This window comes from Bradyrhizobium sp. th-b2, assembly GCF_000426785.1.
Lineage (GTDB): Bacteria > Pseudomonadota > Alphaproteobacteria > Rhizobiales > Xanthobacteraceae > Bradyrhizobium > Bradyrhizobium septentrionale.
Genome location: NZ_AUGA01000018.1, coordinates 111,136 through 167,341 on the forward strand (window position 1 = coordinate 111,136; position 56,206 = coordinate 167,341).

53 protein-coding genes (2 of these 53 running past the window's edge) are annotated in these 56,206 nt (G+C 64.8%); 26 read left to right on the top strand and 27 right to left on the bottom strand.

Features of this window, described 5'->3' with window-relative positions:
- Positions 1-434: the 5' portion of an RluA family pseudouridine synthase gene (locus tag K359_RS0122250; RefSeq protein ID WP_029081307.1), read on the bottom strand. It extends 268 nt beyond the left edge of the window; only the first 434 of its 702 coding nucleotides appear in the window; the start codon lies at positions 432-434; its stop codon lies off the left edge, out of view.
- Positions 435-647: 213 nt separating this feature from the next.
- On the opposite strand from K359_RS0122250, the gene ftsY reads away from it, so the two are divergent.
- Positions 648-1,595 carry a signal recognition particle-docking protein FtsY gene (gene ftsY, locus K359_RS0122255; protein WP_029081308.1) on the top strand — a complete coding sequence of 316 codons (948 nt, stop codon included), beginning with the start codon at positions 648-650 and terminating at the stop codon, positions 1,593-1,595.
- Positions 1,595-2,194, top strand: coding sequence for a septation protein A (locus K359_RS0122260; protein ID WP_029081309.1), 600 nt, complete (start codon positions 1,595-1,597; stop codon positions 2,192-2,194). Before ftsY ends, K359_RS0122260 begins: the two co-directional genes overlap by 1 nt.
- A gap of 67 nt (positions 2,195-2,261) precedes the next feature.
- Here the strand turns inward: K359_RS0122260 and K359_RS0122265 are convergent, their stop codons facing one another.
- The 6 genes from K359_RS0122265 to ccmA form a co-directional block, all read right to left on the bottom strand.
- Positions 2,262-2,636 (bottom strand): helix-hairpin-helix domain-containing protein, encoded by a 375-nt coding sequence (locus K359_RS0122265; protein WP_029081310.1) that lies wholly within the window; start codon positions 2,634-2,636, stop codon positions 2,262-2,264.
- Positions 2,637-2,798: 162 nt separating this feature from the next.
- Positions 2,799-3,392 (bottom strand): DsbE family thiol:disulfide interchange protein, encoded by a 594-nt coding sequence (locus K359_RS0122270; RefSeq protein ID WP_029081311.1) that lies wholly within the window; start codon positions 3,390-3,392, stop codon positions 2,799-2,801.
- Positions 3,389-3,568, bottom strand: coding sequence for a heme exporter protein CcmD (gene ccmD / locus K359_RS0122275; RefSeq protein ID WP_029081312.1), 180 nt, complete (start codon positions 3,566-3,568; stop codon positions 3,389-3,391). Before ccmD ends, K359_RS0122270 begins: the two co-directional genes overlap by 4 nt.
- A 4-nt stretch (positions 3,569-3,572) precedes the next feature.
- Positions 3,573-4,304, bottom strand: a complete 732-nt coding sequence (locus tag K359_RS0122280) for a heme ABC transporter permease (protein WP_029081313.1) — start codon at positions 4,302-4,304, stop codon at positions 3,573-3,575.
- A gap of 90 nt (positions 4,305-4,394) precedes the next feature.
- Complete coding sequence (ccmB, locus tag K359_RS0122285; protein WP_021078801.1) at positions 4,395-5,063, bottom strand: heme exporter protein CcmB; 669 nt, start codon at positions 5,061-5,063, stop codon at positions 4,395-4,397.
- 265 nt (positions 5,064-5,328) lie between these two features.
- Positions 5,329-5,931, bottom strand: coding sequence for a heme ABC exporter ATP-binding protein CcmA (ccmA, locus tag K359_RS0122290; RefSeq protein ID WP_029081314.1), 603 nt, complete (start codon positions 5,929-5,931; stop codon positions 5,329-5,331).
- 239 nt (positions 5,932-6,170) lie between these two features.
- Between ccmA and acnA the strand changes: the two genes are divergently transcribed.
- The 3 genes from acnA to K359_RS0122305 all read left to right on the top strand — a co-directional run bounded on the left by acnA (position 6,171) and on the right by K359_RS0122305 (position 10,733).
- The gene (gene acnA / locus K359_RS0122295) at positions 6,171-8,891 is read left to right on the top strand and encodes an aconitate hydratase AcnA (RefSeq protein ID WP_029081315.1); all 2,721 of its coding nucleotides are present in this window, start codon (positions 6,171-6,173) and stop codon (positions 8,889-8,891) included.
- 161 nt (positions 8,892-9,052) lie between these two features.
- Complete coding sequence (locus K359_RS0122300) at positions 9,053-9,814, top strand: thioredoxin family protein (RefSeq protein WP_029081316.1); 762 nt, start codon at positions 9,053-9,055, stop codon at positions 9,812-9,814.
- A 547-nt stretch (positions 9,815-10,361) separates the two neighbouring features.
- Entirely contained in the window at positions 10,362-10,733 is a 372-nt protein-coding gene (locus K359_RS0122305; protein WP_029081317.1) for a DUF2794 domain-containing protein, read from the top strand.
- Between the two features lie 44 nt (positions 10,734-10,777).
- Here the strand turns inward: K359_RS0122305 and K359_RS0122310 are convergent, their stop codons facing one another.
- The 4 genes from K359_RS0122310 to K359_RS0122325 form a co-directional block, all read right to left on the bottom strand.
- Positions 10,778-11,308, bottom strand: coding sequence for a GNAT family N-acetyltransferase (locus tag K359_RS0122310; RefSeq protein ID WP_029081318.1), 531 nt, complete (start codon positions 11,306-11,308; stop codon positions 10,778-10,780).
- 115 nt (positions 11,309-11,423) lie between these two features.
- The gene (locus K359_RS0122315) at positions 11,424-12,215 is read right to left on the bottom strand and encodes a Bax inhibitor-1/YccA family protein (protein WP_029081319.1); all 792 of its coding nucleotides are present in this window, start codon (positions 12,213-12,215) and stop codon (positions 11,424-11,426) included.
- A 233-nt stretch (positions 12,216-12,448) separates the two neighbouring features.
- Complete coding sequence (locus tag K359_RS0122320; RefSeq protein WP_029081320.1) at positions 12,449-15,019, bottom strand: ABC transporter permease; 2,571 nt, start codon at positions 15,017-15,019, stop codon at positions 12,449-12,451.
- Positions 15,016-15,735, bottom strand: a complete 720-nt coding sequence (locus K359_RS0122325) for an ABC transporter ATP-binding protein (RefSeq protein ID WP_029081321.1) — start codon at positions 15,733-15,735, stop codon at positions 15,016-15,018. Before K359_RS0122325 ends, K359_RS0122320 begins: the two co-directional genes overlap by 4 nt.
- Before the next feature lie 55 nt (positions 15,736-15,790).
- Between K359_RS0122325 and K359_RS0122330 the strand changes: the two genes are divergently transcribed.
- The 12 genes from K359_RS0122330 to K359_RS0122385 all read left to right on the top strand — a co-directional run bounded on the left by K359_RS0122330 (position 15,791) and on the right by K359_RS0122385 (position 29,944).
- Positions 15,791-16,450 (top strand): arylesterase, encoded by a 660-nt coding sequence (locus K359_RS0122330; protein WP_029081322.1) that lies wholly within the window; start codon positions 15,791-15,793, stop codon positions 16,448-16,450.
- A gap of 168 nt (positions 16,451-16,618) precedes the next feature.
- A complete protein-coding gene (gene thpR, locus K359_RS0122335) occupies positions 16,619-17,155 on the top strand; it encodes an RNA 2',3'-cyclic phosphodiesterase (protein WP_029081323.1) in 537 nt (178 codons plus the stop codon).
- 155 nt (positions 17,156-17,310) lie between these two features.
- Entirely contained in the window at positions 17,311-18,498 is a 1,188-nt protein-coding gene (gene zapE / locus K359_RS0122340) for a cell division protein ZapE (RefSeq protein ID WP_029081324.1), read from the top strand.
- Positions 18,499-18,720: 222 nt separating this feature from the next.
- Entirely contained in the window at positions 18,721-19,689 is a 969-nt protein-coding gene (mdh, locus tag K359_RS0122345) for a malate dehydrogenase (protein ID WP_029081325.1), read from the top strand.
- A gap of 158 nt (positions 19,690-19,847) precedes the next feature.
- Positions 19,848-21,044 carry an ADP-forming succinate--CoA ligase subunit beta gene (gene sucC, locus K359_RS0122350; protein WP_029081326.1) on the top strand — a complete coding sequence of 399 codons (1,197 nt, stop codon included), beginning with the start codon at positions 19,848-19,850 and terminating at the stop codon, positions 21,042-21,044.
- Between the two features lie 2 nt (positions 21,045-21,046).
- Positions 21,047-21,523: a DUF1579 family protein gene (locus K359_RS0122355; RefSeq protein WP_029081327.1), complete on the top strand. Its 477-nt coding sequence runs from the start codon at positions 21,047-21,049 to the stop codon at positions 21,521-21,523.
- A gap of 33 nt (positions 21,524-21,556) precedes the next feature.
- Entirely contained in the window at positions 21,557-22,438 is an 882-nt protein-coding gene (gene sucD, locus K359_RS0122360) for a succinate--CoA ligase subunit alpha (protein WP_029081328.1), read from the top strand.
- 262 nt (positions 22,439-22,700) lie between these two features.
- Complete coding sequence (locus tag K359_RS0122365; protein WP_029081329.1) at positions 22,701-25,661, top strand: 2-oxoglutarate dehydrogenase E1 component; 2,961 nt, start codon at positions 22,701-22,703, stop codon at positions 25,659-25,661.
- A 151-nt stretch (positions 25,662-25,812) separates the two neighbouring features.
- On the top strand, positions 25,813-27,060 hold the full coding sequence (gene odhB / locus K359_RS0122370) for a 2-oxoglutarate dehydrogenase complex dihydrolipoyllysine-residue succinyltransferase (RefSeq protein ID WP_029081330.1): 1,248 nt from the start codon (positions 25,813-25,815) through the stop codon (positions 27,058-27,060).
- A 71-nt stretch (positions 27,061-27,131) separates the two neighbouring features.
- Positions 27,132-27,881: an SDR family oxidoreductase gene (locus K359_RS0122375; protein ID WP_029081331.1), complete on the top strand. Its 750-nt coding sequence runs from the start codon at positions 27,132-27,134 to the stop codon at positions 27,879-27,881.
- An 83-nt stretch (positions 27,882-27,964) separates the two neighbouring features.
- The gene (lpdA, locus tag K359_RS0122380) at positions 27,965-29,365 is read left to right on the top strand and encodes a dihydrolipoyl dehydrogenase (RefSeq protein ID WP_029081332.1); all 1,401 of its coding nucleotides are present in this window, start codon (positions 27,965-27,967) and stop codon (positions 29,363-29,365) included.
- Positions 29,366-29,404: 39 nt separating this feature from the next.
- Positions 29,405-29,944, top strand: coding sequence for a hypothetical protein (locus tag K359_RS0122385; RefSeq protein ID WP_029081333.1), 540 nt, complete (start codon positions 29,405-29,407; stop codon positions 29,942-29,944).
- A 143-nt stretch (positions 29,945-30,087) separates the two neighbouring features.
- Here the strand turns inward: K359_RS0122385 and K359_RS0122390 are convergent, their stop codons facing one another.
- Both K359_RS0122390 and K359_RS0122395 read right to left on the bottom strand, forming a co-directional pair.
- Positions 30,088-30,678, bottom strand: coding sequence for a DUF4337 domain-containing protein (locus K359_RS0122390; RefSeq protein ID WP_029081334.1), 591 nt, complete (start codon positions 30,676-30,678; stop codon positions 30,088-30,090).
- Positions 30,679-30,840: 162 nt separating this feature from the next.
- Complete coding sequence (locus K359_RS0122395; protein ID WP_029081335.1) at positions 30,841-31,812, bottom strand: tyrosine recombinase XerC; 972 nt, start codon at positions 31,810-31,812, stop codon at positions 30,841-30,843.
- A 248-nt stretch (positions 31,813-32,060) separates the two neighbouring features.
- Here K359_RS0122395 and K359_RS0122400 point away from each other — a divergent pair, with 248 nt between their 5' ends.
- Complete coding sequence (locus tag K359_RS0122400; protein WP_029081336.1) at positions 32,061-34,271, top strand: primosomal protein N'; 2,211 nt, start codon at positions 32,061-32,063, stop codon at positions 34,269-34,271.
- A gap of 100 nt (positions 34,272-34,371) precedes the next feature.
- Here the strand turns inward: K359_RS0122400 and K359_RS0122405 are convergent, their stop codons facing one another.
- Positions 34,372-34,863: a septal ring lytic transglycosylase RlpA family protein gene (locus tag K359_RS0122405; RefSeq protein WP_029081337.1), complete on the bottom strand. Its 492-nt coding sequence runs from the start codon at positions 34,861-34,863 to the stop codon at positions 34,372-34,374.
- A gap of 631 nt (positions 34,864-35,494) precedes the next feature.
- On the opposite strand from K359_RS0122405, the gene K359_RS0122410 reads away from it, so the two are divergent.
- From K359_RS0122410 to K359_RS0122440, 7 genes are all read left to right on the top strand, one after another.
- On the top strand, positions 35,495-36,055 hold the full coding sequence (locus tag K359_RS0122410; RefSeq protein WP_029081338.1) for a F0F1 ATP synthase subunit delta: 561 nt from the start codon (positions 35,495-35,497) through the stop codon (positions 36,053-36,055).
- Positions 36,055-37,584: a F0F1 ATP synthase subunit alpha gene (gene atpA / locus K359_RS0122415; protein ID WP_029081339.1), complete on the top strand. Its 1,530-nt coding sequence runs from the start codon at positions 36,055-36,057 to the stop codon at positions 37,582-37,584. The genes K359_RS0122410 and atpA overlap by 1 nt, the downstream gene beginning before the upstream one ends.
- A gap of 91 nt (positions 37,585-37,675) precedes the next feature.
- Positions 37,676-38,554 (top strand): F0F1 ATP synthase subunit gamma, encoded by an 879-nt coding sequence (locus K359_RS0122420; protein WP_029081340.1) that lies wholly within the window; start codon positions 37,676-37,678, stop codon positions 38,552-38,554.
- 25 nt (positions 38,555-38,579) lie between these two features.
- Positions 38,580-40,022, top strand: a complete 1,443-nt coding sequence (gene atpD / locus K359_RS0122425; RefSeq protein WP_029081341.1) for a F0F1 ATP synthase subunit beta — start codon at positions 38,580-38,582, stop codon at positions 40,020-40,022.
- 116 nt (positions 40,023-40,138) lie between these two features.
- Positions 40,139-40,546, top strand: a complete 408-nt coding sequence (locus K359_RS0122430; protein ID WP_029081342.1) for a F0F1 ATP synthase subunit epsilon — start codon at positions 40,139-40,141, stop codon at positions 40,544-40,546.
- Between the two features lie 204 nt (positions 40,547-40,750).
- Entirely contained in the window at positions 40,751-42,439 is a 1,689-nt protein-coding gene (locus K359_RS0122435) for an adenylate/guanylate cyclase domain-containing protein (protein ID WP_029081343.1), read from the top strand.
- A 226-nt stretch (positions 42,440-42,665) separates the two neighbouring features.
- Positions 42,666-43,661, top strand: coding sequence for an AraC family transcriptional regulator (locus K359_RS0122440; RefSeq protein ID WP_029081344.1), 996 nt, complete (start codon positions 42,666-42,668; stop codon positions 43,659-43,661).
- Here the strand turns inward: K359_RS0122440 and K359_RS0122445 are convergent.
- From K359_RS0122445 to K359_RS0122500, 12 genes are all read right to left on the bottom strand, one after another.
- The gene (locus K359_RS0122445) at positions 43,619-44,119 is read right to left on the bottom strand and encodes an RNA pyrophosphohydrolase (RefSeq protein ID WP_029081345.1); all 501 of its coding nucleotides are present in this window, start codon (positions 44,117-44,119) and stop codon (positions 43,619-43,621) included. The two genes, K359_RS0122440 and K359_RS0122445, sit on opposite strands and share 43 nt — an antisense overlap.
- A 22-nt stretch (positions 44,120-44,141) precedes the next feature.
- Positions 44,142-44,648 (bottom strand): RNA pyrophosphohydrolase, encoded by a 507-nt coding sequence (locus K359_RS0122450; RefSeq protein ID WP_029081346.1) that lies wholly within the window; start codon positions 44,646-44,648, stop codon positions 44,142-44,144.
- 81 nt (positions 44,649-44,729) lie between these two features.
- The gene (locus tag K359_RS0122455; RefSeq protein WP_029081347.1) at positions 44,730-45,947 is read right to left on the bottom strand and encodes a divergent polysaccharide deacetylase family protein; all 1,218 of its coding nucleotides are present in this window, start codon (positions 45,945-45,947) and stop codon (positions 44,730-44,732) included.
- A 138-nt stretch (positions 45,948-46,085) separates the two neighbouring features.
- Positions 46,086-47,456, bottom strand: a complete 1,371-nt coding sequence (locus tag K359_RS0122460; protein WP_029081348.1) for a S41 family peptidase — start codon at positions 47,454-47,456, stop codon at positions 46,086-46,088.
- A complete protein-coding gene (locus K359_RS0122465) occupies positions 47,453-48,859 on the bottom strand; it encodes a murein hydrolase activator EnvC (protein WP_051346292.1) in 1,407 nt (468 codons plus the stop codon). The genes K359_RS0122460 and K359_RS0122465 overlap by 4 nt, the downstream gene beginning before the upstream one ends.
- Before the next feature lie 40 nt (positions 48,860-48,899).
- On the bottom strand, positions 48,900-49,382 hold the full coding sequence (rlmH, locus tag K359_RS0122470; RefSeq protein ID WP_029081350.1) for a 23S rRNA (pseudouridine(1915)-N(3))-methyltransferase RlmH: 483 nt from the start codon (positions 49,380-49,382) through the stop codon (positions 48,900-48,902).
- A 50-nt stretch (positions 49,383-49,432) separates the two neighbouring features.
- Positions 49,433-49,801, bottom strand: a complete 369-nt coding sequence (rsfS, locus tag K359_RS0122475; protein WP_029081351.1) for a ribosome silencing factor — start codon at positions 49,799-49,801, stop codon at positions 49,433-49,435.
- A gap of 186 nt (positions 49,802-49,987) precedes the next feature.
- Entirely contained in the window at positions 49,988-50,611 is a 624-nt protein-coding gene (locus tag K359_RS0122480) for a nicotinate-nucleotide adenylyltransferase (RefSeq protein WP_029081352.1), read from the bottom strand.
- Positions 50,612-50,656: 45 nt separating this feature from the next.
- Positions 50,657-51,949, bottom strand: coding sequence for a glutamate-5-semialdehyde dehydrogenase (locus tag K359_RS0122485; protein ID WP_029081353.1), 1,293 nt, complete (start codon positions 51,947-51,949; stop codon positions 50,657-50,659).
- A 122-nt stretch (positions 51,950-52,071) separates the two neighbouring features.
- The gene (gene proB, locus K359_RS0122490; RefSeq protein WP_029081354.1) at positions 52,072-53,214 is read right to left on the bottom strand and encodes a glutamate 5-kinase; all 1,143 of its coding nucleotides are present in this window, start codon (positions 53,212-53,214) and stop codon (positions 52,072-52,074) included.
- Between the two features lie 81 nt (positions 53,215-53,295).
- On the bottom strand, positions 53,296-54,345 hold the full coding sequence (gene obgE / locus K359_RS0122495; RefSeq protein ID WP_029081355.1) for a GTPase ObgE: 1,050 nt from the start codon (positions 54,343-54,345) through the stop codon (positions 53,296-53,298).
- Between the two features lie 101 nt (positions 54,346-54,446).
- The gene (locus tag K359_RS0122500; RefSeq protein ID WP_029081356.1) at positions 54,447-54,926 is read right to left on the bottom strand and encodes a MaoC family dehydratase; all 480 of its coding nucleotides are present in this window, start codon (positions 54,924-54,926) and stop codon (positions 54,447-54,449) included.
- A 166-nt stretch (positions 54,927-55,092) separates the two neighbouring features.
- On the opposite strand from K359_RS0122500, the gene K359_RS0122505 reads away from it, so the two are divergent.
- Complete coding sequence (locus K359_RS0122505) at positions 55,093-56,007, top strand: DMT family transporter (protein ID WP_029081357.1); 915 nt, start codon at positions 55,093-55,095, stop codon at positions 56,005-56,007.
- Positions 56,008-56,201: 194 nt separating this feature from the next.
- On the opposite strand, the gene K359_RS0122510 is transcribed toward K359_RS0122505, so the two are convergent.
- Positions 56,202-56,206: the end of a GNAT family N-acetyltransferase gene (locus tag K359_RS0122510; RefSeq protein WP_029081358.1), read on the bottom strand. The gene runs 592 nt beyond the window's last position; the window shows 5 of its 597 coding nt (coding positions 593-597); its start codon lies off the right edge, out of view; its stop codon occupies positions 56,202-56,204.

Below are 56,206 nucleotides of genomic sequence, written 5' to 3' on the forward strand. Positions count from 1 at the left end.
CCCAGCACCTTCCAGTTGGTGATCGCCTTCTGCCCGTCCGGATCCGGCTTCTGCCACCAGCCGCGCTCGGCGTTGAGCCGGCCGAGCGGCATGTCGATGGTGCCTTCGTCCTCGGTGGGCCCGCCCTCGACCACGGTCCAGTAGGTCTTCGCGATCTTGCCGTGCTTGAACAACAGCCCGAGCGAGGCGGTCGCCTTGCGATGGCGTCCCAGCACGAGGCAGCCGGAGGTGTCCTTGTCCAGCCGATGTGCCAGCACCGGCGGCCGCGGCAGGCCGAACCGCAGCGCGTCGAACGATGCCTCCAGATTGGGCCCGCCCTTGGGGCCGCGATGCACCGGCAGGCCCGCCGGCTTGTCGATCACCAGCATCAGTCCGTCGCGGTGGAGCACGCGGCCCAGGATTTCTTCCGCGGTCAATTGGGGAACATCAATCAATTCGTCGAGACTTTCGTTTATGGGCCGAAACGGCTAACACGTCCCCTGGTGCGGCGGATTTGACATTCGCTTCTTGTTGCCACGCACCGGCGAGCGAATGTCAAATCCGAAAAGCCGCACCAGAATCAAGATTCTCTAGTGTCCCTTCGGCTCTAACATTCGCAACAGAGCTAGCCGCAACGGGATGCGAATGTTAGAGCCCGGACACTAGACATGAACGATACCACTGCGGGAACTCCAAAACAGAGCTGGTGGCAGCGCCTGAAGGGCGGCCTGAAGCGCACCTCCGGTGCGCTGGGGACGGCGGTCGCCGATCTCGTCACCAAGCGCAAGCTCGACCGTGCCATGCTCGATGACATCGAGGATGTGCTGCTGCGCGCCGATCTCGGCACCGAGGTCTCGGTGCGGATCGCGGAGGCGGTCGGCAAGGGCCGCTACGACAAGGCGATCTCGGCCGATGAGGTCAAGTCGGTGGTCGCGACCGAGGTCGAGAAGGTGCTGGCACCGGTGGCCAAGCCGCTCGAGATCGATGCCGCCAGGAAGCCGTTCGTCATCCTCGTCATCGGCGTCAACGGCTCCGGCAAGACCACGACGATCGGCAAGCTGGCCGCGAAATTTTCTGCCGAGGGCCGCAAGGTCATGCTCGCGGCCGGCGACACGTTCCGCGCCGCGGCGATCGAGCAGCTCAAGGTCTGGGGCGAACGCACCAAGTCGCCGGTCATCGCCGGCGCCCAGGGCTCGGATTCGGCAAGCCTCGCCTTCAGCGCGCTGACCGCGGCGAAAGAGCAGCAGCGCGACGTGCTGCTGATCGACACCGCCGGCCGGCTGCAGAACAAGTCCGAGCTGATGAACGAGCTCGAAAAGGTCGTGCGCGTCATCAAGAAGGTCGATGCGTCGGCGCCGCACGCCGTGCTGCTCGTGCTCGACGCCACGGTGGGACAAAATGCGCTGTCGCAGGTCGAGGCGTTTCATCGTACGGCAGGTGTCACCGGCCTCGTGATGACCAAGCTCGACGGCACCGCGCGCGGCGGCATCCTCGTCGCGCTGTCGGAGAAGCACAAGCTGCCGGTGCATTTCATCGGCGTCGGCGAAGGCGTCGAGGATCTCGCCCCCTTCACGGCGAAGGATTTTGCCAAGGCAATTGCTGGAATCGACGCATAATGGACAAGACTCAGCCGCATCCGCTGTTCAAGCTCGCGACCGAACTCGGGCCGCTGCTCGTTTTCTTTGTCGCGAACGCCAAGTACCATCTGTTCGTCGCAACCGGCGCGTTCATGGTGGCGATCGTCGCGGCGATGATCGCATCCTACGTAGTGACCAAGCACGTGCCGATCATGGCGCTTGTGACCGGCGCGATCGTGCTGGTGTTCGGCACCCTGACACTGGTGCTGCACGACGAGACCTTCATCAAGGTCAAGCCGACCATTATCTACGGCCTGTTTGCGGCCGTGCTCGGCGGAGGACTGCTGTTTGGCCGTTCGTTCATCGCCGTGATGTTCGACCAGATGTTCAATCTGATGCCGCAGGGCTGGCGCATCCTCACCATGCGCTGGGCGTTGTTCTTCGCCGGCATGGCAATCCTCAACGAGATCGTCTGGCGCACGCAGACCACCGATTTCTGGGTGAACTTCAAGGTGTTCGGCGTCACCCCGTTGACCATGATCTTCGCTATCGCGCAGATGCCGCTGACCAAGCGCTATCATCTGGAGCCGGTCTCGCTGGAGACCAGCGAGGCGGACGCGGGCGATCTGCGGAAGTAACTCCGAACGCAGCGCGGGCGATTGTGCCGCGCTGCGTCCGAGACCTTAGAGATCAGCTCTTCAGAAATCAGCTCTTCTGCTTAGCGATGATCTTGTCCTTGATCTTGTCGTAGGTCGCCTGCGGCAGGATGTTCTTCTGCACCAGTTCATCCTTGCCCTTGTAGGGGCGGCCCTTGATGATCGCAGCGGAGTAGGCCTTGCCGACGCCGGGCAGCGCGTCGAGCTGGTCGGTGCTGGCGCTGTTGATGTCGAGCAAATCGTCCTTCGCCATCCCCGTCGTTTTCAATTCAGGGGCGGCCGCCTTCGGCGCGGGAGCCATCCTGGTCTCGGACTTTGCGGCGGGCGCGGCCGGCTGCGGGGTTTGAGCGAACGACGGCGCGGCCGTCATCATGCCGAGCGTGAGCGCGGTGGCGAGCAGTGAAGCGAGCGTGGTCTTGCGCATATGTCCCCTCCAGAGGAACGTTGATGTCAACGCCAGTGAGTTGGGGCTGCGTTCATGGCGTTGCCATGGCCGCGAAATGAACCGCAGATAAACGTGTCGAATTATTTTGTCGCAGCTTTTCGCGCGTAATCGGTTCGCGCATCCGCGCAAATGACGGCGCGATTATTTGCTCGCGCGCAGCGCCTTCTCAATCTCGGCCTTGAGCACGGTGTTGACGTTGTCCGGCGTCACCGGGCCGACCAGCTTGTAGACGATCGTGCCCTCGCGCCCGACCACGAAGGTTTCGGGCACGCCATAGACGCCCCATTCGATCGAGGCGCGGCCGTTGCCGTCGACGCCGACGATGCCGAACGGATTGCCGTAGCGTCCGAGGAAGCGGCGCGCATTCTCCGGCGAGTCCTTGTAGTTGATGCCGATGATCTGGAAGCGCTTGTCCTTGCCGAGCTCGGTCAGCAGCGGCGCTTCATCATGGCAGGGCACGCACCAGGACGCCCAGACGTTGACGATGCTGACCTTGCCCTTGAAAGCGGTGGGATCGAGACCCGGCACCGGCGCGCCGTCCCGCACCAGGCCGTCGAGCGCGGGCAGGGCGGTCTGCGGCGCGGGCCGTCCGATCAGTGCCGACGGGATCTTCGAGGGATCCCCGCCATAGAGCCGCAGCAGGAACAGTCCGGCGAGCCCCAGGAAAAAGATGAGCGGCAGCACCACCAGCAGGCGGCGGGTTTGCGGCGGGCCGTTTGTCGCCTGCTCGCTCATCTTATGTCCGCCGCGCTGCGGCCGGAGCGGCGCGTTACGCCGCTGGCCTCGATCTCCCTGAGGCGGGCCTGCTGCCGGCGATAATCGGCGCTGATCCAGATGATCAACAGCAGCACGACCGCCGCGACCAGCGCATAGGACGTCACGATGAAGGAGGCGTAGGGACCAAGCGACATCGTGTCATGCCGCCTGTTGGTTAGCTTGCATCATCTGCAGGCTGCGCACGCGCCGGCGCAGGATCTCGTTGCGCATCGCCGCCAGATGCAAGGTGATGAAGAGCAACGAAAACGCTATTGCCATCACCAGCAGCGGCCACAGGAACGCCTTGTCGAGCGTCGGCCCGCCCGCACGAAACACCGAGGCCGGCTGGTGCAGCGTGTTCCACCAGTCGACCGAAAATTTGATGATCGGGATGTTGATCGCGCCGACCAGGGTCAGGACGGCTGCCGCCCGCGCCGCGCGCGACGGGTCCTCCACCGCGCGCCACAGCGCAATCAGGCCGAGATACATCAGGAACAGGATCAGCACCGAGGTCAGGCGCGCATCCCATTCCCAATAGGTGCCCCACATCGGCCGGCCCCATAGCGAGCCGGTGACGAGCGCAAGGAAGGTGAAGGCGGCGCCGATCGGAGCTGCGGCCTTCGCCGCGACGTCGGCAAGCGGATGCCGCCACACCAGCGTGCCGAGCGCGGCCACGCTCATGACGCCCCAGACGAACATCGACAGCCACGCATTCGGCACGTGGATGAACATGATCTTCACCGTGGCGCCCTGCTGGTAGTCGTCGGGCGCCATGGCCGACCCGTAGAGCCCGATCGCGAGCAGGATCGCGGTCACGCCCGCAAGCCATGGCAGGATCCGCGCGGTCAGCGCCAGGAACTTGGTCGGATTGGCGAAGTCGGTCAGCGTCATGGCACCCTGATAGTCGTCCGCTGTGTCGCAGGCAATTGGCCGAACTGCTCTCGTCGAGATTTGATCTTGCCCAATTTGATCTTGCCCATTTCAGTCCAGCCCGTGCCGCAGGCTCGCGGCGGCGGCGAACGGGCCGATCACGAGGCTGGCAAGTGACAGCGCGCAGAGGATCGAGAACGGTGTTCCAAAGGGCAGCGGCCCCGATATCGCCGCCTGGGAGGCCGCAACGCCGAAGATCAGCACCGGGATCGACAGCGGCAGCACCAGCACCGCGAGCAGCAGCCCGCCGCGATGCAGCGTTACCGCCAATGCCGCGCCGATCATGCCGGTGAAGGTCAGCGCTGGTGTTCCCGCCAGCAAGGTCGCCGCAACCGCAAGTGTCGCCGTGCCGTCGAGATTGAGCAGCAGGCCGAGCACCGGCGTCGCGATGATCAATGGCAGGCCGGCGGCGATCCAATGCGCCAGCGCCTTGGCGGCGCAGGCGAGTTCCAGCGGCGTCCGGCTCATCACGATGAGGTCGAGCGAGCCGTCCTCATGGTCGGCCGTGAACAGCCGGTCGAGCGTGAGCAAGCTCGCCAGCAGCGCGCCGAGCCAGAGAATGGCGGGACCGAGCCGCGACAGCAGCGCCAGATCCGGCCCGACCGCGAACGGCATCAGCACCGTGACGGTGAGGAAGAACAAGACCCCGATCAGCGCGCCGCCGCCCACGCGCAGCGCGATGCGGATGTCGCGGCGGATCAATGCAGCAAGCGCGCTCATGCCGCGCCTCCGCTGTGGTCGCCGCCTGAATCCACATCGTGCGGCGTGCTCGCTGTGCTCCCTCCCCCCTTGCGGGGGAGGGCTGGGGAGAGGGGTGGCCCCGGGCGCGATCGTCGATGGGAAACTCGCTCGTGCAATCTCGGTCCAGCGTCGTTTAGGGATAGGCGGAAAGAGCACGTCGTGTGGCACCCCTCTCCCTGACCCTCCCCCGCAAGGGGGGAGGGGACTGTGAGACCGGTGCTGGGCGAAAAGAGGAAGAGCGCCCTCATATCGCGCCTCCCATCCGCAGGTCGCGCGCGGCGATGCCGAGCGGCAGATGGGTTGCCGCGACGATCAGGCCGCCGCTGGCGAGGTGATCACGCATCAGCCCGACGAACAGCTCCTGTCCGGCCGCATCGAGCGCCGATGTCGGCTCGTCCAGCAGCCAGACCGGCCGCCGCACCGAGAGCAGGCGCGCGATCGAGAGGCGGCGGCGCTGGCCGGCGGAGAGGTAGGCCGCCGGCAGATGCGCGGCGTGGTCGAGCGCCACGGCGGCAAGGCAGCGGCCGGCGTCCTCCGTCTCGCCACCGAGGAAATCCCGCCAGAAGGAAAGATTTTCCGCAACGCTGAGCGCCGGCTTCAGGGCGTCGCGGTGGCCAAGATAATGGGCCTGTTCGGGCAGGCTGAGCTCGGCGTCGCCGCCTTCAAGCGCGATCGAACCCTCGGCGGGAACCAGCAGCCCGGCGATCACGCGCAGAAGCGAGGTCTTGCCCGCGCCGTTGGGGCCCGTGATGGCGAGCGCCTCGCCGGCTGTGGCCGACAGATCGAGGCCGGAAAACACCTCGCGTCCGCCGCGCACGCATTTCAGATTTCGTCCGGAGAGCTGCATGGTTCGTCTTGTCACAGCCCTCTGAAATCTTTCGCTACCGCGTGAGAATTTTTGGGTCGCGCAACGCTGTCGCACGCTTGTCGGTGTGGCGGTGCTTCTAGAAAGGTTCTATAAGCCCGGAACTTGATGCAGCACACACAATCGGCGGCCGCAAGCCATCCAGGCCATCCCTCGGCCAGTGTCGTTCGCCGGTGTTTAGTTACCCTTGCCGGGTATAACTGAAAATTGGGATTCCTCGCATGACCTCGCTCGACAGCTTCAAATGCCGCAAGACCATGAAGGTCGGCGGCAAGTCCTACGTCTATTACAGCCTGCCCCAGGCAGAGAAGAACGGACTGAAGGGAATTTCGAAGCTGCCCTATTCGATGAAGGTTCTGCTCGAGAACCTGCTGCGCAACGAGGATGGCCGCACCGTCAAGAAGGAAGATATTGTTGCGGTGTCGAAGTGGCTGAAGAAGCGCCAGCTCGAGCACGAAATCGCCTTCCGCCCGGCGCGCGTGCTGATGCAGGATTTCACCGGCGTCCCGGCCGTGGTCGATCTCGCGGCGATGCGCAACGCGATGCAGAACCTCGGCGGCGATGCCGAGAAGATCAACCCGCTGGTGCCGGTCGATCTCGTCATCGATCACTCGGTGATCGTCAACTTCTTCGGTGACAACAAGGCGTTCGCGAAGAACGTCACCGAGGAATACAAGCAGAACCAGGAGCGCTACGAGTTCCTGAAGTGGGGCCAAAAGGCGTTCTCGAACTTCTCGGTGGTGCCGCCCGGCACCGGCATCTGCCACCAGGTCAATCTCGAATATCTCGCGCAGACGGTCTGGACCAAGAAGGAGAAGATGACGGTCGGCAAGAAGACCGGCACCTTCGAGGTCGCCTATCCTGACTCGCTGGTCGGCACCGACTCGCACACCACGATGGTCAACGGCCTCGCCGTGCTCGGCTGGGGCGTCGGCGGCATCGAGGCGGAGGCCTGCATGCTCGGCCAGCCGTTGTCGATGCTGCTGCCTGAGGTGGTCGGCTTCAAGCTCAAGGGCCAGCTCAAGGAAGGCGTCACCGCGACCGACCTCGTGCTGACCGTCACCCAGATGCTGCGCAAGCTCGGCGTGGTCGGCAAGTTCGTCGAGTTCTTCGGTCCCGGCCTCGATTTCCTGTCGGTCGCGGACAAGGCAACCATCGGCAACATGGCACCCGAATACGGCGCGACCTGCGGCTTCTTCCCGGTCGATGCCGCGACCATCGATTACCTGAAGACCTCGGGCCGCAAAGCCGATCGCGTCAAGCTGGTGCAGGCCTATGCCAAGGCGCAGGGTCTGTTCCGCACCGCCAAGTCGGCCGATCCGGTGTTCACCACCACGCTGACGCTCGACCTCGGCGACGTCGTGCCGTCGATGGCCGGACCGAAGCGTCCCGAAGGCCGCATCGCGCTGCCCGCGGTGTCGACCGGTTTCGCCACCGCGCTGGTCGGCGAGTACAAGAAGCCCGAGGGTGAGACGAAGCGCTTCGCCGTCGAGGGCCGTGACTTCGATCTCGGCCATGGCGACGTCGTGATCGCGGCGATCACCTCCTGCACCAACACCTCGAATCCGAGCGTGCTGATCGGCGCCGGCCTCTTGGCGCGCAAGGCGGCCGCCAAGGGCCTGAAGGCCAAGCCGTGGGTGAAGACCTCGCTCGCGCCGGGCAGCCAGGTGGTGGCGGAATATCTCGCCAATTCCGGCCTGCAGACCGATCTCGACAAGGTCGGCTTCAACCTGGTCGGCTTCGGCTGCACGACCTGCATCGGCAACTCCGGCCCGCTGCCGGAAGACATCTCGAAGTCGATCAACGAAAACGGCATCGTTGCCGCCGCCGTGCTGTCGGGCAACCGCAACTTCGAAGGCCGCGTCTCGCCGGACGTGCAGGCGAACTATCTCGCCTCGCCGCCGCTGGTGGTTGCGCATGCACTTGCCGGCACCGTGACGAAGGATCTCGCGGTCGAGCCGCTCGGCATCGGCAAGGACGGCAAGCCGGTGTTCCTGAAGGACATCTGGCCGACCACCAAGGAGATCAACACCTTCATGAAGAAGTACGTCACCGCGACCATCTTCAAGAAGAAGTACGCCGACGTGTTCAAGGGCGATACCAACTGGCGCAAGATCAAGACCACGGAAAGCGAGACCTATCGCTGGAACATGAGCTCGACCTATGTGCAGAACCCGCCCTATTTCGAAGGCATGAAGAAGCAGCCGGACCCGGTCAACGACGTGGCCGACGCCCGGATCCTGGCGATGTTCGGCGACAAGATCACCACCGACCACATCTCCCCGGCCGGTTCGATCAAGCTGACCTCGCCCGCCGGCAAGTTCCTCAGCGAGCACCAGGTGCGTCCCGCCGACTTCAACCAGTACGGCACGCGGCGCGGTAACCACGAAGTGATGATGCGCGGCACCTTCGCCAACATCCGCATCAAGAACTTCATGCTGAAGGGCGCCGACGGCAATATTCCGGAAGGCGGTCTGACCAAGCACTGGCCCGACGGCGAAGAGATGTCGATCTACGACGCGGCGATGAAGTACCAGCAGGAGGAAGTGCCGCTGGTGGTGTTCGCCGGCGCCGAATACGGCAACGGCTCGTCGCGCGACTGGGCTGCGAAGGGCACGCGCCTGCTCGGCGTGCGCGCGGTGATCTGCCAGAGCTTCGAGCGCATCCATCGCTCCAACCTGGTTGGCATGGGCGTGCTTCCGCTCACCTTCCAGGACGGCACGTCGTGGTCCTCGCTCGGCCTGAAGGGCGACGAGAAGGTCACGATCCGCGGGCTGCAGGGCGACCTCAAGCCGCGCCAGACCCTGACCGCCGAGGTCGTCTCCGCCGACGGCGGCAAGCGGGACGTCCCGCTGCTCTGCCGTATCGATACGCTGGACGAGCTCGATTACTATCGCAACGGCGGCATCCTGCACTATGTGCTGCGCAAACTCGCGGCCTAACGCGGATTTGTGATCGGTGCCTCACCGCTTAGTGAGTGGCGACTAAAAAGAAGGCGGCCTATGACAAGGCCGCTTTCTCGCGTTTTGGGGCACGCAAGTTCAGGGACAGACTTCATGCTCCGTACAATTACGGATGGAAATCATCACGACTGGTTCGCAGTATGACAGCGATGATGGCCTATAATTCGATCTCGCGATGGTCCAGCGCTCTTGGTATTTGCGCGATCGTTGCAGTCATCCGCCCCGCTCACGCCGATCCGCGTGCTGTCGTCGAACTCTTCACCTCGCAGGGGTGCTCGTCCTGTCCGCCCGCGGACAAGATCATCGGTGATCTCGCCAAGGACCCCAACGTCATCGCGCTGAGCATGCCGATCGACTATTGGGACTATCTCGGCTGGAAGGACACGCTGGCCGATTCCCGTTTCAGCGCGCGCCAGAAAGCCTATTCGCACATGCGCGGCGATCGCGACGTCTACACGCCGCAGGCCGTGATCAATGGCTCCGCGCATGTGATCGGCAGCGATCGGGCGAGCATCGAGAGCGCCATCAAGGACACCGAGAAGAGCGGCAGCGTGATGTCGGTGCCGGTGACGCTGACGCTGACCGGCAAGCAGATCAACGTTTCGGTGGCCGCGTCGAAGTCGCCCGCAGTGTCGCGCGGCGAAGTCTGGATCTGCTCGATCTCGAAGTCGGTGGCGATCTCGATCGCGCGCGGCGAGAACCGCGGCCAGGAGATCACGTATCACAATGTGGTGCGCAATCTCCTGAAGGTCGGTGACTGGAACGGTTCGTCCGGGAGCTGGACCGTGCCGCTGGAGAACATTACGCGCGATGGCGTCGATGCCGCGGCGGTGTATGTCCAGGACGGCAATCGCGACAAGCCGGGCCCGATGCTCGGCGCCGCCTTCACCTCGCTTCGCTAGCGTCTTGCGGCGCCAGCTTCCGTCGGTCGCCTGATTTGGCGACACGCAGCTTGTCGTGCAGCCCACGCGGGAGGCGGCCGACATGCATCCAGAGATATACTGAACCGAACGCGGTGAGCCTCTGCGCACGTCGCGATCGCGCGTGCCTCGAGCAGGCTCCCAAAAACAAAAAGGACCAACTTTCGTTGGCCCAGTGTTGGGATTAACTCCCCTGCGAACAGGCCCGATCCCGACGGCCCCGGGGGGCTGGGGGCTGAGGAATCCGGAACCGAAAGGACCGGGCCAACGCAGGATTCTCTTTTCGCAGGGCAGCGGGGCGGGCGATGGGCGGAAGTGGGGCAGCAATATGATTCCGCTAACGTTCCCGTGACTCTCTGGTTTTCCGGATAATCCGCCGCGCCAGACCGTGGTTAAGACCTGGTTGCATCGCGAACGGCCCCTTGCAGGCCCCCTCGCTTAGCGCAATCATGTCAGCGTTGTGACGATCCCGAAAAGGGGGGACCGGCTTTCGGACCATGATCGTCACGGGGATGACAGGAGGCGCTCGATGAGTCTGATCTCGGAGGACACTGATCCGAGCGGGAGCCGCGCCGCGGCGCGCCCCGCCGCCGCGATCCCGCAGCCCAACCGCGTGACCTTCAATCGACCAGAGCTCAACCGCATTCTCAATCTCTACGGCCGCATGGTCGCCGACGGCGAGTGGCGCGACTATGCGATCGACTTCCTGAAGGACCGTGCCGTGTTCTCGGTGTTTCGGCGCGCGTCCGAAATGCCGATCTACCGGATCGAGAAGGATCCCCGGCTTGCGCGCAAGCAGGGCATGTACAGCGTGATTTCGGCGACGGGCCTGATCCTGCGCCGCGGCCACGAACTCGAACGCGTGCTGTTGGTGATCGACCGCAAGCTGTCGCTGGTCTAGCGAGGACAAGCTCGCCGCTTCATCCGGGCTACAGGTTCGTTGCGCTAATCCGCCGGCACGGTCGCGCCGCCTTCGCCGAGCGCGCGCTGCATCATCACGGTATCGAGCCAGCGGCCGAATTTCAGGCCGACACCCGGGTGGGTCCCGATCATCTCAAAACCGCAGCGGCGGTGCAGCCCGATCGAGCCGGCATTGGCCGTATCCCCGATCACCGCGATCATCTGCCGGAAGCCGCGCGCGTCGCATTCGGCGATCAGGCGCTCCATCAGCTTGAGGCCGACGCCGCGGCGATGGAGCGCGGGATCCAGATAAACCGAGTTCTCGACCGTGAAGCGATAGGCCGGCCGCGGCCGGTAGGGGCCGGCGTAGGCATAGCCGGCGACGCGGCCGTCGAGCTCTGCTGTGAAATAGGGGAAGCCGCCATCCATCAGCGCCCTCCAGCGGCGGGTCATCTCGGCGAGGTCGGGCGGGATCAGCTCGAAGGTCGCGGTGCCAAAGCGAACCGCCTGCTCATAGATCGCGGTGATCGAGGGCAGGTCCGCCTCGGCGGTCAGCCTGATTTCCGGATTGGACACCGCAGGATTGGACATCACGGAATTAGGCATGGCGCGACAGTATTTTTGCTCCGCGCAAAAGAAAAGCCCCGGCCGCTAGGGCCGGGGCTTGGGTCGATCCCTTCGCTCGAGGCGCTTAGTCGCGCTGGCCGAGCAGCTGCAGCAGCAGCGTGAACAGGTTGATGAAGTTCAGGTAGAGCGACAGCGCACCCGTGATTGCCGCACGCTCTGCCATCACGCCACCTTGCGAGGCGTAGCCGTAGATGTAGTCGTTCTTCAGCCGCTGGGTGTCCCAAGCGGTGAGACCGGCGAACACCAGCACGCCGACCACCGAGACGATGAACTGCAGCGCCGAGCTCGCCAGGAACAGGTTGACCAGGCTCGCGATGATGATGCCGATCAGACCCATGAACAGGAACGAGCCCATGCCGCTCATGTCACGCTTGGTGGTGTAGCCGTAGAGGCTCAGCGCACCGAACGTCGCCGCGGTGATGAAGAACACGCGCACGATCGAGGTGTGCGTGTACACCAGGAAGATCGACGACAGCGACAGGCCCATCAGTGCCGAGAACACCCAGAACAGGAGCTGGGCGGTCGCGGGCTGCAGGCGGTTGATGCCGGCCGAGATGACGAACACCATCGCTAGAGGGGCGAGGATGAACAGCCACTTCAGCGGGCTCACGAACATCGCGTAGCCGAACTGCGTCAGATAGGCGTTGCCGAACTTGGCGACGGCGGCGGACTGGTCGCTGGTCACCGCACCCATGTAGACGCCGAGCGCGGCCAGGCCGGTGATGGCCAGGCCGATGCTCATGTAGTTGTAGATGCGCAGCATGTAGGCGCGCAGACCGGCGTCGACGGCCGCAGCGTCAATGCGCCCGGCGGCCCGGCCGAAAGGAGAAGCGTAATTGCGGTCTAGGTCCGACATGGTCGAATTCCCGTGGTTGGTCCCGGTGGAGCGCAAGGGATTTGCGGCGCCGGTCGTAAATCTATCTCAGATGGCTCGGTTTGCGGAATATTAATTCCGTGTCATTCAACCGACCATCCGGCTCGATTGGTATGTGGGAAATTAACACATCCGACGCAAGCTTCCACGCGCGGCCGAATGTCGCTCTGCGCGAACAGTATAGGGAAAAACGGCCTCGGTGCCGCTACAAATTGTCACAAATTCCGCAGCACGGAGGCCGGCGTCTGGTTCAGCGCGAGCAGCGTTCCTGCCAGCCCCAACCCAACCGTGACGATCAGCGCGGCGACCACGACCAGCGCGGCGCTGCCGGCCTGCCAGATGAAACTCAGCGTCATCAGTCGCGTCACGATCAGCCAGGCCGCGATCGAACCGGCGATCACGCCGAATAAGGCGGTTGCAAAACCGATCATCAGATACTCCAGCGCGTAGGCGCCGAGCAGCCGGACCCGCGTGGCGCCGAGCGTCTTGAGGATCACGGCATCGTAGACGCGGTGGCGGTGACCTGCGGCGAGCGCGCCGCCCAGCACCAGGATCGCCGAGATCAGCGTCACGGCGCTGGCGCCGCGGATCGCCAGCACCAGATTGCTGACCACGCTGCCGACCGTCTCCAGCGCCTCGCGGACCCGCACGCTGGTCACCATCGGGAACGCGTCGGCGACCTGCTTGATGATGCGCGCGTCGTCTCCGGAATCCGCGTGTGGTTCTGTCAAGGTCGCGACATGGCTGTGCGGCGCGCCCTTGAAGGCGTTCGGCGAGAACACCAGCACGAAGTTGATGCCAAGCCCCTGCCAGTCGATGTTGCGCAGATTGGCGATCTTCGCCGCTACGTCGCGGCCGAGCACGTTGACCACGATCTCGTCGCCGATCTTCAGGTCCAGGCCGTCGGCGATCTTCTTCTCCATCGAGACCAGCGGCGGTCCGCTGTAGTCCGGCCCCCACCATTCGCCCTCGACGATCTTCGAGCCCTTGGGGATCTCGCCGGTGTAGGTCAGGCCGCGGTCGCTCTGCAGCACCCATTCCGAATCGACTGACGGCTTGAGCTGGTCACCCTTGACGCCGCGGGCGGCGACGATGCGCCCGCGCAGCATCGGCACGTCCTCGACGGTCGAGCCAGGCGCGATCTGCGCCAGGAAGCCGGCAAAGCGATCGGCCTCGGTGGAGGGGATGTCGATGAAGAAGAACGACGGCGCCCGGTCCGGCAGCGCGGCCAAAAATTGCCGGCGCAGATTTCCGTCGATCTGGGTGATGGTGACGAGCACCGCGAGCCCGAGCCCGAGCGACAGCACGACCGACGGCGTCAGCGCGCCCGGCCGGTGGATGTTGGCGATTGCAAGCCGCAGCATGGTGATGCGGCTGCGCGGCAGCCGGCGCGCCACCGCCATCAGGATTTCGGCGATCCCGCGCAAAAGCAGGAACACCGCGATCGAGGCGACGACGAAGACGGTCGCGACCCGCTTGTCATAGGCAAGTCCGATCGCAACCCCGACCAGGAGCGCGATCACCACGGCCATCAGCGCGAGATAGCTCCAGCGCGGGCGGTGCCACTCGCTGGTGATGGTCTCGCGGAACAGCGCCGCTACCGGCACGTCATGCACCCGGCCGAGCGGCCACAGCCCGAACGCCAGTGCGGTGAGCTGGCCGTAGAGGAAGGAGAGCGCAAGCTCGTCGGGATGCAGCGCGGGCACCACCGGCAGCGGCAGCAGCTTGCCAAACAGGCCGACGATGACGAAGGGCAGCGCGGCGCCGAGCACGAGCCCGATCACCGAACCGATCCCGGCCAGCACCACCACCTGCGTGCAGTAGATCGTGAAGACGTCGCGGCCGGTGGCGCCGAGCGCCTTGAACGAGGCGATGACGTCGCGGCGCCGGTCGATATGGCTCTTCACGGCATTGGCGACGCCGACACCGCCGACCAGCAGCGCCGCAAGGCCGACCAGGGTCAGGAACTGGGTAAAGCGGTTGATGGTGCGCTCAAGCTGCGGCGAAGCGTTGTTGCGGCTGCGGACCTCCCAGCCGGCCTCCGGTGCCGCCGCCCGTGCGCCGTCGATCAGCGCGGTGGTGGCGCGATCGTCGTTGGCGCCGTCGGGCAGCTTCACCCGGTAAATCCAGCGCACCAGGCTGCCCGGTTGCAGCAGGTCGGTGGCGCGCAGGCTCGCTTCGCTGATCAGAAAGCGCGGGCCGAGGCCGACGCCGCCGGCGAGCTTGTCGGGCTCGGCCGCGACCACGCTGCGGATCTGGTAGGTCGCGCTGCCGATGGTGACGCGGTCGCCCAGCTTGAGGTCGAGCCGCGCCAGCAGTGTCGAGTCGGCCGCCGCGCCAAAAACGCCGTCGCGCTCGGCGAGCAGGTCGGCGACCGGCATGTTCGGCTCCAGCGTCAGCTCGCCGAGCATCGGATATCTGCCGTCGACCGCCTTGAGCTCGACCAGCGCCAGCTTGCCGTCGCCGCTGCGCGCCATCGCGCGGAGCGTGGCTGCGACCGAAACCTCGCCGCGCGTGCGCAGGTAGGCGACCTCGTCGGGTTTGGCCTCGCGCGAGATCAGCGAGAACGCGACATCGCCGCCGAGCAGCGTGCGCCCCTCGCGCGACAGGCCGTCGCCGAGGCTCGCGGCGACCGAGCCGACGCCGGCAATCGCCATCACGCCGAGCGCGATGCAGGCGATGAAGACGTAGAAGCCGCGCAGGCCGCCGCGCAATTCGCGCAGCGCATATCGGAAGGCAAGCGACGACGCGCGACCCTGGATCGCGACTTCGGACGCAATGCTCATCTCGTCGATTGTCCGTCGATGCGGCCGGAGCGCAGCCGCACGACGCGGTCGCAGCGCTGGGCGAGCGCGAGGTCGTGCGTCACCAGCACCAGCGTCATGCCGCGCTCGGCGTGCTTGGTGAAGAGCAAATCGACGATCTGCTTTCCCGTCGTCTCGTCGAGATTTCCGGTCGGCTCGTCAGCGACGAGGATCGCCGGATCGGGCGCCAGCGCGCGCGCGATGGCAACGCGCTGCTGCTCGCCGCCGGACAATTGCGTCGGATAGTGATGCAGGCGTTCGCCGAGCCCGACCGATTGCAGCTCCTGCGCGGCGCGTGCGGCGGCATCGGGATTGCCGGCGAGCTCGAGCGGCACGGCGACGTTCTCCAGCGCGGTCATGGTCGGGATCAGATGGAACGACTGGAAGACGATGCCGACCTGTCGGCCGCGGAAGCGCGCGAGCGCATCTTCATCGAGGGCATTGAACGAGGTGCCGTTGACGACCACTTCACCACTGTCAGGACGTTCAAGCCCCGCCATCACCATCAGCAAGGTCGACTTGCCCGAGCCCGACGGGCCGATCAGGCCGATGGCCTCACCCGCTGCCACACGAAGGCTGATATCTTTGAGGATATGAACCCGTGCCGCGCCGGTGCCGAGCGAGAGATTGACGTTCCTGACGGCAATGGTGTCCGGCTCGACGTCGGTCAGTGAAGAGGATTCGATGAGACTGTCCATGGTTCGGTCATATGGCACTTCCGCGGCTGCGGTCGAGGGCCGGTTGAGAATCTTCGTGCACATACTCGTGTTGCTTATGGGCTTGATGACGGCGGCAAGCGCGCAGACGGCCGGACCGGAGAAGGGCCCCGCGTCAGGTTCGGCAAAACCGGTCAAAATGGTGGTCCTGGGCGATTCCCTGAGCGCCGGTTACGGCCTTCCGGGCCCGGCGGCGTTCCCGGTCCGGCTGCAAAAGGCCTTGGAAGCCAAGGGGATAAAGGTCGAGATGACCAATGCCGGGGTGTCCGGCGACACCGCCTCAGGCGGCCGCGAGCGGCTCGACTGGTCGGTGCCTGACGGAACCGATGCGGTGATCGTCGAGCTCGGCGCCAACGATGCGCTGCGCGGCATCGATCCCGCGGTCACGCGTGCCGCGCTCTCCGACATCATCACAAAGTTGCAGGCGCGCAAGATCGCCGTGCTCTTGTGCGGCATGCTGGCGCCGCCGAACTATGGCAGCGACTATGCGGCGAAGTTCAACGCGATCTATCCGGAGCTCTCGAAATCCCTTGGCGTGCCGCTCTATCCATTCTTCCTCGATGGGGTTGCTGCCGATGCCAAGCTCAACCAGGCCGACGGCATGCATCCGACGGCAGCGGGCGTGGACATCGTCGTGAACAACATGCTGCCCACGGTGGAGGCATTTCTCGGTGCATTATCAGGGCAACGCAGTTGAATCGCAGGCAGCGAGCCGTGTGGTGTCCGTAGGTTTACGAGCTGTTAACCGGTCATGCTTCGCAGAGTCACATATCTCGGGTACAAATAGGCATCGGTGATTCGTCACCGGGGTCTGTTACAGGGTGCGGGCTCCCAAAACTCGCGCCAAGCATCGAGGATTATTGCGATGCCGCGTCTGTTCACTGGACTGGAAATTCCGGCCGAAATCGGCCAAACCCTCTCCGGCTTGCGTGGCGGCCTTCCCGGCGCGCGCTGGATCGATCCCGAAAATTATCACGTCACTCTGCGCTTCATCGGCGACATCGATGGCATGTGGGCCAACGAGATCGCAACGATGCTGTTCCGGGTGAACCGCAAGCCGTTCGAGGTCAAACTGCAAGGCCTGTCGAGCTTCGGCGGACGCAAGCCGCGCGCGGTGGTTGCCGCCGTCGAGCCGAGCCGTCCGCTGATCGAACTGCAGGCCGAGCTCGAGCGGATGATGCAGCGGATGGGGCTCGATCCCGAGGGCAGGAAATTCACGCCACATGTCACGCTTGCGCGTTTGCATGACGCGTCGAGCCAGGACGTCGCGGATTATCTGTCCGTGCGCGGCTACTTCCCGAGCCGCAGCTTTCTGGCGGACCGCTTCGTGCTGTTCTCGTCGCGGGCGTCGACAGGCGGCGGCCCCTACGTGGTCGAGGATTCCTACGCGCTCTGCGCGTAAGGCATCGCAGACCGCGGCTTGAGGTGTCAGGCAGGCGGCCCGTGCGGTCGGCCGTGGTATGCAAGGGCTTGCCCCTGCATACCCGTTGCTTGCATGGCCATCGGCACAATTCACGACTTGCAATTTTCCGCGCACTAGGGCCGTAAGGTGGGCCCATGCTGTCCACCTCGCCGAGTTCCTTTCTCGAACACTACAACGCCCTGGTCGCCTCCGGCGCGATCGAGGCCGATCCTGCGCAGGCGCGCGCCGCCGAAGCGTTCGGCGCACTGGACGAGCGGCTCGCGAGCTACAAGCCGCAGCGCAAACAGGGCCTGTTCGGACGGCTGTTCGGCGGCGACAAGGACGACAAGCCGCCACGCGGCCTCTACGTCCATGGCGAGGTCGGCCGCGGCAAGACCATGCTGATGGATCTGTTCTTCCAGCAGAGCCCGGTCGAGCACAAGCGCCGCGCGCACTTCCACGAATTCATGGCCGAGGCACATGAGCGCATTTACGGCTATCGTCAGCAGATCGCGCGTGGCGAGATCTCGGACGGCGACGTGATCGCGCTCACCGCACAGGCGATCTTCGACGAGGCCTGGCTGCTCTGCTTCGACGAATTCCACGTCACCGACATTGCGGACGCGATGATCCTCGGGCGGCTGTTCGCAAAGCTGTTCGATCTCGGCACAGTCGTGGTGGCGACGTCGAACGTCGCGCCAGACGACCTCTACAAGGGCGGGCTCAATCGCGCGCTGTTCCTGCCGTTCATCGCGCAGATATCAGACCACATGGATGTGCTGCGGCTCGATGCGCGCACCGACTTCCGGCTCGAGAAGCTCGTCGGCGTGAAGATGTGGCTGGTGCCCGCGGATGACGCGGCTCGCGAGGCGCTCAATGCGGCGTGGCGCAAGATGACCGGCAACGCGCCGTGCAAGGCGCGCCTTATCGAGATCAAGAAGCGTCTGCTGACTGTGCCGTGCTCGTCGCATGGCGTCGCGCGCTTTGCCTTCGCCGATATCTGCGAGAAGCCGCTTGCCGCGTCCGATTACCTCAGGCTCGCGCACGACTACCACACGATCCTGATCGACCACATTCCGGTGATGGACTACGCCGAGCGCAATGCCGCCAAGCGCTTCATCTCGCTGATCGACACGCTCTATGACAATGCCGTGAAGTTGATGGCCTCGGCCGAGGCCGATCCGGTGTCGCTGTACCTTGCGGAAGACGGCATCGAGGCGATGGAATTCAAGCGCACCTCCTCGCGCCTGATCGAAATGAGCTCGGAATCCTATTTGGCGCTGCCGCACGGCCGGAAGGACTCCTCCGCAAGCGGCTCGTCGACCGGCCTGGTCGAGACCTGACACTCCGCCTCGAAATTCAGCCTCGAAATTCGATCTTGCGCGGGGTGCGGTTCGGAGCAACTTTCCGTGTCTCCGGGACGGATGTTGCTGGCATGCCTGATCGAATTCCAGGCAGGGCCCGCAATCGGGCAGGCCGCGACTTGAATGGATCATTCGAAAGGGATAACCACCCTTGCAACCGACTTCCCTCCCTCCTGCACCAGTTCAAAGGACTGATTTCCCATGGCACGCGACAAGATTGCTCTGATTGGCTCCGGACAGATCGGCGGAACGCTGGCGCACCTCGTTGGCCTCAAGGAACTCGGAGACGTCGTGCTGTTCGATATTGCCGAGGGCGTGCCGCAGGGCAAGGCGCTCGACATCGCACAGTCGTCGCCGGTCGACGGTTTCGACTCCAATCTGGTCGGCGCCAACTCCTATGACGCGCTCGACGGCGCCAAGGTCTGCATCGTTACCGCGGGCGTGCCGCGCAAGCCGGGCATGAGCCGCGACGATCTCCTGTCGATCAACCTCAAGGTCATGGAGCAGGTCGGCGCCGGCATCAAGAAGTACGCCCCCGACGCCTTCGTCATCTGCATCACCAACCCGCTGGATGCGATGGTGTGGGCGCTGCAGAAGGCCTCGGGCCTGCCGCACAAGAAGGTGGTCGGCATGGCCGGCGTGCTCGACTCCGCGCGTTTCCGCTACTTCCTTGCCGACGAATTCAACGTCTCGGTCGAAGACGTCACCGCCTTCGTGCTGGGCGGCCACGGCGACACCATGGTGCCGCTCACCCGCTACTCGACCGTTGCCGGCATCCCGCTGCCCGACCTCGTCAAGATGGGCTGGACCTCGCAGGCGCGGATCGACGAGATCGTTGATCGCACCCGCAATGGCGGCGCCGAGATCGTCAATTTGCTCAAGACCGGCTCCGCCTTCTATGCGCCGGCGGCGTCGGCGATCCAGATGGCCGAGAGCTACCTGAAGGACAAGAAGCGCGTGCTGCCTTGCGCTGCCTATCTCAACGGCGAGTACGGCGTGAAGGACATGTATGTCGGCGTACCCACGGTGATCGGCTCCAAGGGTGTCGAGCGCATCGTCGAGATCGAGCTGGCCGGCAAGGACCGCGAGGCCTTCGACAAGTCGGTTGCCTCGGTGCAGGGCCTGGTCGACGCCTGCAAGAAGATCGCGCCCGATCTGCTCGGCAAGTAATCTGAGTTGGCAATGGCCCGATAGGCGATTTCGATCGCCTATCGGGTGCAAGGTGATGAAATTCCGGCGAATTTTCTAGTTGCACGAGCCTTGGTATATGGTATGCCAGATCAAGGCTGACGTGAAGTTCGCCGCACGAGGGTTGGGAGCGACGATCCATGAATATCCACGAATACCAGGCCAAGGCTCTGCTGCATGAATTCGGCGTGCCGATCTCCCGCGGCGTGCCGGTGCTGAAGGCTGAAGAAGCCGACGCGGCGGCCAAGCAGCTTCCCGGCCCGATCTGGGTGGTGAAGAGCCAGATCCATGCCGGCGGCCGCGGCAAGGGCAAGTTCAAGGAAGCATCCGCCGGCGACAAGGGCGGTGTCCGGATCGCCAAGTCGGTCGCCGAGGTCGACGCGTTCGCCAAGCAGATGCTCGGCGCGACGCTGGTCACGGTGCAGACCGGCCCGCACGGCAAGCAGGTCAACCGCCTCTACATCGAGGAAGGCTCCGAGATCGACAAGGAGTTCTATCTCTCGATCCTGGTCAATCGCGAGACCTCCGAAATCTCCTTCGTGGTGTCGACCGAAGGCGGCGTCAACATCGAAGAGGTCGCGCATTCGACCCCGGAAAAGATCGTCTCGTTCTCGGTCGATCCCGCTACCGGTATCATGCCGCACCACGGTCGCACCGTCGCCGAGGCGCTGAAGCTGAAGGGCGATCTTGCCAAGCAGGCCGAGAAGCTGACCGGTCAGCTCTACACAGCCTTCGCCGCCAAGGACATGGCGATGCTCGAGATCAACCCGCTCGTCGTCACCAAGCAGGGCCAGCTCCGCGTGCTCGACGCCAAGGTATCGTTCGACAGCAACGCGCTCTATCGTCACCCGGACGTGGTCGCGCTGCGCGACGAGACCGAGGAGGACGCCAAGGAAATCGAGGCGTCGAAATTCGACCTCAACTATGTCGCGCTCGACGGCACGATCGGCTGCATGGTCAACGGCGCCGGCCTCGCCATGGCGACCATGGACATCATCAAGCTCTACGGCATGGAGCCGGCGAACTTCCTTGACGTCGGCGGCGGCGCCAGTGTCGAGAAAGTTGCGGCCGCGTTCAAGATCATCACCGCCGATCCGAACGTGAAGGGCATTCTGGTCAACATCTTCGGCGGCATCATGAAGTGCGACGTGATTGCCGAAGGCGTGGTCGCCGCGGTGAAGCAGGTCGGCCTCAAGGTGCCGCTGGTGGTGCGCCTTGAAGGCACCAATGTCGAGCAGGGCAAGAAGATCATCCGCGAGAGCGGCCTCAACGTCCTGCCCGCCGACAATCTCGATGACGCTGCACAGAAAATCGTGAAAGCCGTCAAGGGAGGCTAACGATGGCCGGTCATCTCGACGCCCCGACACCGCTGGAAGAACACCGCAAGCTCGCGGTTTTCGCGGGCGAGTGGAATGGCGAAGAGATGGTCTATCCGTCGCGCTGGACCGCGGGCGGTCCGGCGAGCTCGCATGTCGTCGCGCGCATCGCGCTCAACGGTTTCTACCTGATCCAGGACAGCGTGCAGACCCGCGACGGCAAGGAGAGCTTCGCCACCCACGGCGTCTTCACCTACGACCGCGACGATCGGGCCTACAAATTGTTCTGGCACGATTCGCTCGGCTACTACCCGCCGTCGCCGGCGTCCGGCGGCTGGGCGGGCAAGTCGCTGATCCTGGTGCGCGGTTCGTTGCGCGGCAACGCCCGTCATGTCTACGAGGTCGTCGACGACAACACCTACAACATGAAAATCCAATTCTCGCCTGACGCGGAAGGGTGGGCCGACGTGCTCACCGGCGTCTACCGGCGTGTTCACTGAAACCCTTCACCGCTCGTCTCGCGAAAGCATCCCATGTCCATTCTGATCGACAAGAACACCAAGGTCATCTGCCAGGGCTTCACCGGCAAGAACGGTACATTCCATTCGGAAGCGGCGATCGCTTACGGCACCAGGATGGTCGGCGGCGTGGCGCCGGGCAAAGGCGGCTCGACCCATCTCAACCTGCCGGTGTTCGACACCGTCGCGGAAGCGCGCGCGAAGACCGGCGCCGACGCCAGCGTGGTCTATGTGCCGCCGCCGGGCGCGGCGGACGCGATCTGCGAGGCGATCGACGCGGAGATCCCGCTGATCGTCTGCATCACCGAGGGCATTCCGGTGCTCGACATGGTGCGTGTGAAGCGCTCGCTGTCGGGCTCCAAGTCGCGGCTGATCGGGCCGAACTGCCCCGGCGTGATGACCGCCGGCGAGTGCAAGATCGGCATCATGCCGGCCAACATCTTCAAGCCCGGCTCGGTCGGCATCGTCTCCCGCTCCGGCACCCTGACCTATGAGGCGGTGTTCCAGACCACCCAGGAGGGCCTCGGCCAGACCACTGCGGTCGGCATCGGCGGCGATCCGGTCAAGGGCACCGAGTTCATCGATGTGCTGGAGATGTTCCTGGCCGACGAGAACACCAAGTCGATTGTCATGATCGGCGAGATCGGCGGCTCCGCCGAGGAAGACGCCGCCCAGTTCCTCAAGGACGAGGCCAAGCGCGGCCGCAAGAAGCCGATGGTTGGCTTCATCGCCGGAGTCACCGCACCTCCCGGCCGCCGCATGGGCCATGCCGGTGCGATCATCTCCGGCGGCAAGGGCGACGCCGGCTCCAAGACCGCGGCGATGGAAGCGGCCGGCATCAGGGTGTCGCCGTCGCCGGCGCGGCTCGGGCACACGCTCGCAGAGATGCTGAAGTAGCCGCCTTCGGGCGAGGTTCCCTTCGGGGTATGGCGCGGTTTCCGGCGGGTTCCCGTTCGGGAGCCGCGCTTTTTTTTTGCGCGCATTACCGCCGATCGGGCGGATCAATAAAATATGAAAATAAATTCATTTCTTGGTTCTTTTAGGCAGGAATATCTGTCCTAGATGGGGTAAAGGGTAACGACCCAGCCGGCGCTCTTCTCAGACCGGCACTTGCGCCGTCTTCCACGCGCGAACCGAAAAAAATCACCAGGACTGCCCCATGTCTCGCCAAGACGCGAACGCCGCTTTTGCTCTCTCATCCTTCCTGCAGGGTACCAACGCCGCCTACATCGACGACCTCTACGCCCGCTACGAGCAGGACCCGTCGTCGGTCGACACCGAATGGCAGGATTTCTTCAAGAGCCTGAAGGACGCCCCGGCTGACGTCCAGAAGAACGCCGACGGCGCCTCCTGGGGCCGCGACAACTGGCCGGTGACGCCGCGCGATGAGCTGACCTCGGCGCTCGACGGCAACTGGGCCCAGGTCGAGAAGGCGGTCGGCACCAAGCTCGCCGCCAAGGCGCAGGCCAAGGGCGCCGCGCTCTCCGACACCGACGTGCATCAAGCCACCCGCGATTCGGTTCGCGCCCTGATGCTGATCCGCGCCTACCGCATGCGCGGCCATTTCCACGCCAAGCTTGACCCGCTGGGCATCGAGGCGCCGCGCGACCGCGAGGAGCTCGACCCGCGCTCCTACGGCTTCACCGAGGCGGACTTCGATCGCAAGATCTTCCTCGACCACGTGCTCGGCCTCGAATACGGCACGCTGCGCGAGATCGTGCAGATCTGCGAGCGCACCTATTGCCAGACGCTCGGCGTCGAGTTCATGCACATCTCCAACGCCGCGCAGAAGGCGTGGATCCAGGAGCGCATCGAGGGGCCGGACAAGGAGATCAGCTTCACGCCGGAGGGACGCCGGGCGATCCTCAACAAGCTGATCGAGGCGGACGGCTTCGAGAAGTTCTGCGACACCAAGTTCACCGGCACCAAGCGTTTTGGTCTCGACGGCGGCGAATCGCTGATCCCGGCGCTCGAACAGATCATCAAGCGCGGCGGCAATCTCGGCGTGAAGGAGATCGTGGTCGGCATGCCGCATCGCGGCCGTCTCAACGTGCTGACCCAGGTGATGGGCAAGCCGCACCGCGCGCTGTTTCATGAATTCAAGGGCGGTTCGGCCAATCCGGACTCGGTCGAAGGCTCCGGCGACGTCAAGTATCACCTCGGCGCCTCCTCGGACCGCGAGTTCGACGGCAACAACATCCATCTGTCGCTGACCGCCAATCCGTCGCATCTTGAGATCGTCGATCCCGTCGTGATGGGCAAGGTGCGCGCCAAGCAGGATCAGCACGGCGATCCGCCTGACATGCGCATCTCGGTGCTGCCGCTCCTGATGCACGGCGACGCGGCATTCGCAGGCCAGGGCGTGGTGGCGGAATGCTTCAGCCTGTCCGACCTTAAGGGCTACCGCACCGGCGGCTCGCTGCACTTCATCGTCAACAACCAGATCGGCTTCACCACCTATCCGCGCTACTCGCGTTCGTCGCCCTATCCGTCCGACGTGGCGAAGATGATCGATGCGCCGATCTTCCACGTGAACGGCGACGATCCGGAGGCCGTGGTGTTCGCGGCCAAGGTCGCGATCGAGTTCCGGCAGAAATTCCACAAGCCGGTCGTCATCGACATGTTCTGCTACCGTCGCCACGGCCACAACGAGGGCGACGAGCCGGCGTTCACTCAGCCGGTGATGTACAAGCGGATCGCCTCGCACCCATCGACGCTGGAGATCTACGCCAAGCGGCTGGTCGCCGACGGCGTGCTGACCGAGGGCGAGGTCGAGAAGGCCAAGGCCGACTGGCGCGCACGGCTCGATGCCGAGCTCGAAGCCGGCGCTGGCTACAAGCCGAACAAGGCCGACTGGCTCGACGGCAAATGGGCCGGGTTCAAGTCAGCCGATCAGGAAGAAGACGCGCGCCGTGGCGTCACCGGTGTCGATGTCGCCGTGCTCAAGGACATCGGCCGCAAGATCACCAAGGTGCCGGACGGCTTCCGCGCCCACCGCACTATCCAGCGCTTCCTCGACAATCGCGCCAAGGCGATCGACACCGGCGTCGGCATCGACTGGGCGACCGGCGAGGCGCTGGCGTTCTGCACGCTGCTGCAGGAAGGCCATCATGTGCGCCTGTCCGGCCAGGATTCCGAACGCGGCACCTTCTCGCAGCGCCATTCGGTCCTGATCGACCAGGAGGACGAGAGCCGCTACACGCCGTTCAACCATCTCGGCGGCGAGGATACCGGCCACTACGAGGTCATCAACTCGCTGCTGTCGGAAGAAGCGGTGCTCGGCTTCGAGTACGGCTACTCGCTCGCCGAGCCGAATGCACTGACGCTCTGGGAAGCGCAGTTCGGCGATTTCGCCAATGGTGCGCAGGTGGTGTTTGACCAGTTCATCTCCTCGGGCGAACGCAAATGGCTGCGCATGTCGGGCCTCGTCTGCCTGCTGCCGCACGGCTACGAAGGGCAGGGACCGGAGCACTCCTCCGCGCGCCTCGAGCGTTACCTGCAGATGTGCGCCGAGGACAACATGCAGGTGGTCTATCCGACCACGCCGGCGAACTACTTCCACGCGCTGCGGCGCCAGCTGCATCGCGAAATCCGCAAGCCGCTGATCCTGATGACGCCGAAATCGCTGCTGCGTCACAAGCGCGCCGTGTCGCGGCTCGACGAGCTCGGCAAGAACGCCACATTCCACCGCATCCTGTACGATGACGCGCAGATGCTGCCGGACGAGAAGATCAAGCTGGTGCCCGACGACAAGATCCGTCGCGTCGTGCTGTGCTCCGGCAAGGTCTATTACGATCTGTACGAGGAGCGCGAGAAGCGCGGCACCGACGACATCTATCTGATGCGCATCGAGCAGCTGTATCCGGTTCCGCTGAAGGCGCTGGTGCAGGAGCTCGGCCGCTTCAAGAATGCCGAGGTGGTCTGGTGCCAGGAAGAGCCGCGCAACATGGGCTCCTGGCACTTCATCGAGCCTTACCTGGAATGGGTGCTGAACCAGATCCACGCAGCCAACAGGCGGCCGCGCTATGCCGGCCGTCCGGCGTCGGCGGCGACCGCGACCGGCCTGATGTCGAAACATCTGGCGCAGCTCAAGGCGCTGCTCGACGACGCACTGAACTAACGATCTTCACGAACACCATGCCCCGCGAAAGCGGGGCATCCGGTATCCCGTCATCCAGCACAAGCGCTGTCGTCACGGAGTACCGGATCGTTCGCTTTGGCGGCGGTGGCGAGACAAGTTTTATGACCGCAAGGTTATCGGGGAAAAGACCATGACTGAAATTCGCGTTCCAACGCTCGGGGAATCCGTGACTGAGGCCACGATCGGCCGCTGGTTCAAGAAGGCCGGTGAGGCCGTCGCGGTGGACGAACCGTTGGTGGAGCTGGAAACCGACAAGGTCACCATCGAGGTGCCCGCGCCGGTCGCCGGCACGCTCGGCGAGATCATCGCCAAGGATGGCGAGACCGTCGCCGTCGGCGCATTGCTCGGCCAGATCAATGACGGCGCTGCCCCGGCCAAGCCTGCTGCTGCCGCTGCGCCCGCCAAGGCCGCCGCCCCGGCTGCGGCGGCCGCTGCCGCCGCTCCCGCACCGGCTGCGCCCAAGGTGCCGCCGGCGGATGCGCCGCTCGCGCCTTCGGTGCGCAAGCTGTCCGCCGAAAGCGGCGTCGACGCCACCACGGTCCCCGGTTCGGGCAAGGACGGCCGCGTCACCAAGGGCGACATGCTGGCCGCGATCGAGAAAGCCGCCTCGGCGCCGACCCCGGTCAACCAGCCGGCCGCCGCCGTGCAGGTGCGTGCCCCGTCGCCGGCTGACGACGCCGCGCGCGAGGAGCGGGTGAAGATGACCCGGCTGCGCCAGACCATCGCGCGCCGCCTGAAGGACGTGCAGAACACCGCCGCGATGCTGACGACCTTCAACGAGGTCGACATGACCGAGGTGATGAAGCTGCGAGCGCTCTACAAGGACACGTTCGAGAAGAAGCATGGCTCGAAGCTCGGCTTCATGGGCTTCTTCACCAAGGCCGTCGTGCAGGGGCTGAAGGAAATTCCCGCCGTCAACGCCGAGATCGACGGCTCTGACCTGATCTACAAGAACTACTATCACATCGGCGTTGCGGTCGGCACCGACCGCGGCTTGGTGGTGCCGGTGGTGCGCGATTGCGACCACAAATCGATCGCCGAGATCGAGAAGGGAATCGCCGATTTCGGCCGCCGCGCCCGCGACGGCCAGCTCAAGATCGACGAGATGCAGGGCGGCACCTTCACCATCACCAATGGCGGCATCTACGGCTCGCTGATGTCGACGCCGATCCTCAACGCGCCGCAGTCCGGCATCCTCGGCATGCACAAGATCCAGGAGCGGCCGATGGTGGTCGGCGGCAAGATCGAGGTGCGGCCGATGATGTATCTGGCGCTGTCCTACGATCACCGCGTGATCGACGGCAAGGAAGCGGTCACCTTCCTGGTGCGCGTCAAGGAGAGCCTGGAGGATCCGGCACGGCTTGTGCTGGACCTGTAAGGTCATTCGCGCGCGGCGTCCGGCTACCTCGGGCGTCGCGTTCTGTTGGGTGCTTACGTTTGGGGATCAATGTGACGGATAAGGTCGTTGTCATCACCGGCGGTAGCCGCGGCATCGGCCGCGCTACCGCGCTTGCTGCTGCCGCGCGCGGCTATCGCATCGTGGTCGGCTATGCGTCCAATCAGGCGGCGGCCAATGAGGTCGTCGCCGCGATCGAGGCCAAGAACGGCAAGGCGATCGCGGTGAAATGCGATGTCGGCAGCGAGCAGGACATCCTGGCGCTGTTCAAGGCCGCAGACAGCTTCGGAACGCTCGGCGCGCTCGTGAACAATGCCGGCATCGTCGGCAAGAGTGGCGTGCGTGTCGACGAGATGTCGGCCGAGCGCATCCAGCAAATGATGGCGGTCAACGTCACCGGCAGCATTCTGTGCGCGCGCGAGGCGGTGAAGCGGATGTCGACCAAGCACGGCGGCGAGGGTGGCGTCATCGTCAATCTCTCCTCGGTCGCGGCGAGGCTCGGGGCGCCCAACACCTATGTCGACTATGCGGCCTCCAAGGGGGCGATCGATTCCTTCACGGTCGGCCTCGGCTACGAAGTCGCGGCTGAAGGCATCCGCGTCGCCGGAATCCGGCCCGGGCTGATCGATACCGACATCCACGCCGCCGGCGGCGAGCCAGATCGCGCGCATCGGCTTGCCCATATGGTGCCGATGAAGCGCGTCGGTGCTGCGGATGAAATCGCCAACGCCATCGTCTGGCTGATCTCGGACGAGGCCTCCTACGTCACCAGCGCGATCCTCGACGTGTCGGGCGGTCGCTAGAGCACGATCAATAGCGGGGAGCTGTCCTTCGGCCGGATAGCGCCCGCCCAACTGTCACAGAGTTTGGCTACAGGACCTCAATCATGGCTTCTTACGATCTCGTCGTCATCGGCACTGGCCCCGGCGGTTACGTCTGCGCGATCCGCGCGGCGCAGCTCGGCATGAAGGTTGCCGTCGTCGAGAAGAATGCGACGCTGGGCGGCACCTGCCTCAATGTCGGCTGCATGCCGTCGAAGGCGCTGCTGCACGCCTCCGAGATGTTCGAGGAAGCCGCGCACTCCTTCGCCAAGATGGGCGTCAGCGTCCCGGTGCCGAAGCTCGATCTGCCCGCGATGATGAACTTCAAGCAGCAGGGCATCGACGGCAACGTCAAGGGCGTCGAATTTCTGATGAAGAAGAACAAGATCGACGTGCTCAAGGGCACCGGCAAGATCCTCGGCGCCGGCAAGGTCGAGGTCTCCGGCGACGGCAAGTCCGAGACCGTCGAGACCAAGAACATCGTGATCGCCACCGGCTCCGATATCGCACGGCTGAAGGGCATCGAGATCGACGAGAAGCGCGTCGTGTCCTCGACCGGCGCGCTGTCGCTGGAGAAGGTGCCTTCCAGCTTGCTGATCGTCGGCGCCGGTGTGATCGGGCTCGAGCTCGGCTCGGTCTGGCATCGCCTCGGTGCCAAGGTCACCGTCGTGGAATTCCTCGACCGCATCCTGCCCGGCATGGACGGCGAAGTGGCCAAGCAATTCCAGCGCATGCTGGAAAAGCAGGGTTTTGTCTTCAAGCTTGGCGCCAAGGTCACCTCGGTCGACACCTCGGGCAAGACGCTGCAGGCCAAGATCGAGCCGGCCGCCGGCGGCACCGCGGAAATCATCGAAGTCGACGTCGTGCTCGTCTGTATCGGCCGCGTGCCCTACACCGAGGGCCTCGGGCTGAAGGAAGCCGGCGTTGCGCTCGACAATCGTGGCCGGGTCGATATCGACGCGCACTTCTCGACCAACGTGAAGGGCATCTACGCCATCGGCGACGTCGTGGCCGGGCCGATGCTTGCGCACAAGGCGGAAGACGAAGGCGTTGCCTGTGCCGAGATCATCGCGGGCCAGGCCGGCCACGTGAACTACGACGTCATTCCAGGTGTTGTGTATACCACGCCGGAAGTGTCGTCGGTCGGCAAGACCGAGGAAGACCTCAAGCAGGCCGGCGTCGCGTATACAGTCGGCAAATTCCCGTTCACCGCAAACGGCCGCTCCAAGGTCAACCAGACCACCGACGGCTTCGTGAAGGTTCTCGCAGATGCGAAGACGGATCGGGTGCTCGGCGTGCACATTGTCGGCCGGGAAGCCGGCGAAATGATCCATGAAGCCTGCGTTCTGATGGAATTCGGCGGATCGGCGGAAGATCTGGCCCGCACCTGCCACGCGCATCCGACCCGCTCCGAGGCGATCAAGGAAGCCGCGCTTGCGGTCGGCAAGCGCGCCATCCATATGTGATCGAACATCCGGCATGCCAGCCGGCTAGAGATCATAGCGATGCTGCGCCGCCTGCTTCAGCCGTTCTGGGTCCTGCTTGCGATCATCTTCCTGATCGAGGCCTGGCTATGGGACCACGTCGAACCGATCGTGGCGCGGGTGGTCGCGTGGATTCCGCTGCGCGCGCTGAAGCAATGGCTTGCCGACCGGGTCGATTCGCTGTCGCCGGCGATGACGCTGATCGTCTTCGTCGTGCCGGTCATCCCGCTGTTTCCGCTGAAGCTGGTCGGGCTCTGGCTGTTGGCGAACCAATACTGGCTCAGCGCAGTCTCGCTGATCCTGTTCGCGAAGATCGTCGGCGTCGGCGTGACGGCGTTCCTGTTCGACGTGACGCGGCCGAAGCTGCTGGAGATGCCCTGGTTCGAGGCACTCTATAATTTCGTGATGGGGCTGCGGGCCAAGGCCACCGCGCTGGTCGAACCGGTCAAGCGGCGCATCCTCGAGATGATCCGCGGCGACGGCGACGGCTGGTCGGCGCGCACGCTGCGCCTGATCGCACGCTTCCGCAAAAGCGTGCACGAGACCAGCAAGGTTCTTTGATCAAGGCTTTCCGTTCCGTCATCCTGAGGAGCGCGCATTGCGCGCGTCTCGAAGGATGCACGGCCAGGCCGGTGGCCGTCGATCCTTCGAGACGCCGCTTCGCGGCTCCTCAGGATGACGGTCAAAAAGGGGAGCCTTGCGCCTCAATGCAGATGCAGCAAATGAGGCTGGAACAGGCCGAGCAGCGTCATCACGATGCCGGCCAGCGTCACCAGACCCGACACCCAGGCCAGCGCGATGATGCCCGTGATGATCGTCGCTGACGCCAGCACGATAGCGATCTGGAAGGCGGCGGAGGCCAGCTCGAAATGATGATACTTCGCGGTGGCCTCGTCGCGCTCATGCTCGGCGTGCTTGGCGCGTTCGGCGAGCTGCTCTGAACCCTCGCCGGTCTCCGGCTCCGAACGATAGCGCGCCGCGGTCTTCTGCCAGTCGTCGATCTGCTTCTGCAACGCAGCCTTCGTCGCCTCGTCGGTGGTGGTCGCGAGGTTCAGCTTGCCCTGTTCGGCCGCGATCTGCACGGTGGTGCGACGGATGCTCTTGGCCTGGAAGAAGGCCCAGAGGTTGGACGCCTCGACGTTCTTGCTGATCGATTCGGTCTGGGCGCCCTTGCCGAGCGTCTCCGACAGCGCCAGGCAGAGCGCGATCACGGCGATCAGGAGTGCGATCTTCTTGTTCTCACCCGACGCATGCTCGGCATGCTCCGCGTGCTCCATACTTTCATGTGCGCTCATGATTCCCCTCCGGATGAGACCGCGCCACGATTGCCGAATGCAGCGCACAAGGCAAGGGGCGGGCGGTTTGTGGCAGCCGTATGAAATATGAACGGCGCAAGATGAACGGCGCATTGATAGGGAGCGAAGCCCGCGCTGTGTTCTGAACTCAGATCCGGGCGTTCAGCCGCGCGGGTGCGCGGAGCGATAGACTTCAAGCAGGCGCTCGCTGTCGATGCCGGTGTAGATCTGCGTGGTCGACAGCGATGCGTGGCCGAGCAATTCCTGGATCGCGCGCAAATCGCCGCCGCGGCTGAGCAGATGGGTGGCGAAGGAATGCCGCAACGCATGCGGCGTCGCGCTGTCGGGCAGGCCGAGCGCGCCGCGCAGCCGCTCCATGGTGAGCTGGATGATGCGCGGGCTTAAGGGGCCGCCGCGGGCGCCTACGAACATCGGCCCGGTCGGGCTGAGCTGGTGCGGGCAGATCGCTGCGTAGTCCGCGATCAATTGCAGCACGTTCTGCAGCACCGGCACCATGCGGGTTTTGTTGCCCTTGCCGGTCACGACAAGCACGTCGCCTTCGCCCGGCTTCGGCACGTCGCGGCGCTTCAGGCCGAGCGCCTCGGAGATGCGCAGGCCCGAACCGTAGAGCAGCGCCATGACAGCGGCGTCACGCACCAGAATCCAGGTCTCGCGGGCTTCATCAGCGCGCTCGTCGGCGTCGGCAAGGCGCTTCGCTGCCTCGATATGGATCGGCTTGGGCAGGCTCTTCGCCACTTTGGGCGCGCGGATCGCCGACAGCGCGCCGACCTTGCCCTTGCCTTCGCGTTCCAGGAAACGTCCGAACGAGCGCAGCCCCGCCAGCGCCCGCATCAGCGATCGCCCGCCGATCTCGTCTGCGCGGCGCATCGCCATGAAGGCGCGCACATCGCTCGCCTCGAGCGCGGAAAATGCCCTGAGCGTGACGCGCGCGCCCCAGTGCCCGGCCAGGAAGGTCAGGCATTGGCGCACATCGCGGGCGTAGGCCTCGAGCGTCTTCGGCGACAGCCGCCGCTCCGCGCGCAGATGCGACAGCCAGCGCGTCATCTCCTGCGTGACTGATGCGTCGGCGCAGTCGAGCTCGAGCGGCTGGGTGGGTTGGTCGGTCCGGGCCATGTCTTGAGCGGCCATGTCTTGAACGGCCATGTCCTGAGGGCTATTGGCGCTGCGATTCTCCTGATTATATCGCACTGCCTTCGTTTACCGTTCGCTAAAGCGGCGCAGCGGTGTTAGAGCGTTTTCGAGCGAAGTGGGCACCGGTTCGCGTGAAGAAAACGCGTCAAAACAAGAAGCTAGAGCTTCGGTTCTGATTTAATCAGAACCCAAAATGCTCTAGCCCGATCGGGTTTCAAAGATCTGATTCAATGGACCACGCCACGCGCCCCGGCCCAGCCTCTGCATCGACGACGGGCGTCGTCGACGTGCTGGTGCCTGTCGCGCTGAACCAGACCTATTCCTACCGCGTGCCGCGCGGCATGGAGCTTGCGCCCGGCGATGTGATCTGCGTTCCGCTCGGGCCGCGCGAGGTCGTCGCGGTGGTGTGGGCCGAGAACGCCAAACCCGATCCGCGGCTGCACAACCGGCTCAAGGACGTCAGCGAGAAGCTCGATGTTCCCCCGCTGAAGGCGGAGCTGCGCCAGCTCGTCGACTGGGTCTCCAATTACACACTGTCGGCGCGCGGCATGGTGCTGCGGATGACGCTGCGGATGGGCGAAAATCTCGGGCCCGAGCGGATGCGTCTCGGGGTGCGCCTGGTCGGTGAGCCGCCGCGGCGCCTGACACCGGCGCGCCGGCGGGTGATCGAGGTGCTGTCGGACCGGTTGCTGCACGGCAAGTCGGAGGCGGCGCGGGAGGCCGGCGTCAGTTCCGGCGTGATCGACGGGCTGGTCGACGAAGGCACGCTGACGGTCGAGGCCATGCCACCGCCGGCGGCGCCACCCGTTCCGGATCCCTCTTATGCGCAGCCGGATTTTTCGCGCGAGCAGCGCAGCGCGGTCGACGTGCTGCGGACGCTGGCTGCCAGCGGCAGCTTTCACGTCGCATTGCTCGACGGCGTCACCGGTTCCGGCAAGACCGAGGTCTATTTCGAGGCGATCGCCGAGAATATCCGCCGCGGCAAGCAGACGCTGATCCTGATGCCGGAAATCGCGCTGACCGGCCAGTTCCTCGACCGCTTTGCGCAGCGCTTCGGCGTGCGGCCGCTGGAATGGCATTCGGAGCTCACGCCGCGCACGCGGGCGCGAAACTGGGCTGCGATCTCCGAGGGCAAGGCGCCGGTCGTGGTCGGCGCCCGCTCGGCGCTGTACCTGCCCTATGCCGATCTCGGCCTGATCATCGTCGATGAGGAGCACGACCAGGCCTACAAGCAGGACGAGGGCGCGCATTATCACGCGCGCGACATGGCGGTGGTCCGCGCCCATATCGCCAAGATCCCGATCGTGCTGGCGTCGGCGACGCCCTCGGTCGAGAGCGAGGTCAATGCGCGCAAGGGGCGCTACCAGCGCGTGGCGCTGCCGTCGCGGTTCGGCGGCCAGCACATGCCGCATATCGAGGCGATCGACATGCGCCGCGCACCGCCGCCGCGCGGGCGTTTCATCTCGCCGGTGCTGGCCGAGCAGATTCGCCATGCGATCGAGCGCCGCGAACAGGCGCTATTGTTCCTCAACCGCCGCGGTTACGCGCCGCTGACGCTGTGCCGCGCCTGCGGTCACCGCTTCGCCTGCACGATCTGCGATGCATGGCTGGTCGATCATCGTTTCCGCCAGCGGCTGGTCTGCCATCACTGCGGCTTCTCGATGCCGCGCCCGAACATCTGCCCGCATTGCGCGGCCGAGGAATCGCTGGTCGCGGTCGGTCCCGGCGTCGAGCGCCTGCAGGAAGAGGCCGCAAGTATCTTCCCGGAGGCCCGCACCATGGTGCTGTCGAGCGATCTCATCACCTCGATCGAAACCATGCGGAGCGAGCTGAACGAGATCGCCGAGGGCCGCGTCGACATCATCATCGGAACACAGCTGGTGGCGAAGGGGCACAATTTCCCGCGGCTCAATCTGGTCGGCGTCATCGACGCCGATCTCGGCTTGAGCAATGGCGATCCGCGCGCCGCCGAGCGGACGTTCCAGCTGTTAAACCAGGTGGTCGGCCGTGCCGGCCGCGACCAGGGCCGTGGCGTCGGCTATCTGCAGACGCACCAGCCCGAGCATCCCGTCATCAAGGCCTTGATCGCCAATGACCGCGAGGCGTTCTACGCCAGCGAGATCGAGATTCGCGAGCGCACCGGCTATCCGCCGTTTGGCCGGCTGGCGAGCCTGATCGTCTCCGCCGGCGACCGTCCGACGGCGGAAGGCTTTGCGCGCAAGCTCGCCGCGGTCGCGCCGCTCGATGAGCGGATCCAGGTGCTCGGCCCCGCCGAGGCGCCGCTCGCGGTCATCAAGGGCCGCTATCGCTTCCGCCTGCTGGTGAAGTCGCTGCGCAATGTCGACCTGTCGCAATATCTGCGCGAATGGCTTGAGGCGGGCCCGAAGACCAAGGGCAATCTGAAGCTCGAGGTCGACGTCGATCCGCAGAGTTTCCTGTAAATTTGCCTGCAAAGAAAAAGCCTGCCGTCATTCGCGACGGCAGGCCCTTTGACGCACGAAGCAGGCCTCGCGGCGGGTACGCAACGCTTACTGAACGCGCTTAGGAGACGACCTCGGCGGTGACGCGGCCGACGCCGGCACCGGTCAGGCCAATGGCGCGCGCTGCGCCGGTCGAGAGGTCGAGCACGCGGCCGCGGATGAACGGGCCACGATCGTTGATGGTGACGACGACGCTGCGGCCGCCATGGGTGACGCGGAGCTTGGTGCCGAATGGCAGCGAGCGGTGGGCCGCGGTCATGGCGTTCTGGTTGAAGCGCTGGCCGGAAGCGGTGCGGCTGCCGGATTCATTGCCGTAGAAGGAAGCCATCCCCGAGAACGAGTGGCCGCCGGACGGCTGGATCGATGCATTGGCGTCGCGCCAGGACGAGCCTTCGGCGCGGGCGTGGTGATGATGGTGGTGGCGATGATGGTGGTGCCTGGACTTCGCGGACGCCTCCGTCACGGTGCCCCCGACCAGAAGAGTTGCGGCTACAAAAGCGAGCGCCGTACGCGAGCGGGTACCATTGCCCGCCGCCTTCTTGATATTCAGCATTGATAAGACCCTCAGACAGTATTGCCGCTAACACGGCAAGTGGAACCCCCGTCCCTTCGTTGACCAATGCCGTTTGGTTTCGCAATGAGGCACGAATTGGGCAGTAAATCCCGTTTGTCTCGTGTTGAAATATCTTGTTACCGCTTCGGGGTATTCGAGCGAGGTTCCGTAATCTTGCCTGTTAACCAATTTTTAACGATAACTATACTCATGAATACTGATTAGAGGAGCGCTGGTAAGTTTTCGGTAAGTAATCGCCAAATGAAGCGGACGCCCGTTTTGGGTTCCCTGCGCGAGGAACCATGGGCCCATGCAGATTTTCGATGGAACAAATCTGCGGTGACCTGAATCGGTGTCGGCGGGACGGATTTCCGCGCGCCGAATTTTCATGATTCGGCGGCTCGCTGCGGTCGCCAAAAAGCGCATGCGACAAGGCGGCTTGCACGATGCCGTCATGTTGCACCTGCGCGATTGCTATGTTAGCAAAGCCGCGATTTTAACGATCCCGGCACGTCCTGTGCCGGTCGAAAATCGAAGTCCCGCTTGAATTCCAAGGGCTTGGATCGCTAGGCGCTGCTTTGGTGGCGACGGTTTTTCCCTTGCGAATTTGACAGCAAAAAAGAGCGAGCTCGTGGCTGCTGAAGATCCGTCCGTTTCGGGAGTGTCCGGTCGTTACGCAACGGCCCTGTTCGAGTTGGCGCGCGACGAGCAATCCGTCGATCAAGTCAGGGCCGACCTCGACAAATTCGAGGCCATGCTCAACGAGAGCGCCGATCTCAAGCGTCTCGTCCGCAGCCCGGTGTTTTCCGCGGACGCCCAGCTCAAGGCGCTGACCGCGGTCCTCGACAAGGCCGGTATCTCCGGCACGTCGGCCAAATTCCTCAAGGTGCTCACCGCCAATCGCCGGCTGTTCGCAATTGCCGATGTGATCCGCGCCTATCGCGCGCTGGTGGCGAAGTTCAAGGGCGAGGCGACTGCGGAAGTCACCGTCGCCGAGCAGCTCAATGACAAGAATCTCGACGCGCTGAAGGCCGCACTGAAATCAGTGACGGGTAAGGACGTCGCGCTTAACGTGAAGGTCGATCCCTCCATTATCGGTGGCCTCGTGGTCAAGCTTGGCAGCCGCATGGTGGATAGTTCGCTTCGCACCAAACTCAATTCGATCAAGAACGCGATGAAAGAGGCAGGCTGATGGACATCCGCGCCGCAGAAATTTCTGCGATCCTCAAGGACCAGATCAAGAATTTCGGCCAGGAAGCCGAAGTCACCGAAGTTGGCCAGGTGCTGTCGGTCGGTGACGGTATTGCCCGCGTCTACGGTCTCGACAACGTTCAGGCCGGTGAAATGGTCGAGTTCGAGAACGGCACGCGCGGCATGGCGCTCAACCTCGAAACCGACAACGTTGGTATCGTGATCTTCGGCGCCGACCGCGAAATCAAGGAAGGCCAGACCGTCAAGCGCACCCGCGCCATCGTGGACGCGCCGATCGGCAAGGGCCTGCTCGGCCGCGTCGTCGATGCGCTCGGCAACCCGATCGACGGCAAGGGCCCGATCCAGGCGACCGAACGCAAGCGCGTCGACGTCAAGGCGCCCGGCATCATTCCGCGCAAGTCGGTGAACGAGCCGATGGCCACCGGCCTGAAGGCGATCGATGCGCTGATTCCGATCGGCCGCGGCCAGCGCGAGTTGATCATCGGTGACCGTCAGACCGGCAAGACCGCGATCGCGCTCGACACCATTCTGAACCAGAAGCCGCTCAACGCCCAGCCGGACGAGAACCTCAAGCTGTATTGCGTCTACGTCGCGATCGGCCAGAAGCGCTCGACCGTCGCGCAGTTCGTCAAGGTGCTCGAAGAGCAGGGCGCGCTGGAATACTCGATCATCGTCGCGGCCACCGCGTCCGATCCGGCTCCGATGCAGTACATCGCGCCGTTCACCGCCTGCACGATGGGCGAATACTTCCGCGACAACGGCATGCACGCCGTGATCATCTATGACGACTTGTCCAAGCAGGCCGTCGCCTATCGCCAGATGTCGCTGCTGCTGCGCCGCCCGCCGGGCCGCGAAGCCTATCCGGGCGACGTGTTCTACCTGCATTCCCGCCTGCTCGAGCGTGCGGCGAAGCTCAACAAGGACCACGGTTCGGGCTCGCTGACCGCGCTGCCGGTCATCGAAACCCAGGCCAACGACGTGTCGGCCTACATTCCGACCAACGTGATTTCGATCACCGACGGCCAGATCTTCCTGGAAACCGACCTGTTCTTCCAGGGCATCCGTCCTGCCGTGAACGTCGGTCTGTCGGTGTCGCGCGTCGGTTCGTCGGCACAGACCAAGGCGACCAAGAAGGTAGCCGGCAAGATCAAGGGCGAACTCGCGCAGTACCGCGAGATGGCGGCGTTCGCGCAGTTCGGCTCGGACCTCGACGCCTCGACGCAGCGCCTGCTCAACCGTGGCTCGCGCCTGACCGAGCTCCTGAAGCAGCCGCAGTTCTCGCCGCTGAAGATGGAAGAGCAGGTCTGCGTGATCTGGGCCGGCACCAACGGCTATCTCGATCCGCTGCCGCTCAACAAGGTGAAGGCGTTCGAGGACGGCCTGCTGTCGCTGCTGCGCGGCAAGAATGCCGACATTCTGGATGCGATCCGCACGAGCCGCGATCTGTCCGACGACACTGCCGCCAAGCTCAAGACGGCCGTCGAAGGCTTCGCCAAGACGTTTGCATAACGAATGGGACGTCGCCCGGCTCGCCGCCGGGTGTGACGAACGGAGGCTTGCGGTCTGACCGTTGTGGTCGGATCGCCGGGGTGAACGAAGAATGGCGTCACTAAAAGACATGCGGGTCCGCATCGCCTCGACCAAGGCGACGCAGAAGATCACCAAGGCCATGCAGATGGTCGCAGCCTCGAAGCTGCGCCGCGCGCAGAACGCCGCCGAAGCGGCGCGGCCTTATGCCACCAAGATGGATGCGGTGATTTCCAACATCGCCGCCGCGGCCAATGGCTCGCCCGGCGCCCCGGCGCTGCTCGCGGGCACCGGCAAGAACGACGTGCACCTGCTGCTGGTCTGCACCGGCGAGCGCGGCCTGTCCGGCGCATTCAACTCCGCCATCGTGCGGCTGGCGCGCGAGCGGGCACAGTCGCTGCTCGCGCAGGGCAAGGAAGTCAAATTCTTCTGCGTCGGCCGGAAAGGCTACGAGCAACTGCGGCGGACCTTCGAGAAGCGCATCGTCGAGCATCTCGACCTGCGTTCGGTGCGCCAGATCGGCTTCGTCAATGCCGAGGACATTGCCCAGAAGGTGCTGGCGCGGTTCGACGCCGGCGAGTTCGATGTCTGCACATTGTTCTACTCGCGCTTCCAGTCGGTGATCGCGCAGATCCCGACCGCGCAGCAGATCATTCCGCTCGAGGTGGTCGCACCCGCGGCCAGTGCGGCCCCCGCCACGTCCTACGAATACGAGCCTGAAGAAGACGAGATTCTCGGCAGCCTGTTGCCGCGCAACCTCGCGGTGCAGATCTTCCGCGCGCTGCTGGAGAACAACGCCTCGTTCTACGGCGCGCAGATGAGCGCGATGGACAGCGCGACGCGCAACGCAGGCGAAATGATCCGCAAGCAAACCCTGATTTACAACCGGACCCGTCAGGCCCAGATCACGAAGGAGCTGATTGAAATCATCTCCGGCGCTGAGGCGGTCTAAGGCAGATTTCGAAGGAGAACAGTCCATGGCTACAGCAGCCAACCAGAACGGTCGCGTCACCCAGGTCACGGGCGCCGTGGTCGACGTGCAGTTCGAAGGCCACCTTCCGGCGATTCTGAATGCGCTCGAGACCAAGAATGGCGGCAATCGCCTGGTGCTCGAAGTCGCGCAGCATCTCGGCGAGTCGACGGTGCGTACCATCGCGATGGATATCACCGAGGGTCTGGTTCGCGGTCAGGAAGTGACCGACACCGGCGAGCCGATCCGGGTGCCGGTCGGCGAAGGCACGCTCGGCCGCATCATCAACGTGATCGGCGAGCCGATCGACGAAGCCGGTCCGATCAAGTCCGAAGGCCTGCGCGCCATCCATCAGGAAGCGCCGACCTACACCGACCAGTCGACCGAAGCCGAAATCCTCGTCACCGGCATCAAGGTCGTCGATCTTCTTGCTCCGTACGCGAAGGGTGGCAAGATCGGCCTGTTCGGCGGCGCCGGCGTCGGCAAGACCGTGCTGATTCAGGAACTGATCAACAACGTCGCGAAGGCGCACGGTGGTTATTCCGTGTTCGCCGGCGTCGGCGAGCGGACCCGCGAAGGCAACGACCTCTATCACGAGTTCATCGAATCGAAGGTCAACGCCGATCCGCACAATCCGGATCCGAGCGTGAAGTCGAAGTGCGCGCTGGTGTTCGGCCAGATGAACGAGCCGCCGGGCGCCCGCGCCCGCGTCGGCCTGACCGGTCTGACGGTTGCCGAGCACTTCCGCGACCAGGGCCAGGACGTGCTGTTCTTCGTCGACAACATCTTCCGCTTCACCCAGGCGGGCTCGGAAGTGTCGGCGCTGCTCGGCCGTATTCCTTCGGCGGTGGGTTATCAGCCGACGCTCGCGACCGACATGGGCGCGCTGCAGGAGCGCATCACCACCACCCAGAAGGGCTCGATCACTTCGGTGCAGGCGATCTACGTGCCGGCCGACGACTTGACCGACCCGGCGCCCGCCACCTCGTTCGCGCACTTGGACGCCACCACGGTGCTGTCGCGCGCGATCTCGGAAAAGGGCATCTATCCGGCGGTGGATCCGCTCGACTCGACCTCGCGCATGCTGTCGGCGCTCGTCGTCGGCGACGAGCACTACAACACCGCGCGCATGGTCCAGCAGATTCTGCAACGCTACAAGTCGCTGCAGGACATCATCGCCATTCTCGGCATGGACGAACTGTCGGAAGAGGACAAGCTGACGGTCGCCCGCGCCCGCAAGGTCGAGCGCTTCCTGTCGCAGCCGTTCCACGTCGCCGAAGTCTTCACCGGCTCGCCGGGCAAGTTCGTCGACCTCGCCGACACCATCAAGGGCTTCCGCGATCTCTGCCAGGGCAAGTACGACCATCTGCCGGAAGCGGCGTTCTACATGGTCGGCACCATCGAAGAAGCCGTCGAGAAGGGCAAGAAGCTCGCCGCCGAAGCGGCCTAAGCTTTGGGATGTCGTCATCGCCGGGCTTGATCCGGCGATCCATCGCACCAGAAGCATTTTGACTGATGGACCCGCGGGTCGAGCCCGCGGGTGACAGCGCAAAGAACGGAAAGACCATGGCCACCTTCCACTTCGATCTCGTCTCTCCCGAAAAGCTCGCCTTCTCCGGCGAGGTCGATCAGGTTGACGTTCCCGGCGTGGAGGGTGATTTCGGCGTGCTCGCCGGACATGCGCCCGTCATCGCCACGGTTCGTCCGGGCATCCTGACGATCAGGGCCGCCGGCAAGCGCGAGAGGGTGATCGTGCTCGGTGGTCTTGCCGAGGTCTCGGACAAGGGCCTCACTGTGCTTGCCGACGTTGCGACCGCGATTGAGGACCTCGATCGCGCGAGGTTCGCCGAGACAATCACCGAGATGCAAGAGAAGCTCGCCGAGAAGGAGGGCTTCGAGCTCGACAACGCGATCGAGCGGCTCGATCACTTCAAGAGCATTCAGCACGAGCTCAACGCGACGGCTATGCACTAAGGCGCGATTGCCTGGTCGCGATCGCGCCATTGCGTCCGGGTGAGCCGGACCTCCTTGTGAAATCGCTCACACTTTTCCAGTCATCGGCCAGGAAACTTGAACAATTCAACGCTCGCCGCAGCTTGGCGGGCGCTGAATGCTTATTGCGCCTGCGAGCGTCTGGCGGCATTCTGCCCGCTATATTTGGGTCCGGGGCTGGTGCTCATGAAGCGCAAGATCGCGGCGATCTTTGCGGCCGATATTGCAGGCTATAGTCGATTGGTTGCCGAGGATGAGGAAGAGACGCTGCGGCGGCTCGCCTCCTACCGGCAAGTCACCGACGATTTCATTGCGAAATGCGGCGGCCGCATCTTCAACACCGCGGGCGATGCGGTGCTTGCGGAATTCCCCAGCGCCGTTGAAGCCGTGCGCTGCGCGATCGACATCCAGGAAAGCCTGCGCACGCGCAACATGGCGTATCCCCCAAGCCGGCAGATGGCGTTTCGAATCGGCATCACCATCGGCGACGTCGTCGAGCGCGACGGCGATCTGCTCGGCGATGGCGTCAATATCGCCGCGCGGCTCGAGGGCCTCGCCGAGGTCGGCGGCATCTGCATATCGCGCGCGGTGCACGAACAGGTCGCCAACAAGCTGTCGGTGCAGTTCGCCGACATCGGCGCGCAGGAAGTGAAGAACATCCCGACCCCCGTGCACGCCTATATGGTGGCGATGCGGCGCGAGGACGGCACCTACGCGACGCCTCAGGTCAAGAAGCCGGTCAAGGCCGCCCCTGCGGGTGCGCCGGCCTGGATGTGGCCCGCCGCCATCACCCTGGTGCTGTTGGCGGCGATCGGCGTCGGCGGCTTCCTTACCTACACCAAGCTGGAAACGTCGGCGACGAAGCCCGCTTCGGTGGCGAGCTCCACTCCGACATCCGCGCCCGCGGCATCCGCTTCGCCGGCGCTATCGGCCGCACCGTCGCCATCAGCATCGACGGCGCCGTCTGTCCCGGCGAAACCTGCGCCTGCGCCCAATCTGGCCGCGCCGGCCTCTCCGGTGCCACCGTCACCGCCACCTTCGATCGCATCGGGCGATAAGTTCGTTGCCGACAGCACCCCCTTCGTCAGCGACCGCACACGCAGCGCGCTGGCGACCGAATATTTGCCCGCAGGCGATTCCAAGGCGGTTGCCCTCAACATCAACGGCTTCGTCGGATGGAGCGTGGCGCAGCCGAGCGAGGACGCGGCGAAGACGGCGGCACTCGAGCTGTGCCAGAAGCGCGCCGACAATGCCAACTCGCCGCGCAAGTGCGAACTGTACGCCGTCGGCAACACCGTCGTGTATGCCCATGGCCAGCCTCCGCTGCCGCCGTTGCCATGGGTGAAGCGCGACGCGCTGGTCGAGAAGCCGTACGCCACCAAGGACGTTCCGCTGCTGCGCGACCCGGCCAGGGCCCGGCTCGACAACCTGTTCGTGCCGGGGCGCAAGACGCGGACCATCGCGCTCGGTCCGGGCGGGCAATTCTTCTTCAATTCAGGCATCGATTCGCTCGAGGAATCGGCGCGCCGCAACCTGCAAGCCTGCGGCGCGGTCGCGGGCGTGCCCTGCACGATCGTCGTGGTCGACGATGTCTTCGTGGTGTCGATTCCGACCACGTTGCGTGTCACGGGTTTCTTCAGGGCCGCGGATAGCTCGGTCATCGCGCCGGGCGAACGAAATGAAGTTGCACGGAAGCTCGCCGATGCGACGGCGGGTTGGAATGCGATCGCGGTCGGCGCGCAGGGACGGCCGGGGCTCGGATTGAAGGCCGCCAACGAACAGACCGCGGTGAATTCGGCGCTTGGCGAGTGCGTCAAGCGTGACAGCGATTGTCGTGTCATCGCGATCGGTCCGTTCGCGGTCGGCCCGAACTAAAGCATGATCCGGAAAAGTGCGAAGCGGTTTTCCGAAAAGATCATGCTCAAACAAAGGGCCAAAGCGCGATGACGATCCAACCCTATCTCATCGCGCTGCAGGACATGATCCGGAAACTGTGAAGCAGTTTACAGCGAGAATCGTGCACAAATGACAAGTTGCGGCGCGATGACGAATTGGCCCGATCGCATCGCGATTTCATCCTTGATGTAACGGACAAGATGCAGTGCTGACTTTCTCCACCGATGCTCTCCGCCCGCAAGACCGTTTCGAGCACTGGTGCGACGTACGCGGCAAAAGCCTGTTCGGGGTCACGATCGAGCTCGACCGTGACAAGCGGCCCGATTTCCGTGGACGGTTCTCCGCAACGCCCGTCGGCGAGGCGGTGCTGGCGGAAATGTCGGCATCCTCCTATCGCGTCAGCCGGACCTCGTCCGACATCGCACGCGTCCCGAGCAACAGCCTGCATCTCGCGTGGCAGGTGCGCGGGCCCGGTCACATGGATATTGGCCGCGATCGCGTCCAGTACGTGCGCAACGGAGATCTGGTGTTCGGCCACTCCAATCTTCCGTTTGCCTCGAAGCCCGAACGCACCGACGGCTTTCATTTCTACAGCCTCAAGATTCCCGTCACCGGCGAGCTTGTGCTCGATGCGCGAATCGAGGACGTGCCGCCGGTGATGCTGTCGCGGGATGCCGGGCTGACCCGGCTTGTCGGCGCCATGTTCCGCGCGATGACGCGTGATCCCACGCAGGCCGGGGAGTTCGCCGGCGACGTCACGCATATGGTGCGCCTGGCGCTGCTTGCGCGCGGGCGCGTGCGGCCGCGCCAGGATGAAATCCGTGCCGCGCTGCATGCGGGCTACCTCCACGCCGCGCGCGAGATCCTGCTCCGCGACCTGCATCGGCCGTCGCTCACGCCGGCCGCAGTGGCCACGGAGCTTTGCATTTCACTGCGGCAATTGCATGCGCTGTTCGAGCCGACCGGCCTGTCGTTTGCGCGGACGCTGACGGCGGCAAGGCTGAAGGAGGCGAGGCGGTCTCTCTACCTCATGCAGGAGCGTGGCATTGACGAGATCGCGTTCTCATGCGGCTTCGACAGCATCGCGACGTTCTATCGCGTGTTCCGCGCGACCTACGGCATGACGCCGGGCGATGCGCGGCGCGTGGCGCCTGCAGATCAGCCGGCGAATTCCGCAAACCGGGTGGCGACAGCGCGATAGACGTCGCGCCGGAACGGCACCACGAGATCGGCAACGCGGTCGAGGCGCTCCCAGCGCCATTGATCGAATTCCGCGGGCTGGTTGTTGCGCGGCGTCAACGGATCGATCTCGTCGTCGCGCCCGGTGAAGCGCAGCGCAAACCACTTTTGCCGCTGGCCACGAAATCGCGCCAGACGGTGTGTTTCCGGCACATGATGGGACGGAAATTCGTAGGTCATCCAGTCGGTCTCGCCGAGATAGTCGGCGTTGACGGCTCCGGTCTCTTCCCACAATTCGCGCATCACGGCCTGGCGCGGATCCTCGCCCGCGTCGATGCCGCCTTGCGGCATCTGCCATTCGAGTCCGGGCAACACGATCTCCGGACCATCGTCCTTGATCCGGTGGCCGATCAGCACGCGTCCAGCGGTGTTGAACAGCGCAATGCCCACGTTGGGGCGATAGGGCTTATCTGATGACATCTCGGTTGCGTACGTCGTGGGTCTATTTGGCCGCCAAACCGGCGAATTCCTTCACGACGCGCTCATAGACCGGGCGCTTGAACGGCACAATCAGCTCCGGCAGATTCTTCATCGGCTCCCAGCGCCAGGACATGAACTCGGCCTTGTGGCCACCGCCACCGGGATTGGAGACGTTGATCTCCTTCTCCTCGCCGGTGAAGCGCAAGGCGAACCATTTTTGCCGCTGGCCGCGGTAGCGGCCTTTCCAGGCGCGCCCCGCCACAGTGCGCGGGATGTCATAGATCAGCCAGTCCGGGACCTCGCCGAGCTTTTCCACTGATTTGACGCTGGTCTCTTCATAGAGCTCGCGCCTCGCGGCCTGAAACGTATCCTCGCCGGGATCGACGCCGCCTTGCGGCATCTGCCAGACGTGAGCGTCGTCGACATGCTCGATGCCACCGGCGCGGCGTCCGATGAAGACCAGCCCAGCGGTGTTCAGCAGCATGATGCCGACGCAGGTTCGATAGGGCAGGTCTTCATAACGTGCCATGCTGCCGCTACCTCGTACAGTTTCCGGAGCCGCCGACCCGGCCCCCCGGCAAGGTCTCAAGCTGCACCAACGGATTGATCTTTAGCCCGATTTTGATTTCAGCATCGCCGTTGTCAATGGCACAAGCATGATGCCCTTGGAGTCCAGTGTCTTGAGCCAGGCGCCGAGCCGTTCGATCGAGACCGGCAGCGCCGAGGCGACGCCCACGGCGGTGCCGCGTTCCTTGGCGATCGTCTCCAGCTTGACCAGCGCGCGGTCGATCTCCGCCGACGTCGGCACCGCGTCGATCGCGAAATCGGCCCTCGCGAACGGAAGCGCCTGGCCGGCGGCGAGGCTCTGCGCGACGCTGCGCGGGGTGGAACCGTCATCGAAATAGCTCAGGCCGCGCTTGGCCGCTTCGCGGACGATGGGCTGCATCACGAGATCGGTTGCGACAAACCGGGCACCCATGAAATTGGCGATCCCGGCATAGCCCTGCAGGCGGCTCAGGTGCCAGTAGAGGCGGTCGAGATTCTGCTCGCTGCCGAGCGTCGTCAGCAAGGTCTGCGGCCCCGGATCGTTGTCGGGATAGTCAAACGGCTCCATCGGGATCTGCAGCAGGATCTCGTGGCGCTGGGTCCGGGCGCGTTCCGCAAGCTTGCCGGGGTCGGAGCCATAGGGCGTGAAGGCCAGCGTCACGGCCGGCGGCAGCTTTATGATGGCATCAGTGGTCTTGGCGGCACCGACGCCGAGGCCGGCGACCACAATGGCGACCACCGGCATCCGGCCCGCCTTGGCGCGGTCGGCGTCGGCCGCATAGACCGTGAACGGCTTCAGGCCGTCGGCGACCACCGGGATCATGCCATAGCGCGATTTTTCCAGCAGGCGCGGGTCGATGCCGGTCATCGCGAGCGCCGGCGCGTCGCCATCGCCCTTGTCGGCGGGATCGGCGGCACCGATCACCACGTCCTGGCGCTTGCCGCTGGAACCGTCGATGATGGTGACGGTCTTCGCGTCTTTGGCGTCGCTGGCTGCGGCCGGCGCCTTGGCGGGCGATTTGGCCGCTGGTTCGGCCTGGCTGGCCGGGGCGTGCTTGTCGTCGGCGGTTGCGGGCGGGGGCGTGCGGAGCGCGATACGGGCCATCGGTTCGCCGCCGAGCGGATTGTCGTTGAACAGCGCGACGCCGCCGAAACCGACCAGCACGAGCCCCAGCAGCACGGCAAGCGCCTGCATCGCCGTGAATGGCAGGCGGACGCGGCGCCTCCTGCCCTTGGTCGTCTGCCCAAGCGGCGTGCTCAGTTCGTCGGCCGCCTCTGCCATGACCCTCCCCGAATCAACAGGGCGAACGATAGCACGATGCGGTGCATTCCCGCGCCCCGGCCTCCCGTCCAAGCACAGGTGCAGAAAGCAGAAAGGGCGGCCCGAGGGCCGCCCTTTGCGCCAGATCGATTGGATGGATCAGTTCGCGGCCTTGTTGCCGGGCTTGTCGACCGCGGCCTTGTCGCGCGCGGCCTCAGGCGCCGGCGTCGTCGCGCTGGAGGTCGACTTGATGCCGTGCAGCAGGTCGTCGGCCATCTTCAGCGCCTTGTCGTCCTTGGCATCCGGCGGCACATAGGACTGCGAGCCGGTCTTCTCGTCGCCATCGTTCTTCAGATGGCCGCGCAGCGAGGCCTCGCCCTTGGTGTCGGTGCGCGCCTTCAGCTCTTCCGGCACGTCCTGGAGCACCTCGATGTCGGGCACGATGCCCTTGGCCTGGATCGACTTGCCCGACGGCGTGTAGTAGCGCGCGGTGGTCAGGCGCAGCGCGCCGTTGCCCGAGCCGAGCGGGATGATGGTCTGCACCGAGCCCTTGCCGAACGAGCGGGTGCCAACCAGCGTCGCCCGCTTGTGGTCCTGCAGCGCGCCGGCAACGATTTCGGAGGCCGAAGCCGAGCCGCCGTTGATCAGCACGATCACCGGCTTGCCCTTGGTCAGGTCGCCCGGATGGGCGGCGCGGCGCTGGGTTTCCTCGGCATTGCGGCCGCGGGTCGAGACGATCTCGCCACGCTCCAGGAAGGAATCGGACACCGTGACCGCTTCCTCGAGCAGGCCGCCGGGGTTATTTCTGAGGTCGATGATGTAGCCCTTCAGCTTGTCACCGATCTGGCCCTGCAGATTGGCGACCTCCTTCTTCAGGCCTTCGGTGGTCTGCTCGTTGAAGGTGGTGATGCGGATATAGGCGATGTCGTCGGCCTCGACGCGCGCGCGCACCGAGCGGACGCGGATGTTGTCGCGCACCAGCGTGACGTCGATCGGATTGTCCTGGCCCTTGCGGATGATCTTGAGCTTGATCTTGGTGTTGACCGGACCGCGCATCTTCTCGACGGCCTGGTTCAGCGTCAGGCCCTGCACGGCCTCGTCGTCGAGATTGGTGATGATGTCGTTGGCCATGATGCCGGCCTTCGAGGCCGGGGTGTCGTCGATCGGCGAGACGACCTTGATCAGCCCGTCTTCCATCGTGACCTCGATGCCGAGGCCGCCGAACTCGCCGCGGGTCTGCACCTGCATGTCGCGGAAGCTCTTGGCATCCATGTAGCTCGAGTGCGGGTCGAGGCCGGACAGCATGCCCGAGATCGCGGATTCGACCAGCTTGGAGTCATCGGGCTTCTCGACATAGTCGCTGCGCACCCGCTCGAACACGTCGCCGAACAAATTGAGCTGGCGGTAGGTGTCCGACGTCGCGGCGCGCGCGCTCGATCCCATCAGCACCGCGCGGGGCTGCGTGACGAAAAGCGTCAGGGCCGCGCCGGTGGCGGCGCTAAGGAGAATTACCGAAGTCTTGCGCATCATCCGCGAACCTTTTCGCCTTCATTTGCGGCCCACCATGGACCTGGATCGATTGGAGTGCCGTCTTTCCGGAACTCGACATAGAGCACTGGCTGGCTCGCATTGGTGGCGAGAATGGATGCAACTTGGGACGTCGACCCCATGGTCGCAACCGGCTCCCCCGTAAGTACAAACTGGCCGATGTTTACCGAAATACGCTCCATCCCGGCGATCAGGACATGATACCCGCCCCCGGCATTGAGGATCAAGAGTTGTCCATAGCTGCGGAAGGGACCCGCGTAAACAACCCAGCCGTCACACGGGGTTGTGACCTGCGCGCCCGGCTTGGCTGCCAAAGAAATGCCTTTTTGTACGCCGCCCGCGCCGTCGGAACCGCCAAATTCGCGAATCTTGGTGCCATTCACGGGATAGGAGAACAGGCCTTTGGCCGAGGCAAAGGCGACCGCCGGGCTCAGGCGGGCGGGGTCCTTCAGGGCCCCCAGATTGGGCTTGCCGTTAACCGTGGCGGGCGCCCCCTGGAGGCTGGCCGTGGCCGCAGCCTTGGCCGCGCTCTTGAGGTCCTGCTCCATCTTGGCGATCAGGCTCTGCAAATTGTCGGCCTGTTTGGACAGCGTAATGGCGCGGGCGCCTTCCGCCTCCATGTCCTTTTCGGCCGCGCTCTGCTGCCGCTGCCGTTCGTCGACCAGCGCCGCAAGGCGGGTCTGATCTTCCCTGAGCTTGTCGCGGTCGCCGGCCAGCGCGTCGCGCTCGGTCGAGATCGTCTTGCGCAGCGCCACCAGTTCGCCGAGGTCGGCGGCAAGCTTCTCCGCGCGAACGCGCAACTCCGGCACCACGGCGCCGAGCAGCATCGCGGTGCGCAGCGATTGCAGCGCGTCCTCGGGCCGCACCAGGAGCGCCGGCGGCGTGCGTCGTCCGGCGCGCTGCAGCGCGGCCAGCACCTCGATCACCTCGGATCGGCGTGAATCCAGCGAGCCGCGGATTTCACGCTCTCGGCCGTCGAGCGCCTGCAAGCGTGCCTCGGCGTCCGCGATCCGCGTCTCGACGCCGCGTACCTGGCCGGCAATGTCGATCAGCTGCTGGTTCAGCTTGCTGCGGTCCTGGCCGATCGCGGCGACATCGGCCTTCAGCTTCTCCTGCAACTCGGTCGCCTTGCGCTGCTGTTCGCGTGCGGCCTCGAGCTCCTGCTCGCGCTGCTTGATGGCATCGGGCGATGTCTCCGCCGCGGTGGCCTGCTGCGCCGGCGGCGCGGATTGTTGCGCTGGAGGTGTCGCTTGCGCGCGCGCCGCTGTCAGCGGATACGCAGCGAACATGGCGATCGACAGAGGCAGCGACGCCGGCAACCAGAAGCGCCGCGCGGTGCCGAGGTACGAAGCCAAATACGAAGCTATATCCCGCTTGTGCTGCATCCGAGTGCGTTCAGCGCTTTCGACTGTCCGTCGCCGCGCCTCAGGCGCGGTGATAGGGGTGGCCGGCCAAAATGGTTGCGGCCCGATAAATCTGTTCCAGAAGCATGACGCGGACCATTTGGTGCGGCCAGGTCGCGGAGCCGAATGCAATACGCAACGAAGCCTTGCGCTGCAATTCGGGCGAAAGTCCGTCGGCGCCGCCGATCACGAAGACGGTATGCGCCAATCCCTCGTCGCGCCAGCGGCCGAGCTGCTGGGCAAAGCTTGTGCTGTCGATGCTCTTGCCGCGTTCGTCGAGCGCCACCAGCGCGTGCTTGTCAGGCAGCAAAGCCGAGATCGCCATGGCCTCTTCGGCGATGCGTGGGGGCGCGTCGCGCGCGCGGCTCTCCGCAATCTCATGAATGTCGAGGCCGCGAAAACCGAGCTTGCGGCCGATATCCTCGAAGCGCTCGCGATAACGCTCGGCGAGCTCCCGTTCCGGGCCCTGTTTCAGGCGGCCGATGCAGATGACAACGAGGCGCATCAACGCAGACTAGCTGCGCTGCTGCCGATTCGCATCGGCCTTGGTACGCCTTAGACCGCCGCGACCGCCGGGTTTTGAGTCCACAACCGTTCGAGATTGTAGAACTCACGCACCTCGGGTCTGAACACGTGCACGATCACGTCGCCGGAATCGATCAGCACCCAGTCGCAATTGGGCATGCCCTCGACATGAATGCTCTTGACCCCGTTTTCCTTCAGGCCCTTCGTCACATTTTCCGCGATCGCACCGACGTGCCGGTTCACCCGGCCGGTGGTGACGATCATGTAGTCGGAATATGCGGATTTGCCGCGAAGGTCGATGGTGACCGTCTCTTCCGCCTTCATATCCTCGAGGCGGGAGAGGATCAGGCTCAGCGTCTTGTTGGCATCCGGTTTGTCGGCATCCGGTTGTGCCTGCAAGGCCGCGGTTTTCGTCGATGTTTTACGCGCAGTCTTTGGAACCTTGGGTAAAACAGACTTGGACAATACAGATGTGGCCAGGGACCATTCCTTTCACTGTATCGCGGGTGCCGAATCCTCGGCCCCACGCACCATATTACGCATGTGGGGTTAATGGTTTCAATATTCCAGTAACCCTTTTGCGCTTCACGCCGTCCTCCAGCTCCCGTCCGGGTTCCGCAGTCCGGTCGAAGACAGATTGGATTTCATTCCTGTCAGGAACACCCAGGCCGGCGCCTGCTGATCGGCCAGCCGTGTCGCCTGATTTTCGGGCACGCGATAGCGCATGAGCGCCTGCGCCGCCGGTGCGGCAAGGGCGCGGAAGCTCTGGGGCGGTCGGTCGATCACGGCAATCGGCACGTCGGAGGCGATGCGCCGCCAATCTTTCCAGCGATGAAATTGCGCGAGATTGTCAGCGCCCATGATCCAGACGAAGTGCACGCCGGAGACACGGCGGCGCAAGTGGATGATCGTGTCAACAGTGTAGCGGACACCAATGACAGCTTCGAGACAGCTGATGTCGATGCGCGGATCGTCGGCGACGCGGCGCGCGGCCGCGGCGCGCTCGGCGAGCGCGTGCAATCCATCATGGTTCTTCAGCGGATTGCCCGGCGTCAATAGCCACCACACGCGGTCGAGCTGCAATCGCTTGAGCGCGAACTGACTGATGGCGCGATGCGCGGCGTGCGGCGGATTGAACGAGCCGCCGAGCAGCCCGATACGCATGCCGTTGGTATAGAACGGAAGCGCCTGGGCTGCGGAGTGCGGCACGGTCGGGGCTTGCTGCAATGGTCTACCGTGCGCGTGCGACAATGATCACGGCCGTGTCTGCCCGGTGCCGTGGACGCGGTACTTGAAGCTCGTCAGCTGCTCGGCGCCGACCGGACCGCGGGCGTGGAATTTGCCGGTGGCAATCCCGATCTCCGCGCCGAAACCGAACTCGCCGCCGTCGGCGAACTGGGTCGAGGCGTTGTGCAGCACGATCGCCGAATCGACCTCGTTGAGAAATTTTTGCGCGGCAGCGGCATCCTCCGTCACGATCGCATCGGTGTGATGCGAGCCGTGATTCTGAATATGCGCAATCGCTTCATCGAGGCCGTCGACGATCTTCGCCGAGATGATCGCGTCCTCATATTCAGTGTCCCAGTCCTCGTCGGACGCGGGCTTCACCCTGGTATCGGAGCTTTGCACGAAAGCGTCGCCGCGCACCTCGCAACCGGCATCGATCAGCAACTCGACCAGCGGTTTCAGCTTCGTCGCGGCGGCCTTGCGATCGACCAGCAGGGTTTCGACGGCGCCGCAGACGCCGGGACGGCGCATTTTGGCGTTCAGGACGACCGCCTTTGCCATCTCGAGCCTGGCGCTGGCATCGACATAAATGTGGTTGACGCCCTCGAGATGCGCGAACACCGGAACGCGTGCTTCCGCCTCGACGCGTGCGACCAGGCTCTTGCCGCCGCGCGGCACGATCACGTCGATGCCACCGTTCAATCCCGTCAGCATCAGGCCGACAGCCGCACGGTCACGGGTCGGCACCAAGGTAATCGCGGCCTCAGGCAGGCCGGCTTCACGCAGGCCCTGCACCAGACAATCATGGATCGCGCGGCAGGAGCGGAAGCTGTCGGAGCCGCCGCGCAGGATCACGGCGTTACCGGACTTCAGACAAAGCACGCCGGCGTCGGCGGCGACGTTGGGGCGGCTCTCGAAGATCACGCCGATCACGCCGAGCGGCACGCGGACGCGCTCGATGGTCATGCCGTTCGGACGCTGCCAGCTTTCGGTGACGGCGCCGACCGGATCAACAATTTCGCGCACGGTGGCTACGCCGTCGGCCATGCCGGCGACGCGCGCCTGTGTCAGTGTCAGGCGGTCGACGAAGGCAGAGGTCATGCCGGCAGCCCGCGCCTCGGCGACATCTTCTGCATTGGCGGCGAGAATGGCCGGCGCGTTGGCGCGGATCGCGCGTTCGATCGCGGCGAGCGCCCGGTCCTTCTGCTCCGGCGGCGCCAGCGCCAGCACGCGCGCGGCAGCGCGCGCCTTGGCGGCGAGGTCGGTCATCAGGGCGGCGAGATCGGCGTTGCCGTCGATCGCCTTCAGGGGCGCGCTCATGGAAGTCCCAGCTTTGGATTAAGGCCATGTTCTAGCATGGCAATTGATGGGTTGGCGAGGCGCGGAACCGGCATGGCAGGTTGGCGGCAGGCCCGGCCATAGGCCCAGTAGGCTATTTGGGCCTATTTGGCCGGGATCGCGCCGGCCGGGCCGATCACCAGATCGTCGCGATGGATCATCTCGGACCGGCCGCTGATGCCCAGAATCGCCATCACGTCGGGCGAGGAGCGGCCCTTGATCTTCTCGGCGTTCTCGGCGTCGTAGGCGACCAGGCCGCGGCCGATCTCATGGGTGTCGGGCCCGCGCACCACCACGGCATCGCCGCGGGCGAACTGGCCGTCGACCTTGATGACGCCGGCCGGCAGCAGGCTCTTGCCGGCGCGCAGCGCTGCGACCGCGCCGGCATCGATGGTCAGCGTGCCCTTCGGCTCGAGCGAGCCCGCGATCCAGCGCTTCCGCGCGGTGACCGGATTGGCCGGGGTCAGGAACCAGGTGCAGCGGCCGCCATCGGCGATCGCCTGCAACGGATGTTCGATCTTGCCGGAGGCGATCAGCATGTGGGTGCCGGCGGTGGTCGCGATCTTCGCGGCCTCGATCTTGGTCGTCATGCCGCCGCGCGACAGTTCGGACCCGGCCGAGCCCGCCATCCCCTCGATCTCCGAGGTGATGCTCTCGACCACCGGGATCAGCTTCGCGTCGGGATCGACCGCGGGAGGCGCGGTGTAGAGGCCGTCGATGTCGGACAGCAGGATCAACAGATCGGCGCTGGTCATGGTGGCGACGCGGGCGGCGAGGCGATCATTGTCGCCGTAGCGGATTTCGGTGGTCGCGACCGTGTCGTTCTCGTTGATCACGGGCACCGCACGCCATTCGAGCAGCTTTGCGATGGTCGAGCGCGCGTTGAGATAGCGGCGGCGTTCCTCGGTGTCCTGCAGCGTCACGAGAATCTGCCCGGCGCCGATATCGTGATGGCCGAGCACCTCCGACCAGATCCGCGCCAGCGCGATCTGACCGACCGCGGCCGCCGCCTGGCTCTCCTCGAGCTTCAGCGGTCCGCGCGGCAGCTTCAGGCGGCTGCGGCCGAGCGCGATCGAGCCCGACGACACCACCATGATCTCGCGGCCGCCCTTGTGCAGCTTGGCGATGTCGTCGACCAGCGCGGCGAGCCAGGACGCCCGCACCTCACCGGCCTGCGAATCGACCAGCAGCGAGGAGCCGACCTTGACGACGATGCGGCGAAAGCTCTTGAGCGCGGGGCGTTTCATGGGTGCGGTCTGGCAGGAAGGTGGAAGCAATATGCGCCACGAGGTGGCTTGGGAAGCACAGGTGTTGTTCGGCGTTGCCGTTCAACCCTGCGGCAGCGGCGTCGCCCACGGCTCCGCCTGAGCCTTGGCCTTGTTGGATACCGGCGCCTCGCCGATCACCTCGACCAGCGTGCGCAGGGCGTCCTGCACGCCTTCGCCGGTCACGCCTGATAGCAACAACGGCGTCTTCTTCGCGGCCCGCTTGAGGCGGTCCTTCTGCTTCTTCAGCTCGTCGGGCGCGACCGCGTCGATCTTGTTGAGCGCGACGATCTCGATCTTGTCGGCGAGTTGGCCATCATAGGCTTCGAGTTCGGTGCGCACCGTCTTGTAGGCCTTGCCGGCATGCTCGCAGGTGGCGTCGACCAGATGCAGCAGCACGCGGCAGCGCTCGACATGGCCGAGGAAGCGGTCGCCGAGGCCCGCGCCCTCGTGCGCGCCTTCGATCAAGCCGGGGATGTCGGCGAGCACGAATTCACGGCCGCCGTAATTCACCACACCGAGCTGCGGATGCAGCGTGGTGAAGGGATAGTCGGCGATCTTCGGCCGCGCCGCGCTGACCACCGACAGGAAGGTCGATTTGCCGGCGTTGGGCAGGCCGACCAGGCCGGCGTCGGCGATCAGCTTCAGCCGCAGCCAGATCCAGCGTTCCTCGCCCGGCGCACCGGGATTGGCGTTGCGCGGCGTGCGGTTGGTGGAAGACTTGAAATGCGCGTTGCCGAAGCCGCCATTGCCGCCTTCAGCCAGCACGAATTTCTCGCCGAGCTCGGTGAAATCGTGCAGCAGGGTCTCGCGGTCCTCGTCGAACACCTGGGTGCCGACAGGCACTTTCAGCACGATCGACTTGCCGTTGGCGCCATGGCGGTCCTTGCCCATGCCATTGGTGCCCTTTGGCGCCTTGAAGTGCTGCTGGTAGCGGTAGTCGATCAGCGTGTTCAGCCCGTCGACGGCCTCGATGATGACGTCGCCGCCGCGACCGCCATTGCCGCCGGAGGGACCGCCGAACTCGATGAACTTCTCGCGCCGGAACGCGACGCAGCCGTTGCCGCCGTCGCCCGAGCGAATATAGACTTTTGCTTCATCGAGGAATTTCATGATGTTCACTAGTTAGGGCAGGGTGGCCGCTGCGGCAACCCGGAAAGGCCCTGACTTCGGCGAAAAGCCTTAATTTTCGGGCCTTTTTACGGCCCAAGCGGCTATGTCGGCCGCCGCCGGACCAGGAATTTCTGCATTCCCTCCAGCACCAGCTCACGGCGCTGGTTGTGCACGGTCGAGCGCAACGTCACGACGCCCGTGGCCCGGCCGGGTGACAGCTCGATCACCTCCAGCGCGGGATAAATGGTATCGCCGGCATAGACCGGCTTCAGGAACTTGCTCGACTGTTCCAGGAAGCCGACCAGCGACTCCTCGACGACATAGGGGAACAGCCCTGCGCCGGGCGCGGTGTGCACCAGGGTCTGGAAGCCATGGGCGAGCAGGTCAGGCATGCCGCGCGTGCGGCAATATTCGACGTCGTAATGGATAGGATGGGTGTCACCGCTCGCGGTCTGGAACGCCGCGAACACGGCCGAGGTCTGGGTCCGGCTCGGAATCACGAAGCGCTCGCCGACCACGAAATCCTCGAACCAGCGCTGCGCGGGGACCATGCGATGCTGGGTGGGGTCGAATTCGCTCATGCGGCGTTTCCTGCTCTCGTTCTTGAAGGGCTGGCTAGCGGTAGCGCAGCCGCCGCACTGCGACAATTGGTTCGATATGCCGTCGGTGGGGTTGTCCTGCATCGCCACGTCGGTAAAACCGGCAGCAAGACCGGCCCGATTCACGCGCGGCGGCAACAAGACAACAATGAGCCTGTTCGCAAAACTGTCCTCCTATGACGATCGATCGGCGCGGCTCGCCGGCATCGGATTGATGCTGCTGTCGATCTTCATGTTCTCGTTCGGCGATGCGATGGGCAAATTCATCGTCGCCACCTATTCGGTTGGGCAATTGCTGTGGCTGCGCGCCTGCGCGGCGCTGCTCGTGCTGCTGCCGATCGTGTGGCAGCGGCGGGCTGATTTCCTGCATCTGGAGCGGCCGTGGCTGCAATTGCTGCGTGTCACGCTGTCGACGCTTGAGGTCGCGGCGTTCTTCCTGGCGACCGTCTATCTGCCGCTCGCCGACGTCATCACCTACTATCTGGCCGGGCCGATCTTCGTCACCGCGATGTCCGGCCTCGTGCTCGGCGAGCATATCGGCTGGCGGCGCTGGACCGCGATCCTGGTCGGCTTTTGCGGGGTGTTGATCGCGCTGCGGCCGTCGGCGCAGACGATCAGCTGGCCGGCGATGATCGCGCTTGGCGGCAGCCTGTCGTTTGCGGTGCTGATGCTGATCACGCGCTCGCTGCGGGCGACGCCCGATATCGTGCTCGCGACATCGCAATTCGGCGGCACGTTCATCCTGGGTGCGGTGCTCTCGCCGTTCCGCTGGGTGACGCCATCAGCCGGCAGTCTCGTGCTGTTCTTCACCGCCGGCATCATCTCGGTCGCGGCGCTGCTTTGCGTGAATCGTTCGCTGAAGCTCGCGCCGGCGAGCGTGGTGGTGCCTTACCAATATTCGATGATCGTCTGGGCGGTGATCTTCGGCTTCGTGGTGTTCGGCGACGTGCCGTCCTGGGCCACCATCGTCGGCGCCGCTGTTATCATCGCGGCCGGCCTCTACATCTTCGTGCGCGAGCAACAGCTCGGACGCGGAGACTCCTCGGTGAATCCGCCGGCGTAACGGTGCAGGGTGGGCAAAGGCGCACCCGCAAATAGCTGTCGTCCCTGCCTAGTGCGCAATTGCGCACGGGAGCAGGGACCCATAACCACCATTGCTTGCCGTCACCAACGCTGGGAGCCACAGCTCGGCCGAGCAATGACCATTTGTGGTTATGGGTCCCCGCGTTCGTGGGGACGACGACCGTGGATCGAGCCTTACG

Excerpts from the sequence above, each read along its gene's own strand:
- ftsY (WP_029081308.1), top strand. The coding sequence starts at position 648 with ATGAACGATACCACTGCGGGAACTCCAAAACAGAGCTGGTGGCAGCGC.
- K359_RS0122260 (WP_029081309.1), top strand. The coding sequence starts at position 1,595 with ATGGACAAGACTCAGCCGCATCCGCTGTTCAAGCTCGCGACCGAACTC.
- K359_RS0122265 (WP_029081310.1), bottom strand. The coding sequence starts at position 2,636 with ATGCGCAAGACCACGCTCGCTTCACTGCTCGCCACCGCGCTCACGCTC.
- K359_RS0122270 (WP_029081311.1), bottom strand. The coding sequence starts at position 3,392 with ATGAGCGAGCAGGCGACAAACGGCCCGCCGCAAACCCGCCGCCTGCTG.
- ccmD (WP_029081312.1), bottom strand. The coding sequence starts at position 3,568 with ATGTCGCTTGGTCCCTACGCCTCCTTCATCGTGACGTCCTATGCGCTG.
- K359_RS0122280 (WP_029081313.1), bottom strand. The coding sequence starts at position 4,304 with ATGACGCTGACCGACTTCGCCAATCCGACCAAGTTCCTGGCGCTGACC.
- ccmB (WP_021078801.1), bottom strand. The coding sequence starts at position 5,063 with ATGAGCGCGCTTGCTGCATTGATCCGCCGCGACATCCGCATCGCGCTG.
- ccmA (WP_029081314.1), bottom strand. The coding sequence starts at position 5,931 with ATGCAGCTCTCCGGACGAAATCTGAAATGCGTGCGCGGCGGACGCGAG.
- acnA (WP_029081315.1), top strand. The coding sequence starts at position 6,171 with ATGACCTCGCTCGACAGCTTCAAATGCCGCAAGACCATGAAGGTCGGC.
- K359_RS0122300 (WP_029081316.1), top strand. The coding sequence starts at position 9,053 with ATGACAGCGATGATGGCCTATAATTCGATCTCGCGATGGTCCAGCGCT.
- K359_RS0122305 (WP_029081317.1), top strand. The coding sequence starts at position 10,362 with ATGAGTCTGATCTCGGAGGACACTGATCCGAGCGGGAGCCGCGCCGCG.
- K359_RS0122315 (WP_029081319.1), bottom strand. The coding sequence starts at position 12,215 with ATGTCGGACCTAGACCGCAATTACGCTTCTCCTTTCGGCCGGGCCGCC.
- K359_RS0122320 (WP_029081320.1), bottom strand. The coding sequence starts at position 15,019 with ATGAGCATTGCGTCCGAAGTCGCGATCCAGGGTCGCGCGTCGTCGCTT.
- K359_RS0122325 (WP_029081321.1), bottom strand. The coding sequence starts at position 15,735 with ATGGACAGTCTCATCGAATCCTCTTCACTGACCGACGTCGAGCCGGAC.
- thpR (WP_029081323.1), top strand. The coding sequence starts at position 16,619 with ATGCCGCGTCTGTTCACTGGACTGGAAATTCCGGCCGAAATCGGCCAA.
- zapE (WP_029081324.1), top strand. The coding sequence starts at position 17,311 with ATGCTGTCCACCTCGCCGAGTTCCTTTCTCGAACACTACAACGCCCTG.
- mdh (WP_029081325.1), top strand. The coding sequence starts at position 18,721 with ATGGCACGCGACAAGATTGCTCTGATTGGCTCCGGACAGATCGGCGGA.
- sucC (WP_029081326.1), top strand. The coding sequence starts at position 19,848 with ATGAATATCCACGAATACCAGGCCAAGGCTCTGCTGCATGAATTCGGC.
- K359_RS0122355 (WP_029081327.1), top strand. The coding sequence starts at position 21,047 with ATGGCCGGTCATCTCGACGCCCCGACACCGCTGGAAGAACACCGCAAG.
- sucD (WP_029081328.1), top strand. The coding sequence starts at position 21,557 with ATGTCCATTCTGATCGACAAGAACACCAAGGTCATCTGCCAGGGCTTC.
- K359_RS0122365 (WP_029081329.1), top strand. The coding sequence starts at position 22,701 with ATGTCTCGCCAAGACGCGAACGCCGCTTTTGCTCTCTCATCCTTCCTG.
- odhB (WP_029081330.1), top strand. The coding sequence starts at position 25,813 with ATGACTGAAATTCGCGTTCCAACGCTCGGGGAATCCGTGACTGAGGCC.
- lpdA (WP_029081332.1), top strand. The coding sequence starts at position 27,965 with ATGGCTTCTTACGATCTCGTCGTCATCGGCACTGGCCCCGGCGGTTAC.
- K359_RS0122385 (WP_029081333.1), top strand. The coding sequence starts at position 29,405 with ATGCTGCGCCGCCTGCTTCAGCCGTTCTGGGTCCTGCTTGCGATCATC.
- K359_RS0122390 (WP_029081334.1), bottom strand. The coding sequence starts at position 30,678 with ATGAGCGCACATGAAAGTATGGAGCACGCGGAGCATGCCGAGCATGCG.
- K359_RS0122395 (WP_029081335.1), bottom strand. The coding sequence starts at position 31,812 with ATGGCCCGGACCGACCAACCCACCCAGCCGCTCGAGCTCGACTGCGCC.
- K359_RS0122400 (WP_029081336.1), top strand. The coding sequence starts at position 32,061 with ATGGACCACGCCACGCGCCCCGGCCCAGCCTCTGCATCGACGACGGGC.
- K359_RS0122405 (WP_029081337.1), bottom strand. The coding sequence starts at position 34,863 with ATGCTGAATATCAAGAAGGCGGCGGGCAATGGTACCCGCTCGCGTACG.
- atpA (WP_029081339.1), top strand. The coding sequence starts at position 36,055 with ATGGACATCCGCGCCGCAGAAATTTCTGCGATCCTCAAGGACCAGATC.
- K359_RS0122420 (WP_029081340.1), top strand. The coding sequence starts at position 37,676 with ATGGCGTCACTAAAAGACATGCGGGTCCGCATCGCCTCGACCAAGGCG.
- atpD (WP_029081341.1), top strand. The coding sequence starts at position 38,580 with ATGGCTACAGCAGCCAACCAGAACGGTCGCGTCACCCAGGTCACGGGC.
- K359_RS0122430 (WP_029081342.1), top strand. The coding sequence starts at position 40,139 with ATGGCCACCTTCCACTTCGATCTCGTCTCTCCCGAAAAGCTCGCCTTC.
- K359_RS0122435 (WP_029081343.1), top strand. The coding sequence starts at position 40,751 with ATGAAGCGCAAGATCGCGGCGATCTTTGCGGCCGATATTGCAGGCTAT.
- K359_RS0122445 (WP_029081345.1), bottom strand. The coding sequence starts at position 44,119 with ATGTCATCAGATAAGCCCTATCGCCCCAACGTGGGCATTGCGCTGTTC.
- K359_RS0122450 (WP_029081346.1), bottom strand. The coding sequence starts at position 44,648 with ATGGCACGTTATGAAGACCTGCCCTATCGAACCTGCGTCGGCATCATG.
- K359_RS0122455 (WP_029081347.1), bottom strand. The coding sequence starts at position 45,947 with ATGGCAGAGGCGGCCGACGAACTGAGCACGCCGCTTGGGCAGACGACC.
- K359_RS0122460 (WP_029081348.1), bottom strand. The coding sequence starts at position 47,456 with ATGATGCGCAAGACTTCGGTAATTCTCCTTAGCGCCGCCACCGGCGCG.
- K359_RS0122465 (WP_051346292.1), bottom strand. The coding sequence starts at position 48,859 with ATGCAGCACAAGCGGGATATAGCTTCGTATTTGGCTTCGTACCTCGGC.
- rlmH (WP_029081350.1), bottom strand. The coding sequence starts at position 49,382 with ATGCGCCTCGTTGTCATCTGCATCGGCCGCCTGAAACAGGGCCCGGAA.
- K359_RS0122485 (WP_029081353.1), bottom strand. The coding sequence starts at position 51,949 with ATGAGCGCGCCCCTGAAGGCGATCGACGGCAACGCCGATCTCGCCGCC.
- proB (WP_029081354.1), bottom strand. The coding sequence starts at position 53,214 with ATGAAACGCCCCGCGCTCAAGAGCTTTCGCCGCATCGTCGTCAAGGTC.
- obgE (WP_029081355.1), bottom strand. The coding sequence starts at position 54,345 with ATGAAATTCCTCGATGAAGCAAAAGTCTATATTCGCTCGGGCGACGGC.
- K359_RS0122500 (WP_029081356.1), bottom strand. The coding sequence starts at position 54,926 with ATGAGCGAATTCGACCCCACCCAGCATCGCATGGTCCCCGCGCAGCGC.
- K359_RS0122505 (WP_029081357.1), top strand. The coding sequence starts at position 55,093 with ATGAGCCTGTTCGCAAAACTGTCCTCCTATGACGATCGATCGGCGCGG.